The organism is Magnetococcales bacterium, assembly GCA_015228935.1.
Lineage (GTDB): Bacteria > Pseudomonadota > Magnetococcia > Magnetococcales > DC0425bin3 > HA3dbin3.
In genome coordinates, this window is sequence record JADGCO010000013.1 from 1 (window position 1) to 57,671 (window position 57,671).

Annotated in this window: 48 protein-coding genes (1 of these 48 running past the window's edge); 14 read left to right on the top strand and 34 right to left on the bottom strand. The window is 55.6% G+C overall.

Translation table 11 applies throughout. The features are described from left to right. Positions 1 to 110: 110 nt before the first annotated feature. Positions 111 to 770 (bottom strand): carbonic anhydrase, encoded by a 660-nt coding sequence (locus HQL65_05375; GenBank protein ID MBF0135651.1) that lies wholly within the window; start codon positions 768 to 770, stop codon positions 111 to 113. Positions 771 to 972: 202 nt separating this feature from the next. After that, a complete protein-coding gene (locus HQL65_05380; protein MBF0135652.1) occupies positions 973 to 1,206 on the bottom strand; it encodes a DUF1640 domain-containing protein in 234 nt (77 codons plus the stop codon). Between the two features lie 192 nt (positions 1,207 to 1,398). Between HQL65_05380 and HQL65_05385 the strand changes: the two genes are divergently transcribed. After that, the gene (locus HQL65_05385; protein ID MBF0135653.1) at positions 1,399 to 2,229 is read left to right on the top strand and encodes a 3'(2'),5'-bisphosphate nucleotidase CysQ; all 831 of its coding nucleotides are present in this window, start codon (positions 1,399 to 1,401) and stop codon (positions 2,227 to 2,229) included. 260 nt (positions 2,230 to 2,489) lie between these two features. Here the strand turns inward: HQL65_05385 and HQL65_05390 are convergent, their stop codons facing one another. The 10 genes from HQL65_05390 to HQL65_05435 form a co-directional block, all read right to left on the bottom strand. Further along, a complete protein-coding gene (locus HQL65_05390; protein ID MBF0135654.1) occupies positions 2,490 to 2,879 on the bottom strand; it encodes a hypothetical protein in 390 nt (129 codons plus the stop codon). Continuing rightward, entirely contained in the window at positions 2,866 to 3,498 is a 633-nt protein-coding gene (locus tag HQL65_05395; protein ID MBF0135655.1) for a hypothetical protein, read from the bottom strand. Before HQL65_05395 ends, HQL65_05390 begins: the two co-directional genes overlap by 14 nt. After that, positions 3,488 to 4,291 (bottom strand): cytochrome c3 family protein, encoded by an 804-nt coding sequence (locus HQL65_05400; GenBank protein MBF0135656.1) that lies wholly within the window; start codon positions 4,289 to 4,291, stop codon positions 3,488 to 3,490. Before HQL65_05400 ends, HQL65_05395 begins: the two co-directional genes overlap by 11 nt. Continuing rightward, complete coding sequence (locus HQL65_05405; GenBank protein MBF0135657.1) at positions 4,278 to 4,856, bottom strand: hypothetical protein; 579 nt, start codon at positions 4,854 to 4,856, stop codon at positions 4,278 to 4,280. Before HQL65_05405 ends, HQL65_05400 begins: the two co-directional genes overlap by 14 nt. A 331-nt stretch (positions 4,857 to 5,187) precedes the next feature. Next, positions 5,188 to 5,559, bottom strand: coding sequence for a HEPN domain-containing protein (locus HQL65_05410; protein ID MBF0135658.1), 372 nt, complete (start codon positions 5,557 to 5,559; stop codon positions 5,188 to 5,190). Positions 5,560 to 5,569: 10 nt separating this feature from the next. After that, positions 5,570 to 5,905, bottom strand: a complete 336-nt coding sequence (locus HQL65_05415) for a nucleotidyltransferase domain-containing protein (GenBank protein ID MBF0135659.1) — start codon at positions 5,903 to 5,905, stop codon at positions 5,570 to 5,572. A 159-nt stretch (positions 5,906 to 6,064) separates the two neighbouring features. Next, entirely contained in the window at positions 6,065 to 6,901 is an 837-nt protein-coding gene (gene rsmA, locus HQL65_05420; protein MBF0135660.1) for a ribosomal RNA small subunit methyltransferase A, read from the bottom strand. Beyond that, positions 6,898 to 7,935: a 4-hydroxythreonine-4-phosphate dehydrogenase PdxA gene (pdxA, locus tag HQL65_05425; GenBank protein ID MBF0135661.1), complete on the bottom strand. Its 1,038-nt coding sequence runs from the start codon at positions 7,933 to 7,935 to the stop codon at positions 6,898 to 6,900. Before pdxA ends, rsmA begins: the two co-directional genes overlap by 4 nt. A gap of 2 nt (positions 7,936 to 7,937) precedes the next feature. Next, a complete protein-coding gene (locus HQL65_05430; GenBank protein ID MBF0135662.1) occupies positions 7,938 to 8,882 on the bottom strand; it encodes a peptidylprolyl isomerase in 945 nt (314 codons plus the stop codon). Positions 8,883 to 9,005: 123 nt separating this feature from the next. Further along, on the bottom strand, positions 9,006 to 11,276 hold the full coding sequence (locus tag HQL65_05435) for an LPS-assembly protein LptD (GenBank protein ID MBF0135663.1): 2,271 nt from the start codon (positions 11,274 to 11,276) through the stop codon (positions 9,006 to 9,008). Between the two features lie 142 nt (positions 11,277 to 11,418). Here HQL65_05435 and recQ point away from each other — a divergent pair, with 142 nt between their 5' ends. The 4 genes from recQ (at position 11,419) to HQL65_05455 (ending at position 17,094) form a co-directional block, all read left to right on the top strand. Continuing rightward, positions 11,419 to 13,257: a DNA helicase RecQ gene (recQ, locus tag HQL65_05440; GenBank protein MBF0135664.1), complete on the top strand. Its 1,839-nt coding sequence runs from the start codon at positions 11,419 to 11,421 to the stop codon at positions 13,255 to 13,257. Positions 13,258 to 13,357: 100 nt separating this feature from the next. After that, complete coding sequence (locus HQL65_05445) at positions 13,358 to 14,437, top strand: ABC transporter ATP-binding protein (GenBank protein ID MBF0135665.1); 1,080 nt, start codon at positions 13,358 to 13,360, stop codon at positions 14,435 to 14,437. Positions 14,438 to 14,461: 24 nt separating this feature from the next. Next, the gene (locus HQL65_05450) at positions 14,462 to 15,466 is read left to right on the top strand and encodes an extracellular solute-binding protein (GenBank protein ID MBF0135666.1); all 1,005 of its coding nucleotides are present in this window, start codon (positions 14,462 to 14,464) and stop codon (positions 15,464 to 15,466) included. Positions 15,467 to 15,480: 14 nt separating this feature from the next. Continuing rightward, positions 15,481 to 17,094, top strand: coding sequence for an iron ABC transporter permease (locus HQL65_05455; GenBank protein MBF0135667.1), 1,614 nt, complete (start codon positions 15,481 to 15,483; stop codon positions 17,092 to 17,094). A gap of 25 nt (positions 17,095 to 17,119) precedes the next feature. Here HQL65_05455 and HQL65_05460 read toward each other — a convergent pair whose 3' ends face one another. Continuing rightward, the gene (locus HQL65_05460; protein MBF0135668.1) at positions 17,120 to 18,316 is read right to left on the bottom strand and encodes a response regulator; all 1,197 of its coding nucleotides are present in this window, start codon (positions 18,314 to 18,316) and stop codon (positions 17,120 to 17,122) included. Positions 18,317 to 18,404: 88 nt separating this feature from the next. On the opposite strand from HQL65_05460, the gene HQL65_05465 reads away from it, so the two are divergent. Then, positions 18,405 to 20,138 carry an AAA family ATPase gene (locus HQL65_05465; protein MBF0135669.1) on the top strand — a complete coding sequence of 578 codons (1,734 nt, stop codon included), beginning with the start codon at positions 18,405 to 18,407 and terminating at the stop codon, positions 20,136 to 20,138. A 63-nt stretch (positions 20,139 to 20,201) separates the two neighbouring features. On the opposite strand, the gene HQL65_05470 is transcribed toward HQL65_05465, so the two are convergent. Next, positions 20,202 to 21,812 carry a 4Fe-4S dicluster domain-containing protein gene (locus HQL65_05470; protein ID MBF0135670.1) on the bottom strand — a complete coding sequence of 537 codons (1,611 nt, stop codon included), beginning with the start codon at positions 21,810 to 21,812 and terminating at the stop codon, positions 20,202 to 20,204. Between the two features lie 47 nt (positions 21,813 to 21,859). Further along, positions 21,860 to 22,510: a TIGR04211 family SH3 domain-containing protein gene (locus HQL65_05475; protein ID MBF0135671.1), complete on the bottom strand. Its 651-nt coding sequence runs from the start codon at positions 22,508 to 22,510 to the stop codon at positions 21,860 to 21,862. Positions 22,511 to 22,703: 193 nt separating this feature from the next. Between HQL65_05475 and argB the strand changes: the two genes are divergently transcribed. From argB to HQL65_05495, 4 genes are all read left to right on the top strand, one after another. Further along, the gene (argB, locus tag HQL65_05480) at positions 22,704 to 23,588 is read left to right on the top strand and encodes an acetylglutamate kinase (protein MBF0135672.1); all 885 of its coding nucleotides are present in this window, start codon (positions 22,704 to 22,706) and stop codon (positions 23,586 to 23,588) included. 13 nt (positions 23,589 to 23,601) lie between these two features. After that, positions 23,602 to 24,549, top strand: coding sequence for an SPFH/Band 7/PHB domain protein (locus HQL65_05485; protein MBF0135673.1), 948 nt, complete (start codon positions 23,602 to 23,604; stop codon positions 24,547 to 24,549). 59 nt (positions 24,550 to 24,608) lie between these two features. Next, positions 24,609 to 25,124, top strand: a complete 516-nt coding sequence (locus HQL65_05490) for an NfeD family protein (GenBank protein ID MBF0135674.1) — start codon at positions 24,609 to 24,611, stop codon at positions 25,122 to 25,124. A gap of 86 nt (positions 25,125 to 25,210) precedes the next feature. Further along, positions 25,211 to 26,611 (top strand): glutamate--cysteine ligase, encoded by a 1,401-nt coding sequence (locus HQL65_05495; protein ID MBF0135675.1) that lies wholly within the window; start codon positions 25,211 to 25,213, stop codon positions 26,609 to 26,611. Here the strand turns inward: HQL65_05495 and HQL65_05500 are convergent. From HQL65_05500 to HQL65_05545, 10 genes are all read right to left on the bottom strand, one after another. Continuing rightward, positions 26,550 to 28,253 (bottom strand): hypothetical protein, encoded by a 1,704-nt coding sequence (locus tag HQL65_05500; GenBank protein ID MBF0135676.1) that lies wholly within the window; start codon positions 28,251 to 28,253, stop codon positions 26,550 to 26,552. The two genes, HQL65_05495 and HQL65_05500, sit on opposite strands and share 62 nt — an antisense overlap. An 18-nt stretch (positions 28,254 to 28,271) precedes the next feature. Beyond that, positions 28,272 to 28,565 carry a DUF2934 domain-containing protein gene (locus HQL65_05505; GenBank protein MBF0135677.1) on the bottom strand — a complete coding sequence of 98 codons (294 nt, stop codon included), beginning with the start codon at positions 28,563 to 28,565 and terminating at the stop codon, positions 28,272 to 28,274. Positions 28,566 to 28,833: 268 nt separating this feature from the next. Continuing rightward, complete coding sequence (glgX, locus tag HQL65_05510; protein MBF0135678.1) at positions 28,834 to 33,246, bottom strand: glycogen debranching protein GlgX; 4,413 nt, start codon at positions 33,244 to 33,246, stop codon at positions 28,834 to 28,836. Between the two features lie 67 nt (positions 33,247 to 33,313). Next, positions 33,314 to 35,515 (bottom strand): 1,4-alpha-glucan branching protein GlgB, encoded by a 2,202-nt coding sequence (gene glgB, locus HQL65_05515; protein ID MBF0135679.1) that lies wholly within the window; start codon positions 35,513 to 35,515, stop codon positions 33,314 to 33,316. A 272-nt stretch (positions 35,516 to 35,787) separates the two neighbouring features. Further along, positions 35,788 to 37,530: a DUF2326 domain-containing protein gene (locus HQL65_05520; GenBank protein MBF0135680.1), complete on the bottom strand. Its 1,743-nt coding sequence runs from the start codon at positions 37,528 to 37,530 to the stop codon at positions 35,788 to 35,790. Then, entirely contained in the window at positions 37,527 to 37,754 is a 228-nt protein-coding gene (locus HQL65_05525; protein ID MBF0135681.1) for a hypothetical protein, read from the bottom strand. The genes HQL65_05520 and HQL65_05525 overlap by 4 nt, the downstream gene beginning before the upstream one ends. Beyond that, positions 37,751 to 38,512, bottom strand: a complete 762-nt coding sequence (locus HQL65_05530; protein MBF0135682.1) for an HNH endonuclease — start codon at positions 38,510 to 38,512, stop codon at positions 37,751 to 37,753. The genes HQL65_05525 and HQL65_05530 overlap by 4 nt, the downstream gene beginning before the upstream one ends. Then, positions 38,509 to 38,889, bottom strand: coding sequence for a nucleotidyltransferase domain-containing protein (locus HQL65_05535; GenBank protein MBF0135683.1), 381 nt, complete (start codon positions 38,887 to 38,889; stop codon positions 38,509 to 38,511). Before HQL65_05535 ends, HQL65_05530 begins: the two co-directional genes overlap by 4 nt. Continuing rightward, positions 38,880 to 39,302: a nucleotidyltransferase substrate binding protein gene (locus HQL65_05540; protein ID MBF0135684.1), complete on the bottom strand. Its 423-nt coding sequence runs from the start codon at positions 39,300 to 39,302 to the stop codon at positions 38,880 to 38,882. The genes HQL65_05535 and HQL65_05540 overlap by 10 nt, the downstream gene beginning before the upstream one ends. Before the next feature lie 3 nt (positions 39,303 to 39,305). After that, positions 39,306 to 39,680 (bottom strand): hypothetical protein, encoded by a 375-nt coding sequence (locus HQL65_05545; GenBank protein MBF0135685.1) that lies wholly within the window; start codon positions 39,678 to 39,680, stop codon positions 39,306 to 39,308. A 396-nt stretch (positions 39,681 to 40,076) separates the two neighbouring features. Between HQL65_05545 and glgC the strand changes: the two genes are divergently transcribed. After that, positions 40,077 to 41,390 carry a glucose-1-phosphate adenylyltransferase gene (gene glgC, locus HQL65_05550; GenBank protein ID MBF0135686.1) on the top strand — a complete coding sequence of 438 codons (1,314 nt, stop codon included), beginning with the start codon at positions 40,077 to 40,079 and terminating at the stop codon, positions 41,388 to 41,390. Positions 41,391 to 41,503: 113 nt separating this feature from the next. On the opposite strand, the gene HQL65_05555 is transcribed toward glgC, so the two are convergent. From HQL65_05555 to HQL65_05585, 7 genes are all read right to left on the bottom strand, one after another. Beyond that, a complete protein-coding gene (locus HQL65_05555; GenBank protein ID MBF0135687.1) occupies positions 41,504 to 41,905 on the bottom strand; it encodes a NusG domain II-containing protein in 402 nt (133 codons plus the stop codon). 9 nt (positions 41,906 to 41,914) lie between these two features. After that, the gene (gene asnB / locus HQL65_05560; protein ID MBF0135688.1) at positions 41,915 to 43,789 is read right to left on the bottom strand and encodes an asparagine synthase (glutamine-hydrolyzing); all 1,875 of its coding nucleotides are present in this window, start codon (positions 43,787 to 43,789) and stop codon (positions 41,915 to 41,917) included. 254 nt (positions 43,790 to 44,043) lie between these two features. Beyond that, positions 44,044 to 45,660, bottom strand: coding sequence for a fumarate hydratase (locus HQL65_05565; GenBank protein MBF0135689.1), 1,617 nt, complete (start codon positions 45,658 to 45,660; stop codon positions 44,044 to 44,046). 172 nt (positions 45,661 to 45,832) lie between these two features. After that, a complete protein-coding gene (locus tag HQL65_05570; protein ID MBF0135690.1) occupies positions 45,833 to 46,813 on the bottom strand; it encodes an HAD-IIA family hydrolase in 981 nt (326 codons plus the stop codon). A 149-nt stretch (positions 46,814 to 46,962) separates the two neighbouring features. After that, on the bottom strand, positions 46,963 to 48,957 hold the full coding sequence (locus tag HQL65_05575) for a cache domain-containing protein (protein MBF0135691.1): 1,995 nt from the start codon (positions 48,955 to 48,957) through the stop codon (positions 46,963 to 46,965). Positions 48,958 to 49,165: 208 nt separating this feature from the next. Next, the gene (locus HQL65_05580) at positions 49,166 to 49,549 is read right to left on the bottom strand and encodes a response regulator (GenBank protein ID MBF0135692.1); all 384 of its coding nucleotides are present in this window, start codon (positions 49,547 to 49,549) and stop codon (positions 49,166 to 49,168) included. A 20-nt stretch (positions 49,550 to 49,569) separates the two neighbouring features. After that, on the bottom strand, positions 49,570 to 51,576 hold the full coding sequence (locus HQL65_05585) for a response regulator (protein ID MBF0135693.1): 2,007 nt from the start codon (positions 51,574 to 51,576) through the stop codon (positions 49,570 to 49,572). Positions 51,577 to 51,643: 67 nt separating this feature from the next. Here HQL65_05585 and HQL65_05590 point away from each other — a divergent pair, with 67 nt between their 5' ends. Continuing rightward, positions 51,644 to 51,892 carry a hypothetical protein gene (locus HQL65_05590; GenBank protein MBF0135694.1) on the top strand — a complete coding sequence of 83 codons (249 nt, stop codon included), beginning with the start codon at positions 51,644 to 51,646 and terminating at the stop codon, positions 51,890 to 51,892. Between the two features lie 354 nt (positions 51,893 to 52,246). On the opposite strand, the gene HQL65_05595 is transcribed toward HQL65_05590, so the two are convergent. After that, on the bottom strand, positions 52,247 to 54,322 hold the full coding sequence (locus tag HQL65_05595; protein MBF0135695.1) for a PAS domain S-box protein: 2,076 nt from the start codon (positions 54,320 to 54,322) through the stop codon (positions 52,247 to 52,249). A gap of 172 nt (positions 54,323 to 54,494) precedes the next feature. Then, on the bottom strand, positions 54,495 to 56,786 hold the full coding sequence (locus HQL65_05600) for a PAS domain S-box protein (GenBank protein MBF0135696.1): 2,292 nt from the start codon (positions 56,784 to 56,786) through the stop codon (positions 54,495 to 54,497). Positions 56,787 to 57,408: 622 nt separating this feature from the next. Between HQL65_05600 and HQL65_05605 the strand changes: the two genes are divergently transcribed. Both HQL65_05605 and HQL65_05610 read left to right on the top strand, forming a co-directional pair. Further along, positions 57,409 to 57,645, top strand: coding sequence for a hypothetical protein (locus HQL65_05605; protein MBF0135697.1), 237 nt, complete (start codon positions 57,409 to 57,411; stop codon positions 57,643 to 57,645). Continuing rightward, positions 57,636 to 57,671 carry the beginning of a type II toxin-antitoxin system VapC family toxin gene (locus HQL65_05610; GenBank protein MBF0135698.1) on the top strand. 342 nt of this gene lie beyond the right edge of the window, so the window shows 36 of its 378 coding nt (coding positions 1–36); the start codon lies at positions 57,636 to 57,638; its stop codon lies beyond the right edge, outside the window. Before HQL65_05605 ends, HQL65_05610 begins: the two co-directional genes overlap by 10 nt.

The following is a 57,671-nucleotide window of genomic DNA, read 5'->3' on the forward strand; positions in this document are numbered from 1 at the left end:
CCTGGCCTGTCATGCCTCAGCCGTGCTGGTGACCCGTTTTGGTGCCCGTCTGGAACCTGCCCAGGCCCGGGAAATTTTGCGGGACTTTCGAGCCTGACCAGTCAAGAACGTTACAGCCATTCGACCTCGCCAGTCTCCAGATTGTAGACACCGCCCACGGCGGCCATTTTGCCCTGATGGGCCAAATGGGTGAGTTCTTCGCTGCCATTGAAAATATCGGTGATGGCTTGGCGGACATTTTCCTTGATGGCATCGAGGATCAAGGCATCGGTGCCGCCGCGCAGATTTTTGGCGCGGGAGCGTTCGACGGCGGGAACGATGTTGTCTACGAGTTGGGGAATTTTGCCGCCGACATGATCTTTTTTGACCACGGCGGTCACGGCACCGCATTTGGTGTGCCCCAGGACGACGATCAACGGGGTACCGAGATGGCCGACGCCATATTCGCAGGTGGCGATTTCATCCGTATCGGCCACGTTGCCGGCGATCCGAATCACAAAGAGATCCCCGATACCCCGATCAAAGATCAATTCGACCGGCACTCGCGAATCGGAGCAGGAGATGATGGTGGCAAAGGGGTGCTGGCCATCGATGAACACATCCGATTGGCGGGCAAGGGTCTGGTTGGGGCGGTCCATGGTCCGTTTGGCAAACCGTCGGTTTCCCTCGCGCAAATAGCGCATGGCCTGATCGAGCGTTGTTTTGTTGGGATTGTCACTCAAGGCCTGGGAGCGGCGCGGCAGCATGGCCGACACCGAGAGCGCGGCCATGCCCGTCAACATCTTCCGTCGTGTGATCAAACAGTTGCACATGTCTTTCATTTCTCCGGAAAATGTTGGATCCCTGACAGGGGATGCGGATACCCACGGAATCACAAAACAAATCCACCGCGCCGCACACCAGTATAGATAATTGAGTCCAGATTCCGCAATGGTCGGATCAAGCGCAGGTTCCAGGCTGGAACGCCCACATTCAATGACCCGGCATCAGCTTGACAGCAGCAATGACAATCCCGGATACGGCAATCAACCATTTGATGATTTCCAGTTTCGCAGCAGCCAAATCCCGTTTGGTGACCAACTCGTCCAAGCGCGACACCTGTACTGTCTTGACCGCATCGGACATGGCTTCGGCCTGCATATCCGTGAAACCTGCTTCCTTGAGTCGTTTGACGAAAGCATGTGTATCAAAGGTCACAGTTGCCACGTTGAACCTCCATGCCAGGATTGGATCCCATCACCCGCTTTTGCCACGTGTTCTATTCCATGAAATGTTTCAGTGTAATGCGCAGATGTGCAAAAGGAAAACGGTGTCGCCAAAAAAATGCTCAAGACGCATGCTCCGGCTGTCCATGGTCAACCGATGACAAAGTCCTCTTGGGCAGATAGAATGACTTGCATGGAACCCATATCTGTCACAGATGCTGAATTGTCCTGCATGGTTGAGGCGGCCCGCCAGGCTGGGCAGGCGGCCATGCGCTATTTTCGTCTGGGCCAGACGGTGTCCAAGGCCGCCGATGTCCGGGAAAAGAGCCATGACAACCCGTTGACCAAGGCCGATCTGGAAGCCAACCGTATTTTATATGACCTGTTGCTGGCGGGACGATCCGATTGGGGATGGCTCTCCGAGGAGACCGTGGATGATGCCAACCGCCTGCAACGGGAACGGGTCTGGGTGGTGGATCCCATCGATGGCACCAAGGAGTTCATCGCCGGCCTGCCCCAGTTTGCCGTATCGATTGGCTTGGTCATCGCGGGCCAACCGGCGGCGGCCTGTGTCTACAATCCGGCTGCCGATGAACTCTACACGGCACGTCGCGGCACCGGAACGCGCCTGAATGGCAAGATCGTACAGACCAGCCGCCGTGATCAACTGTCGGGTGCCTCTTGTCTGGCCAGTCGTTCCGAAACCCAGCGGGGCGAGTGGGCACCTTTTGAGACCGAATTTCGTTTGACCACCATGGGTTCCATTGCCTACAAACTGGCCCTGGTGGCTGCTGGTCGATATGACATCACCTTTACGCTGACTCCCAAGAACGAGTGGGATTATTGCGCCGGACTCCTGCTGGTCGAAGAGGCCGGAGGCAAGGTCACCAGCCTGCAAGGAGAGCCTTGCCGTTTCAATCAGGTCAACACCCGTACCCCATCCCTGCTGGCCAGCAATGGCCCCTTGCAGATACCCCTGCTGGAGCGTCTGCGCGGAATTTCCCTTGGGCCGGATCGACACTGATCCCGGCCTGACCGTTCCCTGACCGCTTTTTATACCAAGTCATCTGTTGCAAGCTGATCCCGGCCTGCTCATTTTTTATGTAAAACCATATATTTCAATGGTTTGGCATGCATGCGCCGCAGGGTTCGGGTTCTCGGATCGACACCGATCCCGGTATTTTCCAGGGCAACCACGCTCCGCCCCAAACCCCGCCAAGAGGAAGGGCACAGCCCTTCCTCCTGGACCTCCATCCCAGTTTTTCATTTGTTTTTTTTACCGGTTCAATTACTTTTTGGCTGTTCCATTTTGCCTTTGTCCTGATTCTTTTTCTTTCTTGGCTTTCTTTCAGGATCGCACTTTAAAAATTCTGTATTATTGTTGGCCGCTTTGTAACAGGAGATTTTCTTTTCCATGGCCAGCAAACGTCTTTCTTTCTTGGCCTGGAACTGTTCAGGTGTCAAAGGTCTTTTTCTGGTTTGTCCTGCCTGGCTGTCCATTTTTTCTTCGGCATCAGCGGAACCGGCCAACAACAGTGCAGCGGTGACAGCCAGACAAATTTGAAATTTTCTCATACTCCGTCTCCTGCTTGGATGGGTTATCGATCCGATTTTATGACGATACTGAAATGATTGCGAAAAAATGGTGGATCCATGATCGTCAACCGGGATCAAGATCCTTGACACGACCGACAAAACGCCGGCTGTAGGGTGGAAGTATATGCCGCAATTGACGAACCTGTTCCTGGATACCGGCCAGGACACGCGGATCGGAAAAATCGGCATTTGGATCCAGTTTTTGAATTTCTTCACGAATTTTGACAAGTCTCTGACGCTCCTGCTGCCGCCAGGCGAGCATCAGATCCAGGAGTTCGTGCTGGGAAGATGGGGGATCGGCATCAGGATGAAAATCGAGATCGGATACGTGCAGCGCCATATTGGTAAAAGCCTGGAGGATTCTGGCGACATACTTTGACCAGATCCGGTCGGCAACAAACAGGGCCACCAGATTCAAAAGAATCATGCCTCCTGCCACCTTGATGATTTCGTTGACCATGACCGAAGACAAATCCAGCGGCAATTGGTGGATTCGATAGATATTTTCTTCGAGAATGGTCGAAAAACGCTCGTAAAGGTAATAGACGGCTCCACCGACCAGGATGATTTCCATGCCGACCAGGGCGATGAGCATGCGCATCTGGATGGCAAAATCCAGATATCGGGTATCGCGCTGCCGGAGGGGACCGGAACCTGGTGCCAGTCTGCCTTCTTGTTGGTGGGATTCAAAGGTCATGGCAGGTCAGACACAGATTGGATCCTTCATTGGACATGACCAGGACACCATGCTTTTCCGCATAGGACTTGTGGCAGGAGACACAGGAGATTTTTCCATCCGGCAGGGCGATTTCCGGGGGCAGCATATGGACGTTACGGTACCCACTGTTGCGGGTCTTGCTGACCTTTTCATAGACTGTGCCGATGGGGTGGTTGGTGGAACTGCCAAAATGACGCATGATGCCTCCCCCCATTCCGGACATTTCCAGGCCGACCTTGTTGGTGTCACCCAACTCTTCATGGCAGGAGAGGCACTCCAGGGTCACGGCATCCAATACCGAGGTACGATTGGTTTGTGTGGGATTGAGATGTCCCGAACGAACCAGAGAGGCACCCCGGTCCGGCATGCGGTCGAAAAATTTTGCCTCATGGCAGCTCTGGCAAAATTTCATGCCTCGTTGCGAGGAGCGCATCAGACCGGGTTCCCGGCCATGGGGAGTGTGGCAAGAGGAACAGGTCATCTCCCCTTTCCAATCCAGGGGAAAATCAGCCGGAATGATGCTTTTGGGAAAGATTCCTGAAGGATGGCTGGTTTGCAAGGCCTTGGGATGACAATCCAGGCACAGCTTTTCCTGTCTGGCCACAAGCATTTTGGCATTTTCGGGCGTCACCTGTTGCGCCAAATGACACTCGGAACACGACTTGTCCAGGAGGTGTCCTTGGGGTGGCAATGCCGCCTTGGCCAGAATCCCGAATGCCAACGGAGACACCAGGAAGACCAGCAGCAGAAAGAGAATTCTAAAATTTGGCAAGGCTTTCCAGTTCCTTGAGTTGCTGGATGGTTTTCGTCAAACCATGGCCGAGATTCGGTTCAGGTATTTCGACCTGGACCCGGGCCAGATCGACGAGTTCGCTCATCATGTCATAATGATATTGCAGACGTTTGGCTGCCGCTGAAAAGTGATAATGTTCTTCCTGGAGCCAATCTTCCGCACGCATTTTGCTGATGGGCTGGGGGCCATTCCGAATCAGCTCCCTGAGACCTGTCGCAAAATGATGGACGGGACCAGCAACCCGGAACGTACTGTACAGGGCGACGACCCAGGTGACAATTCCCGCCCAGGCGGCAAGGATCATTCCGGCAAACAGGAGAGCCGGGGCCAATTGTTGACGGCTTTGAAAATTGGCAAAAAATATGTCCTGATAGGTTTTTCCGTCGCGGGCCATCATGAAAAAGGCAACCACAAAAAAACAGGCCGCCGCTGCCAGACCAACAAAAAGGGCGATCCGCGCCACCAGCTTCAGATGAGGCGTGATCAGCGGAACCGGAGCCTTGGCGGATGTCGGGTCCAGGGTGGATGTTTGCCTGTTTGCCATACTCTCTCCGAATGGATGGTCCTTGCTCCGGGTCGATGGCTCTTGAACGATGTCAAGGTTGCCACATGGAAAAACGGGACAGGACTCTGTCACGCATCGTCCATACTGTCAGGCTGGCAAAACGGAAGGAAGTTGTCCACTTCTTTTTTTTCACCAGACCGGAGAAATGAGCAGGATAGAGCCATTCTTTGCATATTTTGAATTGGGGGAGAAGGACTTTTCCATCTTTTTCGAGCAATCTGCTTCCCGGAGGAAACGATGAAAACAGGACACAGAAGCCCGGAAAAACATGAAACTTTCCAGGCTTCTGCTGGATTGGAAAATCCCGATTTCATGGTGGTCGAAGACCATCCATCGCCCCTACCCGTTCCACCAATCTTCGCACTTTCTCCAGAATTTCCTGATGGTTGAAGTCTACACCCATATCATCGAAAAATTCATATCGGAATTGGACAGCGAAAGGCGACAGTTCGGCAAAATCCCACAGAGAATCCACATCAATACCGCTTTGTTCCAACATCACAATCAAGGAACGTAAACTGTGCGTTTTTGGGGGATCCCGACCCAGAATTGCCAGCCATGCCTTGAAAGCCTTTTCCGTTGCCTGCTGGGCGTGAAACCCGAATGCCTCCTCCGGGGCATGATCCACGGACAATAAGATTTCGAGTACCCGGATATCCTTATTCGCCATGGTCAATAACATACGGGCAGTTTCAAGGTCGCGCATACAATATTCGACCTTCTTGCAGAGCCTTGTAAACCAGATGATGGGCCGCATGACGCAACCGGCCGATTTCCTCTCGACTGTAGACCAGGATGTCTGTTGGAATGGGAAACCGTCCCATGGCCCGCTCAAGCCGTGCCATTTCCCGGAATCGACTACGCTCTGGTCCAAAAGGTGCGGACTCCACCACCAACAGGTCCAGATCGGAATCAGCACGACTATCCCCTCGGGCATGGGAGCCAAAAAGAATCACTTGCTCGGGATCTGCCACATCAACGATGATCCGTGTCGCCTCCGCCAACAATTCCTGTGTCATTCCAGCCATGATCCCCTCATCCGATCCCGTTCCTTTGTCTGACGCCATCCGCATCCTCTCCACAATTATGCACAATCATCGCCTGATGTACATATGACCTTCTGCTTACCCTCTTGCCCAACCCTGATGCAAAAATCCATTTATCCAGAATGGCAAAGAAGAGAAGGATCAATCTCCTGTGGCAACCAGGCGGGCAAACTCGTCCAGGGTCAAAGTTTCCCCCCGACGCTGGCCATCGATATTGGCGCGTAAAAGCCAGGCAGGGACATCGGTGGACAACCCTTTCAGGGCATTGGTCAGGGTTTTGCGGCGTTGGCCAAAAGCGGCCCGGACCACCCGTGTCAAAGCTGCCGGATCGGACACCAAAACGGTGGGCTGCTCCTGCAAGGTCATATGGACAACGGCTGAATTGACCTTGGGAACCGGATGAAACGCGGTCGGCGGGACTTCCAGGACCACTTCCACCCGGGACCATAATTGGCAATATACGGACAGGGTTCCATACTCCTTGTTGCCTGGAGAGGCGGCCAGACGGTGTGCGACCTCCTTTTGAAACATCAGGGTCAAGGTCTGGAAAGCCCGCCGTTGCTCCAAAAAATGCAGCAACAGGGGCGAACTGATTTGATAAGGGAGGTTGGCCACCACCCGGAGTGGCCCCCCCAGACGATCCGCCAAGGCCTGGTAATCCTGATGCAGGGCATCGCCGGTGATGATGTGCAGCTCTCCCAAACCCTCGGCGGTCTGTCGCAGCAACGGCACCAGGCGGGAGTCGCGTTCAACGCACCAGAGACGACCGGTTTTTTCGAGCAGGGGACGGGTCAGACTGCCCAAGCCAGGCCCGATCTCCACCACGCGATCCGAGGGACCGATTCCGGACAGGGTCACGATGTGCCGGGCCAGATCGAGATCCACCAAAAAATTCTGTCCCTGGCTATGAACAGGGCTCAGGCCATGAGATCGCAACAGTTTCTGAATGCGGATCGCTTCAAAGTGACAAAAATTCATGAACAATTCATCTGAAGATATTGGCGACGTTTGCACACAATCCGGGCCGCCATTGTCAGGGCCGCCTCCAACGAACCGGGATGGGCAACTCCCTGCCCGGCGATGTCGAATGCCGTGCCATGATCCACGCTGGTCCGGACAATGGGCAAGCCCAGGGTGATGTTGACGGCCTGGCCGAATGCCAGCATTTTCAAAGGAATCAGGGCCTGATCGTGATACATGCACACCACGGCATCGTAGGTGCGACGTGCCTGCGGATGAAACAGGGTATCGGCGGGCAGGGGACCACGTATGGTTCCGACGGGATAATGCCTGGCCAGGGCGGCGCAAACCGGGGTGATGACCGTCTGCTCCTCCGTACCAAATGCCCCATTTTCCCCTGCATGGGGATTCAGGCCGGTCACCACCAGGCGCGGCCTGGAAATGCCAAAATCCTGCTGCAAGGCCAACAGGGTGGTTTCGATGATCCGGGTCAAATTCGGCATGGAGAGCGCGGCAGATACCGACAGCAGGGATTGGTGAATGGTCGCCAGGACCACGCGCAAACCCCGACCGACCAGCATCATGACGGCCCGTTCCGCGCCGGTACAACGGGCAAACAGTTCCGTATGACCCGGAATGGCATAGCCTGCCGCATGCAAAACCCCCTTGTGGATGGGAGGGGTCACCACCCCGTTGACCCGACCCGCCAGAGCCAGACGACAGGCCGTTTCGATACTGCTCACCACGGCTGCCGCATGGCGCGGATTCGGAATCCCAAACTGCAACTCCGCAAGGCTGACAGCAACGCCCGTACTGAGCAAACCGGGGAGATAAACGGGAAGGTTTTCGGTCTCTTCAGGTGAGGCAACCGGTTGCCCCGGGCAGGGGAGTTCCAAACGACGTGCTGTCCAGATCAGCACCTCAGGGTCTCCCACAAACAGCCAACGGGGTCCACGTTGCTGCAATTTGACCCGGGCGGCAAAGGCCTTGAGCAGAATTTCCGGTCCAATTCCCGCCGGATCGCCCATGGTGATGGCCAGCAGATCAGGCATGGTCAGCGGATTTCAACAAAGGCACGCAGGCGCAAATCCCGTTGCCATTGCCGGTAGAGGTCCTGGATTTTGGTCTCTCGCAACCGGTTTTCCAACTCGGCCCGATTGGCATCGGAGCCCATGGCATCTCCGGGGGCACTTTTGCGTTCAATCACCTGGAAAACGTGCAAACCTTGCGCTGTCTGCAAGGGACCGGCCACAGCTCCGGGTGCCAGTGAAAACACCGCTTTTTCCAGCTCCGGAACCATTTCACCCCGTTTGAACCACCCCATATCCCCCCCTTTCAGGCCGGTCGGATCATCGGAATATTGACCAGCCAGGGTGGAGAGAGACTCGCCGGCCCGCAGCCTCCGGACAATATCCTCCCCCTGCTTATGGAGTTTATCGATTTGTTCTGAGGTCATTTTTTCATGGGTGGCCAGAAGAATATGACCGAGATGAATTTGTTCCGGCCCATCCGCAGCACGCAAGGTCCGGTGCAAATCCTTGATTTCATCCTCTGTGACCGCAACCAGAGGCCGGATGACCTGTGCGATCAGGCGGGATTGCAGCAATTCCTGTTGAATGCTGTCCCGGAAAGAAGCGAGTTCAATGCCCTGGTCACGCAAAGACTTCAGGAAGCGATCCAAAGGAAGTTTATTGTTTTTCGCCACTTGCGCCATGCCCTGCTCGATATCCTTGTCGGTGATTTCAATATTGAGGGCATGTGCCTTGCGTTCGCGCAGCTTGCGGAGAATCAGTTCTTCCACCACCCGCCGGCGCACCTGGGATTCATCCCGCAGTTCCCCGTTGCGGGAAAGGCGTCGGATGACCGGATCGGCTACCGCATTGACTTCGCTCATGGTGATGATGTCCCCTTCCACCACGGCAACGATGCGGTCCAGTTGCGCGGCCATCACCCATGGTGAAATCCCTGCCATAACAAGCAGAGTCAGGATAAATAACATCTTCCTCGTCACGGATTGTTGTGCCACCACGCTCTCCATATTTTCTGTTCACGACAACCACACCGGAACTTTGGAATCCTCGCCCCACCGGCACGGCTGGAATCCTCTGCGTCACAACCGGTTTCAATTGACGCCATAACCACCAAGCCCTTTGAAGTTGATCAGGAAACCAGCAAACCCACCCCCATGATCGACCGTGCTTGACGACAGCCTGCGCCCGGCGATCAGCTCCAGGGACCAGCAATCATGTTCGTAAGTCAGGCCGGATCGCCAGTTTTTGACATCGCGTTGCTCCAGGGAATAATTGACCTTTTGCGACCACCGCCATCCGTCGGTCAATCCGATACGCGCTCCCAGGGTGGCATCCTTGATTGTTTCGCTGGTCTCCTGACGGTTCAGGTTGAATCCGACATCATACTTGTCCTTGTGCGGCGTGGTATAGGAAACGGCAGCATCCGTGGCCATGAAGGTTGCTGCATAGGGATCGAAGCGCGTGGCAGTCGTCACGGACCATTGATCCGATAGAAACACGTTGAGTGAGGAGACAACATCGGAAAAAGAGTGCCCTTTCTGGTAATCCCGCTCTCCGGCAGGGGCATAGCGTTGACCGACCGTCAGATTGGCCACCTCACGCACCTGGGCTTTTTCCGTCTGCCGACCCAGAAAACGATTGGTCACGCCATAGGTCAACCAGTGACCACTGCTGATCCGGTCAATTCCCGGATAGAGATTGGTGGCAAAGAGGTTGGACGTGGAAAATTCCCGCAAGACCGGATCGTTATTTGAAATACTGGCGCGGGAATCATAATTCGGGACGTCGCTCTGCCCCTGGACAGCATTGACGGTATATTGCACGCTCGGTTCGACAGTGTGCTTCAAGGTGGCCAGGAGGAGTGTCGGCCACTCTTGCCGGGAGTAGGTGCGTTGCAGATGGCTGTTCAGACGCACATTGACCAGGGAGGCTTCCCGATGTGCGGAACCGTCGGCCCGCCCTCCCGCCTGAATGGGATTGTCACTGACCTGATAGAGAGTTTCCCGCACGCCCAGCCGGGTATGCAACTGTCCAATCGACAGGGATCGGACATGATTCAGGGTGGGTGCCAGATCCACGCGATTGGTCAAATCGCCGGTCAATTGATAAAAATTATCAAACCGGACCACACTTCCCATCCGCCATCCCGACCCCCATTGCGGCAAGGGACGCTCATCCACCAGGCGGGCATAAGGCAACTGTTGCACGGTTTGGCGGTCATTGGGTGCCTGCAAGTCCTGAAACCAGCGTACCCCGGTCTCCACGCCGGTAAAGGCCCGCTCACGGGACCAAAGCCGGTCGAGTTGCACATTGGAGTCCAGATGGCGGTTGGTATTTTCCACCAGTTTTTGCTCAAAATCGTTGATGAAATCACGGGATTGGGTCTGTTCCAGACGTGCCTTGAAACGCCAGTCGTCCCATTGATGAAAATGGTCGAAAACCGTCAGGCCACGAAACTCTTCCCGCTTGGTGTCATAGATGTCATGGGTTTCAATCTCGCCGTGATAGCCGACGCCCATGTACCGATATTGCACCTTGCCCAGCACACCCCGGTTGCTCGTCGGATGCAGGGTCAGGGTGGCATCCCGTTCGGGAGCCAGGTTCAAATAATAGGGAACATCCAGTTCCAGACCATTGGCAGAGCTGACCCGCAGGGAAGGAGTCAAAAAGCCGTTCTGGCGAATATTCTGTACCGGCTGACTCCACCAGGGCGTATAGGCCACGGGCAGATCGTGCAAAAAGAGCGTCACGTTGCGTGCGGTGGCCTCGTTATCCGGGCGGTTGACCTCGATCTGATCGGATTTCAGGTACCAGGGCGGTTTGTCGCAGTCGCAGTTGGTGTAACTGGCATCGTACAGGATCAGATTGTCCTTGTCATGCAAGACCACTTTTTCAGCCGTGGCATGTCCACCGGGTCCTTTCATATCGATCACTGCTTTTTCCAGCAGACCACGGGCCGTATTCTGTTCGAATTGCAAATGTGATCCGAAAAATTGATCCCCACTGCGTTGCAGATGCACCTGACCATCGGCACGCATTTTTCGGGTTTGCGGATTGTAGGAAAGTTGATTCGCTTCCAGTAAAAATTTATCTGTCTGTTTGAGTCGGACATGCCCCGTGGCCAGCACCCGACTGCTGGCCTGATCCTGTTCCAACTGATCGGCCTCGACCTCCAGGGGCGGGGACTCCTCTCCCCATCCAGGACGCGCCACGGGCCATGCGGCCAGTAGAAGACTCAACCACAAGATTCCAAGCCATTGTTTTTTCGGGCTACAGCGCTTCAGACCTGTACGATACAGGCATCGCAAGGCATGCATCAAGGTGTCATCCCATCTTGAGATCATGGTGTCACGAGTCGCCACGTTCCCGACTCCAACGGATCATGATAACAGGGAAACACCTCTTTCCACCAGTCGCTTGCAACGCCCGCAATCTCGTTCATAATGAACCAGGTGATCTGGACCTTCAGAAGGATGCTGCATGCCGTTATCGTTGTCACCCCCCATGTCCTCCGCACCCGACCCGGCCCTGGCCGTGTTGCAGCACTATTTTGGCTATGAACATTTTCGGGGCTTTCAACGCGAGGTCATTGCCCATGTCACGGCAGGGGGCGACGCCGTGGTCCTCATGCCCACGGGCGGAGGCAAGTCGCTTTGCTTTCAGATTCCCTCCTTGCTGCGACCTGGTGTCGGGGTGGTGATTTCGCCCCTCATTGCCCTGATGCAGGATCAGGTGGGTGCGTTACGGCAGAATGGTATCCGGGCGGCCTTCATCAACTCCTCTTTGAGCAGTCAGGAGGTTTGGCAGGTGGTCAATCGGGCCAGGTCCCGGGAACTCGACCTGCTCTACATGGCCCCGGAGCGTTTGTTGCTTGATTCCACGCTGGATCTGCTCGCCAGCCTGCCCATCGCCCTGTTTGCCATCGATGAAGCCCATTGCGTCTCCCAGTGGGGGCATGATTTTCGTCCCAACTATCTGGGTTTGACCGTATTGGCCGAACGTTTTCCCGGCATACCCCGCCTGGCCCTGACCGCCACGGCGGATGCCCCGACCCGGGCTGAAATCATCCAACGTTTGCGTCTGGAAGGGGCGCGGCAGTTTATCGCCGGATTCGACCGTCCCAACATTCGCTATCAGATTCAGCCCAAAAACAATCCCCGTCAACAGTTGCAGCATTTTCTCGCCAGTGAACACCCTCGTGATGCAGGCATCGTCTACTGTCTGTCACGCGCCAAGGTCGAGGATACGGCCGACTGGTTGGCCGACAAGGGTTGGAAGGCCTTGCCCTACCATGCCGGCCTGGAGACCGGGATTCGACGCCGTCATCAGGAGCGGTTTTTGTTCGAAGATGGCATCATCATCGTGGCCACCATTGCCTTTGGCATGGGAATTGACAAACCCGATGTCCGTTTTGTCGCGCACCTCGACCTCCCCAAAAGCCTGGAAGCCTATTATCAGGAAACAGGTCGGGCCGGTCGGGATGGATTGCCCGCCAATGCCTTTCTCACCTATGGTCTGGAAGATGTGGCGATGCTGCGGCAATTTATCGACAACTCCCAGGCCGAGGAACACATCAAACGCCTCGAAATGCGCAAGCTGGATTCCCTGCTTGGCTTTTGTGAGACCACGCTGTGTCGGCGTCGGGTCCTGCTCAGCTATTTTGGCGACAATCCCCCGCCCACCTGTGGCAATTGTGATACCTGTCTGCATCCGGTTGCCACCTGGGATGGCTTGGTGGCGGCCCAAAAAGCCCTCTCCTGCATCTATCGCACCGGCCAAAAATTTGGTGCCGTCCACCTGATCGATGTCCTGACCGGCAAGCTGACCGACCGGGTGGAAAAATTTGCGCATCAAAAAATCAGCACCTTCGGTATTGGCAAGGAACTGACCCCTGAGCAGTGGCGGTCGGTATTCCGGCAGCTTGTGGCCGGAGGCTATGTGGCAGTGGATGTGGTGGGACATGGCGGTTTGCGTCTCTGCGAATCCAGCCGTCCCCTGTTGCGGGGCGAGCAACCCATTCTTTTCCGAAAAGATACCGTTCTATGCAAACCGCCGCGCCAGGAGCGCAAAAAAAAGGTTCCTCCGGATCGCAAGAATTCACCCGCGCCAATCCCTCCCGACACATCTTCGGAACTGTGGGAGGCTTTGCGAGCCATGCGCCTGCAACTGGCCAAGGAACAAGGGGTTCCCCCCTTTACCATTTTTCATGACAGCACATTGCGCGCAATTGCCGCCGTCAGACCAGCATCCCTGGATGAACTCTCCGAAATCCATGGTATCGGTTCCAGAAAGCTCAAAAATTATGGCGAGCAGGTGTTGCGGGTGCTGGCTGCATATTCTTGAAAGGGACAGCGGTTCGAAAGTCACTTGCGAATCGTAATGAGAATGTGTATCATTTTCTTTGTTACAAACACGACTGCCGGACAAGGAATGATGAACACTCATGGCTGCTGAACCTGGCAAACCCCTGTTGCAACTGGAAAATATTGTTTGTGGTTACCGGGGCCACCCGGTGGTTCGTTCCCTCTCCCTGACCGTCGCCAGGGGTGAACTGGTCAGCCTGCTGGGCTCAAGCGGCTGCGGAAAAACGACCGTGCTGCGTGCCATTGCCGGATTCACCTCCCTGGATGGCGGGAAAATCATTCTGGATGGCAAGGTCATGGCGCATCCAGGCCTGACCACGCCCCCGGAAAAGCGGGGGGTGGGCATGGTGTTTCAGGATTATGCCCTGTTTCCGCACCTGACGGTCGAGGAGAACATTGCCTACGGTCTGCGAGGCCGTTCCAAGGCAGACCGACAGGCAAAAATCATGGAAATGCTGGAGCTGGTGGGATTGGCCAACCTGAAAAAACGCTATCCCCATGAACTCTCCGGCGGGCAACAACAACGCACAGCACTGGCACGCGCCCTGGCACCCCATCCAGACCTGATTTTGCTGGATGAACCCTTTTCCAACCTGGACGTGGACCTGCGGGAACGACTCAGTCTGGAGGTGCGCCAGATTCTGGAAAGCCAGGGCATGACCGGCATTCTCGTGACCCACGACCAGAACGAGGCTTTTGCCTGGGGAGAGAAGATCGGCGTTCTGCACGAGGGACATTTGCGCCAATGGGGAACGCCCTATGAACTTTATCACACCCCTGCCGACCGCTTCGTGGCAGGATTCATCGGTCAGGGTACCTTCATTACCGGTGTCTACAGCGCCCCGAATGCCGTGATGACCTCCGCTGGAACCGTCTTGCACGGACAAGGAAAACTGGTCGGGAAAGCAGGCGACCCGCTGGAAGTGTTGATTCGCCCGGATGATGTCGTCCCCGATGCCACATCCCCCGTGACGGCCCGGGTGATTCGTCGTGCTTTCAAAGGGGCGGAAATCCTTTACACCATGCAGTTGGACTCCGGCTGTCAACTGCAAGCCCTGTTTCCCTCGCATCACAACCATGCCGAAGGCGAACAGGTGCAGATACGTGTGGCCACGGACCATCTAGTGGCTTTTCCCCTCCCGCGTCAGGAGGGGATCTGAAAATGGACAAAGGAGCGTAACAACATGAAAAATAACGTTATAACAGGTATGCTGTTGGCAGGTGCCCTGCTGCTGGGTACGGCAGCGGCTCAGGCCGAAGAGATTGTGATCTATTCGGCCCGCAAGGAACACCTCCTGAAACCCCTTCTGGATGCCTACCAAAAAAAAACCGGCGTCAGTGCCCGCTACCTGACCGATGCCGAAGGACCCCTGTTGGCCCGTCTGCAAGCCGAAGGCCAGGCCACTCCGGCTGACATGCTGGTCACCGTGGATGCCGGCAATCTCTGGAATGCCGGACAAAAAGAGGTGTTGGCTGCCGTTGATTCCGCCATGCTCAAGGAAAACATACCGGCACATCTGCGGGATCCGGAAAATCGCTGGTTTGGTCTGTCGATCCGGGCGCGCACGCTGGTCTACAGCACGGAGCGGGTAAAACCAACGGATCTTTCCACCTATGAGGCCCTCGCCGAACCCCAGTGGCAAAAAAAACTCTGCCTGCGCAGTTCCGAAAAAGTCTATAACCAATCCCTGGTGGCCATGATGATTGCCCGGCTCGGAGAACCCGCCACGGAAAAAATTGTGCGCGGTTGGGTCGCCAATCTGGCTGTGCCGGTTTTTTCCAACGATACCAAGCTCATGGAAGCCATTACCGCCGGGCAGTGTGATGTTGGTATCGTCAATACCTATTACTTTGGCGAGCTGCTCAAGAAAAATCCCAAAATTCCCCTGGCCCTCTATTGGCCAAATCAGCAAACCAGCGGCGTCCACATCAACATATCCGGAGCCGGCATCACCCGTCATGCCAAACATGCCGCCGCCGCCATCAAGCTCCTGGAGTGGCTGACCACCCCCGAGGCCCAACAAATTTTCGCCGGTCTGAACATGGAATACCCGGTCAATCCCAAAGTCGCACCTCACGCCACCGTGGCAGCCTGGGGTGAATTCAAAAGCGACAATCTCCCGGTCGCCCTGGCCGGAAAACACCAGGCCGATGCCGTCCGACTCATGGATCGGGCCGGGTATAAGTGATATCCGTGCGTAAGATGAAATTTTTGGGTGGTAAATGGGGTTATTCTGCATGGGGCGTGGCCCTGGTGGTCATTTGTCCCCTGGGTGTCATCCTGACTGCCTGGATCACACCGGAATGGGCCGTATGGCGTCATCTGGTCGATACGATCCTGGGAGAGCTGTTGCTCAATACCGTCCTGCTCATGGTCGGCGTGGCGGTGGGCGTCCTGGTCCTGGGGGTCACTCTGGCCTGGCTCACCGCCATGTGTACCTTTCCAGGACGCGGTTTTTTCGACTGGGCCTTGATTCTCCCCCTGGCCATCCCCGCCTATGTCCTTGCCTTTGCCGCCCTGGGATTCCTCGATTACAGCGGTCCCCTTCAATCCTGGTTGACGGCCCGTTTTGGTCCGCGTGGCTATTGGTTTCCGGAAATGCGTTCCCCGGGCATGACGATTGCGGTCCTGACTTTGACGCTTTATCCCTACGTCTACATGCTGGCCCGGGCCGCTTTTTTGAATCAGGGGCGGCGCATGTTGGAAGCCTCCCGCATTTTGGGTCGCACCCCGTGGGGAGCCTTTCTGCACGCGGCCCTGCCCATGGCCAGACCCGCCATCGCGGCGGGTTGTGCCCTGGCCGTCATGGAAGCCCTGGCGGATTTTGGGGCCGTCTCCACCCTCAACTACAACACCTTCACCACCGCCATCTACAAGGCCTGGTTCGGCCTGTTCAACATCGAAGCTGCCGCCCAACTGGCTTCTCTTCTGTTATTGTTCGTCGGCATGGCCCTGGTGCTTGAACAACACATGCGGGGACGGGCACGTTATTTCAGCAACGATGGCACCCACACCGGCACCCGGGTTCCCTTGCGTACCCTGCCGGCTTTTTTTGCCACCACGTTTGCCGGCATCGTTCTGACCCTTGCTTTCATCCTGCCCCTGGGTCAACTGCTCGTCTGGGTTTGGCAGACAAAGCTGCTCGACCTGAATACCCGGTATTGGGAACTGGTGTCCCATACCCTGATCCTGGGTGGTGGAGCGGCCCTGCTGACCACAACCGGAGCCTTGTTTCTGGGAATTGCCCACAAACAACGGCCTGGCATCTCCCTGCAAACGGCTGTGCGTCTGGCCACGTTGGGGTATGCCATGCCGGGTTCGGTCCTGGCGGTTGGGGTGATGTTGACCGTGGTCTGGTTCGACAAGGGAGTGACCGTCCTTTTCCAGGGTTGGTTCGGCACAACCTCCGGAAACTGGGTCAGTGGCACGCTCCTGGCTCTTTTGTTTGCCTATCTGGTCCGATTTTTGGCCGTGGCCTTCGGGCCGGTCAACAGTGGTCTGGAACGCATCCGGCCTTCCATCCCGGAGGCCGCCCAGTCGCTTGGTTCCAGCAACAGGGAGATCGTGCGCCGCATTTATCTCCCCATCCTGCGTCCCTCTCTGCTGACGGCACTCCTTCTGGTCCTGGTGGAAGTCATGAAAGAGATGCCCGCAACCCTGCTCCTGCGTCCTTTTGGTTGGGACACTTTGGCCACCCGGATTTATGAAATGACCTCCGAAGGAGAGTGGCAACGGGCTGCCCTGCCCGCCGTGACCCTGGTCCTGGCCGGTATGGTGCCGGTAATTCTGCTCGTTCGCAAAACCATGCGGCATTGAATTTTGAAACGACAAGTCGGGTGGATCATTCAACGGCTTGCAATGGCATGCTCAGGGCAATTTCCGTTCCTGATTCATCGGTTCGGACCACATCAAGGACGCCAGACATCAAATCCGCCAGTTTTTTACAGATGGCCAAGCCCAGACCGAACCCTCCCTCCTTGCGTGTCATGGGTGATTCCGCCTGGGTGAAGGCATGAAATATCACCTCACGCTTGTTGGGTGGAATCCCGCTGCCGGTATCCTTGATGGAAAAACGGAATCGGTCTACCGCCAAGCCGGTTGATTGCTCCCGCGTCAGTTGGAGAGTGACCCCGCCCCGTTGGGTAAACTTGATCCCATTTGTCAGGAGATGACGGAGTACCTGGGTCAGGCGGCGGGGATCGCCGAGAACAAAATCAGGTATGTCAGGCCCTTTCCGGAACTCAAGTGCCAGCCCTTTGCGTCCGGCCTCCTTTTCCAGAGCCGACATCATTGCAGCAATCTGGTCAACAAGGGGAAACCGGGTGTGGGTCAGGGAAAAGTGGCGCGGATCCATCTGGACAAAGTCAATAATGTCGTTGATATTATCCAGTAGAGACTGCCCGGAGTCCCGGATAAGATGCAACAGTTCTCCCTCGCAGGGACTTTCTGGATCCGCTTCCAGCAAAAAATCGGAAAAACCGATGATGCTGTTCAAGGGAGTCCGCATTTCATGGCTGATCACGGCCAGAAAATCCGCCTTCGCCTGATTGGCAAATTCCAGGTCCTTTCGCGTAATCTCAAGCTCTCGCGTTCGTTCCTGGACAAGGGATTCCAGATGAAAGCGGTGCCGGCGCAGTTCAAGTTGGTTACGCACCCGGGATAATAACAAACCAGGGTGAAGGGGCTTGGCGATGTAATCCACGGCTCCCAGTTCCAGTCCCTGCGCCTCATCATCAGGCTGATCCCGGGATGTCAGAAAAATGACCGGAATGTCGCGTGTTTGAGAGTCGGCCTTCAATCGCCGACAGGTTTCGTAACCACTCATGCCAGGCATCATGACGTCCAACAGGACAAGATCGATTCCCCCCTGTCGGGCAATTTTCAGGGCGGTCTCGCCGTTGGTGGCAATACGAAGAGCAAACCGGTTGGCCAATGCCCCTTTGGTGGCATCGATTTGCTCTGGTTGGTCGTCTACCAACAAAATGATTCCTGAGGTAACCTCGCCACCCACTTGGCTGACTGTAACTGGATCCTGCATAAGTTGTCCCTGTATGGATGATTCGTCTCGAAAAATAAATTGCCTGCCGTTAAAATGCCAAAAAAACCCCGAGAGGAGACCATACACCATGACTTGGATTACACGTTTGACCCTGCGTCATTTTAAATATTTTTTTGAGCAATCGTTTGATTTTACTAATTTTGACCTTCTGGCAGGACGCAACAACAGTGGCAAGAGCAGTGTCTTACAGGCCCTGGCCGTCTGGCAATTTTGCGTTGACGAATTACAGCGTGCAAAACGACGAACACGAGCGCGGGGCATACAGGTTGTGCTGCCTGATTTTACTGTGTTGCCCATTGCAAAATTTATCCTGCTGTGGAAGGACCAGAACTGCAAACTCAAAAAAAACATCCCAATTCCGATTGAAATCATCGTCGAATGGCGCGATGCACAAGGCGGTTTCCATTCCTTTGGTGTGTCGTTGAGCTACCTCTCTCCACAATCTGTTTATATCATCCCGGTGGGTGGCTGGGAACGGTTCAATCCATTCAATCAGACAGATGATTGGCCACGCCTGGCCTACGTGCCCCCTTTTTCCGGTCTGGAACCCACCGAAGAGTGGCGTGATGACGGTCCCATACGCCGGCAAGTGGGCAAGGCCCAACCGGGTAGCGTTTTGCGTAACCTGTTGCTCCGGGTATTTCCACAGCAATCTGCTGAAAATCCCGGCCAGGATCCTTCGGAGGGTCAACATGCACCGGCTTGGCAAGAGCTGACCGAACGGATTGAACAGTGGTTTGCCGTGAAACTGCAACGGCCCCAATACCGAAAAGGGGTGGACACCCGGATCACGATCGAATACCGCCAAGGTACCAGGAATTATGACATCGTTGCCGGCGGCAGCGGTTTCCAGCAAATCCTGCTGCTGCTGGCTTTTTTCCATGGCTATAAACCCACCACAATCCTGATCGATGAGCCGGATGCCCATTTGCACACCAACCTGCAGCGGGAAATTCTCGATTATTTCAAGCACAAGGCAGAATCAACCGGAACACAGTTTTTGGTTGCCACACATGCCGAGGAACTGGCACGTGGCGTGGATGCCAGCCAGATTATTTCTTTTCTGAGTCCAACTCCAAAACGCATCACATCCACGCCGGAAATCCTGCGCGCCATGGCTGACATCTCGAATGTGGAAATCACCCAACTGTCGAGTCATCCCCGCATACTCTATGTGGAAGGCGAGAGCGACGAACGTCTGCTGCGGGCATGGGCTGTTGCCTGTGGTACCCAGGGTGTCATGGACAGGATTTGTTTCAAATCCATGGGCGGTGGCAGCAAAAAAGAGATGAAAAACCGAGCAGAAGCACATTTTTCTGCCCTGCAACAGATCGTGCCAGGAATCGTCCGATTGATGCTTTTCGACTATGACAGCGATACCGCAGCCTTTCATCCTGAGCCAGACAACCCCATCCTGACAGAGTGGCGACGCAAGAATATTGAAAATTACCTTCTGGTGCCGGATGCCTGGAAAAGAGCCGTCCTGCAACGCCTGCAATGCACTCCGGAAGATCCCTCCGTGCAAGATGTTCTTCATTTGGTTGACGAATTTTTTGCCGAACAAAACCTGACCCTCCCTCCTCGTAAATCCTGGCGGGAAGTGACTGCCAATATATTCAGTGTCGTCGATGGCAAACAGATCCTGTTTGAAAACGACCATTCACTGTTCCATCGTTTGCGACAAACACCCCCATGCGTGATTCTGCCCCGTGAATATGTCGCATTGCACATGCTTGTCCCTGAAATCCACGCCGATGTGCATCAATTCATAGATAAAATGATTGATTTTACAAGAAAATAAACGATCACGATCCGGACAGGATCATCCACTCCACACACATCAGGTGAAAACCGGAAGCAGAAACTACAAATCCCGATAATCCGGCCCGCTGCCTCCTTCGGGAGGTGTCCAGCGAAGGGTGTCGCCTGGATCCTTGATGTCACAACACTTGCAATGGAGACAATCCGCTGCCTGGATGGGCACCGGCATGCCGGGGCGTGCGGGCAGACGATAGACACCGGCGGGACAAAAACGGGTTTCCGGATGGACAAAAGGATTGGCAATCACTGCTGGATTTTCACCCGGAACCTGTCGTCGCAGCAGGTGCAGTGGCTGATCCGGGTCATGGCGGATGCCACTGCCGGCCAGGGCGGCAGGACGGTCCAGGACAAAATCCCCGTCTGGTGGTGACCAAGCAAAAACCGGACAGGTTTTGGCGGGACGAAATTGTTCCCGGTCGTGGCGCTGCCAGCGCCAGGTCCAGGGTGACCTGCCCTGGGTCCACGCTTCCCAGGCCGCTCCGAGCCAACCAGCACTTTGCCCGGCGCGAAAACCGGGCGGAACATTACGCACCAGGCGCAGACGGGTCATCAGCGGCGACCGATGCAGGGCATGCGGCCAGGCGGCCAGACCCTGACGGGAAAAATCCCCCCGGGCAAAAAGATCGCGCACGACCTCCGCCGCCAACAGGCCCGACTCGATGGCGTGGCCAATACCCTGCAACCGGGCGGCATCGAACAGACCCAGTGCATCCCCCACGAACAAGCCCCCATCGCACACCGGTTCCGGCAGACTCTGCCACCCCCCCAGACTGATGGTGCGGGCACCGAAGGCCAAAAATCGCCCGGCAGCGAGAATGGCACGCGGCACAGGGTGTCGCTTCCAGTTCTGGAACGCCCGGAAAGGGTCAAACCAGGGATTGTGGTAGGCCAAAGTCGTGGCAAACCCCACTGCAACCCGTCCTTCCCCGGCGGGATAGATGAATCCCCCTCCGGCAATATCGCCGGGCAGGGGCCAGCCCAACGTATGCAGGAATGGCCCGGACCAGGCCCGGGGCACCTCCCATAACTCCTTGAAACCCAAGGCATAGGTCGGAGGGGAACAAGTGCGCCGCAACTGGAAATGATCGATCAGAATTTCACTCAACGATCCGCGACACCCTTCGGCCAGGATGGTGAGGGGTGCCCGGATGGCCACACCCGGCTGAAAACCCGCCTTGGGCTGCTGCCGGCGATTGCGTCCCAGGTCACCGGTGATCACGCCGGCCAGCCGTTCACCCTCCCAAAGGGGGGCCACCGCCGGAAAACCGGGAAAAAGATCCACGCCCACCGCCGCAGCCCGTTCCGCCAACCAGCGGACCAGACGCCCCAGGGAGAGATACCTCTCCCCCAGATGACTCCAGGCGGATGGCAAAAACAATGGCCAGGATTGTTTTGCGGTCAGGTAAAGCAGGGATTCGGCCTGCACCAGGTCTCCCAGGGGCGGAGGTGGAACGACTCCCGCCGCCGCAACCGAAAAAGGGGCCAGAACCCCGGGATCCACCAAGGCACCCGCCAGCGCATGGCCGCCCATGCGAGCCGCTTTTTCCAGGAGACAGACCCGCAGATGCGCATGCTGCGCCAGGGACCAGGCCGCTGCCAGACCCGCCGGCCCACCTCCCACCACCACCACGTCGTAGTCCAGGGTCTCACGCATGAGCGCGGGCCTGATCATCGTCCCAACAAAACCGCATCACCACCGGATCAGTAGAGGTTACCGATGGAGCTGCGCCGCCGCCGATTGGCCAGAATCCCCCCACTGATGAACCCAAAGGCCAGGACACCAGCCCCCGCCAGAAAAAACTGGGTCAGCGACTGCCTCTCCAGGGCATTTTTTTCTTCGGCCAGTTCCTTGGATTGTGCTTCCAGGACCTGGACCCGTTCGGTAAGATGCTTGTTGGACTCTTCGAGATTCAGGGCGTTTTCGGAAACCTTTTTGACCCGTTCCAACTCGGCCTCCAGCTTTTCCTGGGAGCGCAGGCGACCTTTGACCTGGCCCAGTTCGAGGCGCAGGGCATCGCGTTCCCGTTCGGCTTTGGCCCGGGACTCTTCGGCCTCGGCGACCCGCATTTTTGCCGGAGGTTGACGGGAAATGGTATTGGTCAGCATCCACCCCTCCTGACCGGATTCGGTCCGTACCCGGCTCCACCCTGTTTCACCCTCCTGGAGATACTCCAGGCGGGTACCGGTACTCAGGGACTTGATCACCTTGTATGTGATATCCTCGCCACGGCGCAGGGTGCTGAGACACTCATCGGCGACATACCAGGTTTCGGCCTGGGCAGGCAGTACCGCACCCCAGATGACAATCACCAGCCACGGGACAACCACTGGAGACAATTTGGTCACTTTCATGGAACCTCGACCTGGTCGGAAAAAACTGGACGAAACAGGATAAAATTCGGCAAACCGGGGTGCCCCCGGAGGATGACCAAGACACAAGACCAGGCAGAATGATGAACCCCGATCTATTTGCAGTCTACGGGAAACCCACACCGGCCGGCAAGGAACCCGGCCCTTCGCCTACCAGAAAGCGGGAGAGATTTTCATGTCCTTGAATGAACAAGTGGGAAAGGCACGTGTCCTGATCGAAGCCCTTCCCTACATGCGGCGCTTTGAAAAACGCACCTTCGTCATCAAATATGGCGGTCACGCCATGGTGGACGAAAGTTTGAAACGCACCTTTGCCCAGGATGTCATACTGTTGCGGCAGGTGGGGATTCATCCCATCGTGGTGCATGGTGGTGGCCCGCAAATTGGCCGGACCATGGACCAGATGGGCCTGAAATCCCACTTTGTGGATGGTTTGCGGGTCACCGACGAAGCCACCGTCAATGTCGTGGAGATGGTGCTGGCCGGCAAGATCAACAAGGACATCGTCAACCTGATCAATCAGAACGGTGGCCGAGCCGTGGGCATTTCCGGCAAAGATGCCCGCACGATCCAGGCCCGCAAACTGTCGCATGTCCGGCGGGGCGAGGCCATGGCCGTTCCGGAAATCATCGATCTCGGCTGGGTGGGCGAAGTGGAACACATCGATACCCAGCTTCTGACCCTGTTGAAGGAATCGGACCTGATTCCGGTGGTGGCCCCGGTCGGGGTGGGGATCAACGGTGAAACCTACAACATCAATGCCGACCATGTTGCCGGCCATCTGGCAGCCGCCCTCCAGGCCGAAAAATTGATCCTCCTGACCGATGTCGCCGGCGTCCTGGATGCCGAACGCAACCTGATCGAACAACTGAGCGCCACGGAAGGACTCTCCCTGATCGACAAAAAAGTGATCCAGGGGGGCATGATCCCCAAAGTGGAAACCTGCCTGCGCGCCTGCCGGGAGGGGGTCTCCGCCGCCCACATCATCGATGGCCGGGTTGAACATGCGTTGTTGCTGGAAATTTTCACCGACAAGGGCATCGGAACCCTGGTACGGTAAAAGGAGATGATCCATGGAAGCTGTTTCGACTCTGGTGTTGTTCATCGTGGTCCTGGTTCTCATCCTGGCACCGCTGAGCGTCCGGATTGTCCCCCAGGGTATGGAATACACCCTGGAACGCTGGGGACGTTATTCCCGGACCCTGGTGCCGGGCTTCAACGTCATCATTCCCATCTTCGACCGCATCGGTGCCCGCCTGGATATGCGGGAACAGGTCCTCGATGTCCCTTCCCAGGAAGTGATCACCAAGGACAACGCCATGATCCGGGTCGATGGGGTGCTGTTTTTCCAGATTCTGGAAGCCGCCAAGGCCGCCTATGAAATATCCAACCTGCAAAACGCCATTCTCAACCTGACCACCACCAACATTCGCACGGTGATGGGCTCCATGGACATGGATGAACTGCTCTCGCGCCGGGATGAAATCAACTCCCGCCTGTTGGGGGTGGTGGATGAAGCCACCTCCCCCTGGGGCATCAAGGTGACCCGCATCGACATCAAGGACATCACCCCGCCCAAGGATCTGGTCGAGGCCATGGCCCGACAGATGAAAGCCGAACGGGAAAAACGGGCCGCCATTCTGGAAGCCGAGGGCATTCGGCAGGCCCATATCTTGCAAGCCGAGGGAGAGAAGCAGGCCGCCATCCTGAAAGCGGAAGGCGAAAAAGAGTCCGCCTTCCGGCAGGCCGAGGCCCGGGAGCGTCAGGCCGAGGCCGAGGCCCGCGCCACCCAGCTCGTCTCGGAGGCCATTGCCAAAGGGGATGTCCAGGCTGTCAACTATTTTGTGGCTCAAAAATATGTGGATGCGCTTGGCAAGATTGGCACCGCCAACAACCAGAAGGTTCTCTTCCTGCCCCTGGATGCTTCCGGTATCCTCGGTGCCCTGGGAGGCATTGCCGAGCTGACCCGGCACTCCCTGGTCAACCCGGCCCACCAGAAAATGTCCGGACCTGACACCTGATGGATCCTGTACAACACCCTGCGCCCGTTTGCCCCGATATTTCCGTTTCCGGCACCTGAATGGATCGATCCCTGCAACTTGAAACCCTTTTGACCCACCTGCAACACTGGCACTGGTGGATTGCCGCCGTGATCCTCGTGATCATGGAGGTGACCCTGCCGGCCTTTTTCTTTTTATGGCTGGGGGTGGCGGCAGCGGTGACCGGACTTTTGGCCTTGTTGTTTCCCGAACTGGGCTGGAAAGGCGAAATGCTCTGCTTTTCCGGTCTCTCTCTGGTCAGCATTGCCCTCTGGCATGGCGTGATCCGGCGTTGCCCCACCCCGACGGATCTGCCCAACCTGAACCGGCGGGCCGCCCAGTATGTCGGACGGGTGCTGACCCTGGATACCCCCATTGTCCATGGCTCAGGTCGTGTCAAGGTGGATGATTCATTGTGGAAAATTTCCGGTCCGGACACTCCCGCGCACGTCCAGGTCAAGGTCACATCCCTGGTCGGCACCACCTTGACCGTTCAGCCCCTGACTGCGGCGCTCAGCCAACCTGGCCCGCTTGAGGAACAATCCGGCCCGGATTAGACGGGCATTTTTCCGGATCTGTCCCTTCTGGACCATGCCTGTTTATCGATTCTCAACCCTCTGCTTTTGGAAATGGACGTGTTTTGATGTCCACCATCGTCTCCACAGACCAGCAACCCGTCACCAGTGTGCAAGATTTGATCGCCTATATGGAAGCCGGCTGCAAACCCCGCTCCCAATGGCGCATCGGCACGGAACATGAAAAATTCGGTTTCCAACGCAAGGATATGGTCCCCATTCCCTATGAAGGCCCCAGAGGTATCCGGACCATCCTGGAGAAAATGGCCGCACGGTTTGGCTGGCACCCGGTGCATGAAAACGGCAATCCCATTGCCCTGCTCCAGGGGCAGGCCTCCATCACCCTGGAACCGGGCGGCCAACTCGAACTCTCCGGTGCCCCCCAGGAAAACATTCACCAGACCCAGGCCGAGATCAACACCCATCTGGACCAGTTGGGCGAGGTGTGCCAGGACCTGGAGGTCGCTTTTGTCGGTGTGGGTGCGCAACCCAGGTGTCGGCGCGATGACATTCCCTGGATGCCCAAAGAACGCTATCGCTTCATGCGCGCCTACCTCCCCACCCGGGGAAACCTGGGTCTCGACATGATGACCCGTACCGCCACCGTCCAGGCCAATCTGGATTTTGGCAGCGAGGCGGACATGGTGGGCAAGTTTCGTCTGGCCCTGGCCCTGCAACCGCTGGTCACGGCTCTGTTTGCCAACTCTCCCTTTACCGATGGGCGTCCCAACGGCTTCCTCTCCTACCGGTCGGAAATCTGGCGCCATACCGATCCCGACCGGTGTGGATTTCTGCCCTGGGTGTTCGCCAACGGATTCGGTTTCCAGAAGTATGTTGACTATGCCCTCGATGTTCCCATGTTTTTTTATTACCGGGACGGGCACTATCAGGATGCCGGCGCGGCACCCTTTCGGGAGTTTCTGGCCGGTCGTCTGCCCACCCTGCCGGGCCAGTATCCCACAGTCGCCGATTGGAACCTCCATCTGACCACGCTCTTTCCGGATGTCCGCCTCAAACATTTTCTGGAAACCCGGGGGGCGGACGCCGGCAACTCCGCCAATCTCTCTGCCCTCCCCGCCTTCTGGAAAGGGGTTCTCTACGATGACCAGGCCATGGCCGAAGCCTGGGAACGGGTTGCAGACTGGACCCTTGAAGAACGGGCCGCCATTCATGCCCAAACCCCACGTCTCGGTCTGCGCACGCCCATTCCCGGTCACCGTACCCTGAAGGATCTGGCCATGGCCATCCTGGAGACTGTCCGGGCCAGCCTGAACCGGCAGGCCGTCAAAAATGCCGACGGCTGCGACGAATCCATCTACCTGCAACCCCTGTTTCGCGTCGCGGAAAGCGGCATCACCCCGGCGGAAAAACTCCTGAAAGCCTACCGCACCCGTTGGGGACAATCACTCAATCCGCTGTTTCGGGAAGAGGAGTTTGAATCCTTCTATGCCCGGTGCCGGAAGCAGTAGAATCTCCCAACTTTCCCGCCACCTGATGTGCCACCAGGTCCAGCACCCGTTGCACGGATTCGGCACCAAGCACCTCGTAATAGGGACCTCTATCGATACGATAATCGTCCTGGCCACTCTGGATGGCACGCATTTTTTCAACGAGATCCGATGTGGCATGAAAGCGATTTTTTTCCGGAAGATCCAGATGATTGCCAATAATACTTGATGTGGAATAGAGAATCTGACGGCCAAAAGTTGCTGCTTCGAGAATTGTTGTTGAAAAATCGTGGATGCAGATTCCGGTCTGGATGATCACGTCATTCAATGCATATTCGGATGCCGGCAGGACATTTGCGGCCAGAAAGCCGTGTTCCACCCATATGGCGATACTCTCCTGCAAATCCTGCGACGGATGGGGGCGATAGTAAAAATCCCCCCGGTCGATCTTCAACAACCCGGCGGCTTCCTGCATCTGACGAACAATCTGTTTCTTCATGAAGGAATCAAAATAGGTGATCGGATAGCGCAAGGCTGGGGCATGACCGGTCTCTGCCGAGGGGAGGAACACTTTCCAATTGCCCACAATCCGGAGATGTTCAGCCTGGTAACCGCTGTCTTCGAGGAATGCTGCCATCTGCTGACGTCCATACACGCCGGTCAACAAAGGGGTCGTGAATCCAAGCGTGGAATAGGGATTTTGCCCATACACCGCATACTCATAGTTAGGCTTGAACAGGGCAAAGCCATGGATCAATCCCAGAGTGGGTATGGAGCGGGCCAAGGCAGCAAGAATGACTGCCCGGGCAAAAGGCCCTGTTTCATAGGTCAGGATGATATGCCGAAGTTGGTGTTGTTTCAGAAAATGATGGGCAATATCGAGAAAAAAACGGGCACCGTAAGGCAACAGGGACCTTTCGGCATAAGCAATCAACAGATTCAGGGATTCCTGGAGAAACGGAGAGAGACCCGCCAGCGTGACAGGTCGCGGAGAAGGTGTTTGCAGCCGACGCCATAGACCCTTGACCACATGGGCCAGGGTGGCATAATCCTCAAAAAATACGCCATGTTGGCTACGACCTTGTCTGTGGCGCAGGACATCGAAAAATCCAAAACGTTTTTTCAGGGAACCGTAATAGGGCGTTTCCAGATAAAATGGCGTCCAACCTTGCCTGCGCAGACCCTGTTCCAGGGGACCCAGTTCAATATCCTGACCACGACGAAAATGGCGAGGAATGGTCACCAGACAAACATCCCCCCGGGAACCGGATTTTCTTGTCAGCCATTTCGTGATTTTAAAGTAAAAAAACTTCAGAATGAATTTGACATCATCACGCCACGGCGACGTCATGGCACACGGAAAGGCACCGACCCGCACGGCCTCGGCAATAAACTCGCGGACCGGGATGGTCAACCCTTCCCGACGGGCAATATGATCGACGCGCAGAGACAAATAATAGAGAGGAAACAGATAAGACGGCATGAATTGCCAAAAATTGACTCCATCAAAGGTAAATTTCTGGCAAACCTCCCTGGTACCACTCAGAAGGACGGTGATATCCCTTCCCCAGGCAAGATAGGGTTCCGGGGACTCTTCATACCGTTGGCCATCGACTTCAATGGCAATGGAATCCAGTTGGTCATGCCAGATCAATCGCAACATGCCACCATCAAATCCGTGCTACGCATCCTTTTTTTTGGTAACCCGTTTGCATTTCTTGGGTTTCGTCTCGACCTCAGCACCAGACGCCGTTTCGGTGTCAGCGGCTTTTTTGCGGGTTCGTGTTGCTTTCTTTTTGGTTCCACTCTCCGGGATGGGATCGGGAGCTGCGGATTGTTCGGCTTTCATCTCCTGATCGACCATTTGGGTGGCCTGAAACCAATGTTTCTCACCCTGGCCATCGGGACGACCCGACTGTTCCCACAGATCATGCGCCTTTTGACGAATCCGCTCTTCACGACTGAGTTTGTTCATCGGCAACCCCCCTGTACAATGGATCGAAACCGTCTCGATATTTGAGTCTGCCTCCTGTTTAAGCAAATTCCTTGCCAATAGCCCTTTGAAAAAAAGATGTAACTATTCAGCTTCCCCAAAAAAAACGTTTGAAAAACTGGGATGGAGGTCCAGGAGGAAGGGCTGTGCCCTTCCTCCTGGCGGGGTTTGGGGCGGAGCCCCAACAAAGTCTTTCTTATCAGACCCTTTTTTTGCAATGGTTCTGAATAGATACAAAAAGATTTTCTTTTCAGACCGGTCTCTCTTTGGCCAGCATGGTGACCATGGCCAGGAAGCGTGGATCATCGAACAATTGTTCCAGATCCACGGAAATTTTGCGTTGCCAATTGGGATGTTCATTGACCGTGCCGGGCATATTGACCTGGTGGCGCTGGCCGACGAGATCCTCCAACTGGACCATGAGGAGCTTGCCTGGGGTTTGGGCCATGAATTTATAGACCGCCCGGGCCAGTTCCGGCGACCAGGGGGGCAGGCCACCTTCGGCAGGGGACGGAGGTGTTTCCAGTTTGCGTTTGGCCAGGGATTGGAGCAGACGCTGGCGATCCAGGGTCCGTTCGGCACGCACCCGGTCGGCCAGGGCCTGGGTGGGATAAATGTCGAGGCGCTGTTTTTCTTCCAGATCAACCCCCTCCCAGAAACCGGCGAAAGTGGGCAGGTCATGGGTGGTGACAGCCACCAGGGAGAGGTCATTGTAAGCCGCTGGATCCAGAAAGTTGCCCTGACCATCCCGTTCAAAATAGAAGAGCCGATAGGAGAGAATACCGGCCTCACCGAGACGTTCCCGAAAACCATCCGGGACGGTTCCCAGGGCTTCGCCGATGACCAGGCACTGATTGCGTTGGCTTTCCAGGTTGACGATACCCAGAAGATCCTCGAAAGGATAGCGCACATACCCCCCGTCGGCGGCGGTGCCGCCTTCCGGGACCCAGAAGAGGCGCGTCAGACTCATGACATGGTCCAACCGCACGGCCCCGGCCCTCTGCATGGTGGCCCGCAGGGTCTTGGCAAACGTCTGGTATCCTTCGATACGGGCCATGCGGGGGTTGTAGGGGGGCAGACCCCAATCCTGGCCCTTGGGATTGAATTCATCGGGTGGGGCACCGATGCGGGCCGAGCCGAGATATTTGTCCTGGTTGGCCCAGAAATCGGCACCATTGACCTCCACGCCCAGGGCAATGTCGGCATAGAGTCCCACGGCCATGCCTCGTTCTTTGGCCTGCTGATTCACGGTCCCCAATTGTTCATCGGCGATCCAGTACAGATATTGGTAATACTCGACCGCTTCGACATTGTCGGCGGCAAACCGGATCACCTCCGGTGAATCGGGACGTCGATAGGGAATGGGCCACTGATTCCAGGAGTGGACACCCTTCTCTCCCTTCGAAAAATGGTCATCCAGGACATTGAACAGGGCCAGATGGCGCAAAGCATCGCCGCGATCTGCCTGGAAGGAGCGGAAGGCCTTGCCCCGTTCACTCGGGGAATTTTTGCCCTCCTTCAGGTGTTGTTTGCGGAAGGTGGCGTACAGTTCCCGGAGAACCTCTCCCTTGATCCTTGCCACACCTGGATAATCCACCATATCGGCTTTGCGCAGACGGGTGATTTCGGATTTGGTGGAGGCTTTGTCGAGTATTTTACGGGCGGCGGGGGATTGCTCCAACTCCGGTATGGCTTCCGGATCGATGTAGATGGGATTCAGGAAGGCGCGGCTGTTGGGTGAATAGGGGCTGTAGCGATCTGGATGGTTGGGGAAAAGGGCATGGAGGGGGTTGAGGCCGATGATGCCTCCCCCCTGGCGGGCCGTGGCCTCGACCAGATTGCGCAGGTCCGTAAAATCGCCGATCCCCCAGTTGCGTTGTGAGCGCAAGGCAAACAGTTGCGGACTGAAGCCCCAGGTGCGCCGGTCTTTGCCCTGCAAGGTTTTCGGCAGGTAACACTTTTGCGGAACGATGATGACGGCCATTTTGGCCAGACCGTTCACGAGACCACCGCCCTGCATTTCCAGCCGGTGATACCCCAAAGGCAGATTGAGCTGGGGCGGCAGCGTCAAATGCCGTTGCTGCAAACCATGACCTTCCAGCGTGCGTTCCGCCACCAGGGGGAGGTTTTGCGGGAGACACTTTCCGGAATGGAGGGTTCCATTCTCTTCGACCAGGACCCATTCAATATTTTGTTCAATCTTGTCAGCCCGCACCACCAGGGCAACAATCACTGGTTTGCCGACGCCATGCACGACCACCACGGGTTCCAGGCCCCGTCGCCAGGGCTCTTCGGCCAGTTGGCGGCGACTGGCCACGATCTGTTCCCGGTTTTCAGCCGGCAGACCCATGGCCCGCAGAAAGGAGCGCATGGTCTGGAACGGAATGGCCCGCCAATCGCCATACAGCGTCCAGTAACCGGGTTCCAAACCCGCCTCTTCGGCCAGTTTGTTGAGTTGTTCCAGATCATCGGCGGCGTCGGCAAGCGGCACGATCCCGCCATGCACCGGGGCCATTTCCACGGACCGTTTGACCCGTTCCAGGACGGCCAGAGTGCGGGAGTTGAGGCGATAATCGCTTGCGGAGGTAAAACGTTGGCCGTGACTCAGACCATTGCCCTGACTGGTGTCGATCTGGACCTGCCACTCTTCGTCGATCTGGGTGGCGGGCAGGGTCCAGGTCACTTCGGCACCGTCGGCATTGCAGATGACCAGGTAGGAATCATCGCCCTGGACTTCGCCGCACGGGGAACGATCACAATCCCCGGCCACACCGCTGATCATCATTCCCAGGGCTTTGTTGGCATGATTTTCCCAATCCGCCTGAACCATTTCCCGGCCATCGGGACGCAACCAGACGATATCCCGGATGTTGGTACCAGGAATGTTGCCACCGGTCAGGTACCGGTTGCGCCGGAAGACCCGATGTTGCTTGCGCAGGGCTATGACCCGCTGCACGAAAGTTTGCAGCTCGCGGTCTTCCGGGGTGATGCCTTCCCAGTCGATCCAACTGATTTCGTTGTCCTGACAATAAGCATTATTGTTGCATTTCTGGGAGCGGCCAAACTCGTCACCCGCCACCATCATGGGGGTTCCCTGGGAGAGAAAGAGGGTGGCCAGGAAATTACGCATCTGGCGCAGGCGCAACTGGCGTATGGCCGGATCGTTGCTGGGTCCTTCCTCACCGTGATTCCAACTCAGATTATTATCGGTACCATCGCGATTTTCTTCGAGATTGTCCAGATTGTTCTTCTGGTTGCAGGAGACCAGATCCCGGAGGGTGAAACCGTCATGGGCGGTGATGAAATTGAGGCTGGCCCAGGGGCGGCGTCCGGCATGTTTGAAGGCATCGCTGGAGCCGGTCAGGCGGGAGGCCAGATTGCCGACCATGCCCCCATCCCCTTTCCAATAGCGGCGCACACCGTCCCGGAAGCGATCATTCCATTCGGACCATCCGGGTGGGAACCCGCCCACCTGATGTCCATCCTGGCCCAGATCCCAGGATTCGGCGATCAATTTGACCTTGGAGAGGACCGGATCCTGGAGCATGGCCTTGAAAAAGCCGGAGTCGGCATCGAAGCGGCCATCGCCCCGGCGGGCCAGGGTGGGTGCCAGATCGAACCGGAAACCATCGACCTGCATCTCTTCGACCCAGTAACGCAACGAGTCCATCACCAGTTGCAAGACACGCGGATGATGCAGATTCAGGGTATTGCCGCAGCCGGTGTAATTCTGGAAATAGCGTTTGCCGCCCGGTTCCAGGCGATAGTAGACGGCGTTGTCGATGCCCCGGAAACTGATGGTCGGCCCCATCTGGCTCCCTTCGGCGGTGTGGTTGTAGACCACATCCAGGATCACCTCGATCCCGGCATCGTGCAGGACCCGCACCATGGTTTTGAACTCTTCCACCTCCTGGCCGGGGGTGGCATAGCGGGGATGGGGGGCGAAATAGCCGATGGGACTGTAGCCCCAATAGTTGGTCAATTTTTTCTTGACCAGGTGCCATTCGTCGAAAAAGGCCTGGACGGGAAGGAGTTCGACGGCGGTGACACCCAGGTCCCGCAGATGGCGCACCACGGCGGGAACCGTCAGACCTGCGTAGGTTCCCCGCATCCGTTCAGGCACGTCCATATGGCGTTTGGTCATGCCCCGGACGTGCAGCTCGTAGATGATCGTGTCAAGCCAGTGGGCACGGGGGCGGCTGTTTTCTCCCCAGGAGAAGGCCGGATCGATGACCCGACACTTGGGAACAAAGGGGGCGCTGTCCCGGTCATCGAAGGAGAGATCCTCTTCCGGGTCACCATGGCGGAACCCGAACAGGGCTTCATTCCAGCGGGTCGTGCCCTGCATGGACCGGGCATAGGGATCCAGAAGCAGCTTGTGATGATTGAAGCGATGGCCGGTTTCCGGGGTATAGGGACCGTACACCCGATAACCATACAGTTGGCCAGGGCGTACATCCGGCAGGTAGCAGTGCCACGCCTGATCGCTGTATTCGGTCAGAAGTATTCGCTCTGTTTCCCGCATGCCGCTGGAATCGAACAGGCAGAGTTCCACTTTTTCGGCATTGATGGAAAACAGGGAAAAATTGACTCCCTTGCCATCCCAGGTCGCTCCCAACGGGTATGGCTGACCTGGCCAGACACGCAACTTCCATTGGCTCACGTTTTTCTCTCCCCCCCACGGGACCGGTCAGAAACCACTCCCCGGAAGTTCATGGTCAAAATCAGTTTCATGTTTTTGCTTCAACACGGATATCCGGTCGCAGGATCAGGGCACCCAGAGGCGGCAACCGCAGTGCCACGGACCAGGCCCGACCATGCCAGGGATCAGGCGTGGCCTGAACCCAACCATCGTTGCCAACGCCGCTGCCACCATAATCGATGGCGTCGGTGTTGACCAGTTCACGATACCACCCTTCGACGGGAACCCCAATCCGGTAACGGTCCCGTACCACAGGCGTAAAGTTGCAGACTGTTATGGTGACATCCCGGGGTTTTTCTCCCCGGCGCAAGAAGGAAATGATGCTCTGTTCGATATCATGGCAGTCGATCCACTCGAAGCCGCCCGGTTCACCGTCACGGAGGTACATGGGCTGGCTTGATTTGTAAAGGATATTCAGGTCGCGTATCAGGTTTTGCACCCCGGTATGGAACGGATCGGACAACAGGTGCCAATCCAGGCTGACATCGTGGTTCCATTCGCGATCCTGGGCAAACTCGCCGCCCATGAACAGGTGTTTCTTGCCCGGATAGGTCCACATGAAGGCATAGTAGGCCCGCAGATTGGCAAACTTTTGCCAGCGATCTCCGGACATTTTACCGAGCAGCGACCCTTTGCCGTGGACCACTTCATCGTGGGACAGGGAGAGGATGAAATTTTCGCTGAAAGCGTAAAGCAGGCCGAAGGTCAAGCGTTCATGGTGGTAACGGCGATAGACCGGATCCTTGGACATGTACAACAGGGTATCATGCATCCACCCCATGTTCCATTTATACCCGAAGCCCAGCCCGCCCTGATAGACCGGATGGGACACCATGGGGTAGGCGGTGGACTCTTCGGCGATGGTGATGGCCCCGTTGCCTTTTTCGTAGACCAGAATGTTGAGTCGGCGGAGAAAATCGATGGCTTCCAGATTTTCATTGCCGCCGTATTTGTTGGGGATCCACTCCCCTGGCCGCCGGCTGTAATCCAGATAGAGCATGGAGGCCACGGCATCCACGCGCAGACCATCGATATGGAAGCGGTTGACCCAATAGAGGGCATTGGCGATCAGATAATTGGGGACTTCCCGGCGTCCGTAGTTGTAGATCAGGGTATTCCAGTCCTGATGTTTGCCCTGGCGTGGATCCATGTGTTCGTAGAGACAGGTGCCATCAAAGTTGCCCAGTCCGTTGGGATCGGTGGGAAAATGGCCCGGGACCCAATCCATCAGGACGCCGATGCCGGCCTGATGGCAGCGATCCACCAGATGGCGGTAATCATCCGGGGTTCCAAAGCGGCTCGTGGGTGCATACATGCCAATCGGTTGATATCCCCAGGAACCATCAAACGGATATTCGCTGATGGGCAGCAATTCAATGTGCGTAAAGCCCATTTTTTTGACATAGGGGATCAGATCGTCGGCCAGTTCCCGATAGGTCAGATAACGGAACCCCTCTTCGGGTTTGCGTTTCCAGGACCCCAGATGGACTTCATAGATGGACATCGGGGCATTGCGGGTGGCACGATTGGCCATCCATGCGCTGTCATGCCATTCATAACGATCCTCGGGACACACGATGGAGGCCGTACCTGGCAACTGTTCCATGGCGAAGGCCAGGGGATCGGTTTTCAGGGGCAGGAGGGTGCCATTGCCGCCGATGATTTCGTATTTGTAGAGTTCTCCGGCGACCAGACCGGGCACGAACAGTTCCCAGACACCACACTCTTTCCGGCGGCGCATGACATGGCGGCGACCATCCCACTGGTTGAAGGTCCCGACCACACTCACCCGTTGTGCCCCGGGTGCCCAGACGGCAAAGAGAACCCCGGCAACGCCTTCCATCTCGCGGGGATGCGCTCCCAGAACGTTGTACAGTTCCAGGTGTGACCCCTCGCTGATCAGGTGGATATCCAGATCGCCAAGGCAGGGTGGATACCGGTAGGGATCATCCAGATCGATGGTTTCGTGCGGAAACTGAATCCGCAGACGATAGGGAAACGGCGCGTCGGTATCCACCTGTCCGGAAAAAAAACCGGCCTCATGACGCTGGACCAGGGACCCACATACCTTGCGTGTCCGCCAGTCAAATACGGTTATGGTCAAGGCTCCCGGCTGAAAGGCGCTGACCCACCAGGTACCGTCGTGGACCCGATGCAGACCAAGAACACTGAACGGTTCACTGCATCGCCCCGTCACCACAGCTTCAATGTGGGCATCAATCTGGCTCATCGTCGGCTTTGCACCATCCTGATTGGAGAATCGAAAGCAGGCATCGTGAGGCAGTGTCTCCAACAAATCCCGTGGATTCGGCGTCCCGGCTCCCTGCAACGCACTGGTTCCGTGTCCTGATTCTTTAGGATTCCCGAATTATTGCCCGGATTCAAGGCTTCTTGTGCATCCGCTCCGTTCCCGGGTCACAATATGTCAAAAAGGTTCAAAGTGCAGGGATGCAAGGCTGTCGAGCAGGATCGCCTCGACCTGGGATTCGGACAGGAATGACATCAGAACCGTACTCCCAGCAAGGAGCCTTTCACATCTTCATCCGTCAGACGCAGCCGGATGAAATTCGACAAACTGAATCCTGGCGATAACTCCTTCTCTGGGGTCATGTCGCTATTGAGGGTACAGATGTATTGAAAACCATGCGCTTCCGATTCTTGAGCTGCCAATTCAAGAGCGCGGGCGCGTTGACGTTCATCAACGCCATCAAAAATCATGCTGTCATGGATCAGAACCCGAGGAGAAACTGATTGTTCCGCCCACAGACGGGCAAGCATCAGGTCGTAGCAGAAGATCTTCATATTATCGACGCCGCCGCTTCCCGAACGTTCAATCTCAACATCAAACCTGAACCCATTGGATCCAACGTCAACGACCAGATTTCCGGGAGCCGAGTACAAATGCTGCGAATATTCGTTGAACAGACTGATGGCCCTTTCCCGGATGGCTCTTCGCTCATCAAGATCCCGTCTGGCTTTCTGATGCAAACGTTCTTGGGCAATCTTGGCCTCGCTCATCCCCGATTCAAAAGCCCGGTGATTTTCGATCATCGAGGTGACCGCGTTCAACTCGTTCACCATATCCAGATGGCGTCGTTGCAGCTGCGTATATGCCTCCAATGCGCCATGGGTTTTCAAGATCGCCATGAATGCGGCGTTTTCCTCGGTTTTTTTCCGAATCAGGGTTTCTCGATTTGATATGGCGCTTTTGATGCGTTCCACCTCTTCAGCCAGGAAGGCGTGCCGATTGGAAATGATCGTTGCGTGGAAGTGGCGGACATCCTCGATTCTGCGCAGCGCTGTCGTCGGCAGGGATATGCCCGCATCCTGATAGATCCGATCCAGAGAATCTGTTGGTGGTGGTTGCTCCTCGGACAAATTCTGCTTGTACAGTTCGAGCATTTTTCGATCAACGATGTTGGCATTCACCAGTGAATGAATTTCTCCGGTCAATCTGTTGGCGTCGGTCTGGATCTGCTCATATTGAGGATGAACTTTGAACGACTCCAGATCCGCTTGTTCTTTTGTGACCAGATCCTTCAATCGGACTTGACGAGTTTCCAAATCACCGAGCTTTCCAGCGAAGCCATCCAATACTCCTGCCTTGATGGCGGTTCTGATGGATTCCAGATCCCTGCTTCGTTCCTTGATTTTCAGAAATTCCGAGGCGTCTTCCCAAGCCAGTCCAAGGAGAAAGGCATTATTGATTTGGGCATTCAACGCTGTTTGTTTTCGGAATGATTCAAATGGGGTGGAATAGGCATCTTTGCGACGACGAATGAAATAGGAAATCAGGCTGCGAAAGGATGGACCACGCAGAGAATCACCATCAGTGTCACAAGGCAATCCGAACAGAAAATGCCCGAGCAGCAGAGTCCATTCCCTGGCGATAAAGGCTTCGACGCCTTTCCGAACCGTCGGTTGGATCGGCCAGTTGGATGGAACATCGGCAACCAGGAAATTGGTCGGGTTCTCCACTCCCCTGGTCACGATCATCTGTTGTGAGCCAATGGCCAATTCCAGGGAGAATTCCCAATCGGGCAAATGTTCTCTGGGCAGAACTTCCTTGTCCGCATTGGCTCCAAGGCAGAAGTGAATGATCTCGATCAGAGTTGATTTGCCAAGGCCGTTCCGGGAGTTCTTCCTGGTTTCTTCTTTTGTCCTATCGGCCAACACCACGTTGAACCCTTTGGTAAACTCAACGCTTCGAAACGAGGAGTGATTGGATGTGACTCTCTTGATCATGGCTTCCTCCGCACCAGCAGACCGTCCACCCAGTCAATCGCCTGAATGGCAAAGAGAAAGTCCAGTGCCAGGACAAAACGCCAATAAACACTTACCTCCGGATTGCCGCGCACCCGTTCCCACAGTGCCGTGACCGTTTGCGGAGACTGCATGTGCCGCAGCAGGGTGGCCCCGGCTCCCAGAAGAGAGTGTCGCAGGTCAACATGCTTGGTGGGGAGAATCATTTCTCGAACACCTCGCAGCTTTCAAACAAATACACAAGAACAGCCAGTCCTGCCGCCCGTCGTTTAAAAGCCATGTCGCCGCCACTGGCAAACTCCAGCAAGGCTTCAAACAGGGCGTCATCGTCCAGGTTCTGCGCCTGGAAGCCTTGATAGGCCGTCAGGAATCCAGACTTGAGACGTTCGGGAAAATCCGGGTCGAAGGTGGACATGTTCTGTAAATAACCAGACACCTCCTGACTCCGGACCATACCCATGGTGATCAACTGTCCGACATTGCTGGTCAGCCGATTCTTGGCCATCTTCTCCCGAGGAGCGGTGATCGTGAAATCGTCCGTTGGGGTGCTGGGTGGAGAGGCAATAGCTTTGGCAACAACCTCCAGTTCCGGGAATCCGACGCTGGGCATGGCCGCCGCCAATGACTTTTTGACCCACCGTTCATGATCCGCCTTGATGGTTCTGAGCCTGTCTACGGTATAAGTGTTGAACTGTGCATCCACTTGGGCGTGGCAAGCCGGGCATAACAGGATCGAATTTTCGTAGGTATCCAACTGGTCTCGAGGAAAGCCGGGATCTCCCCGGGGACCGTCATCACTGTGGCCGACGATATGGGATCTTTCACCGATCTGCTTGGTGGGATCCGCATCTGTCGCCTCCAACACCAATTCCCGCCGACAGTCAGCAAACGCGCACCGGTTGCCGGAACGACCATAGAGCTTTTTGATTTCTGCCGGTGGTAGTTCTTTCCTTTGCCTATTCATCGTGCCGACTCCACCGCTTTTTCGGCGTCGCGAACCCGGATAAGGATATGCTGATCCGAGGCCTTTCCGTTTCCCTCCTGCACCACCATATACTTTTCTTCAATATTGCGATGGAAACTTGCGGGCAGGTCATCCCAGACCAACACATCCGCCGGGAATGGAAGGTTGCTTTCGTCCAGGGCTTCCTTGAGTTCCAAGACCAGGGAACGTTGGTCAGGCGAGGTGAAGACCACCAGATCCAGATCGGAGTAGGTCCGAGCAGTTCCCTTCACACGGGAACCATAGACCCATAGCGTCACGCCGGGCAGAAAACGGCGTAACAGCGACTGTAACGTCGTCATTTGCTCTGGCTTGATGTCCAGGCCGGTCATTCCCATGGAGTTCCCGTCATTGTCCGATAAAGACCGATGGCATCGGCGATGAACGTCTCCATGACCGCCAGCGCTTGGACAGCCTTGTCGCCGCTGTAGTCGTGGCTGGTGCCGATGCGGGCGTCGGCGTACTGCAGCCACTGCTCCACCGGGGAAGGCAGCAGATCGTTCTGCCCCGCCAGCCGGAGGGTGGGTTTCGGGCTGTTGGGAACCTCCGGCAGTCCCAGAACTTCCACCATGTGACGCTTGAGATCCTTCCACAGGGTATCGTAACAGGTCTCGAACCGCTGGATCACCGACTCCGCAATGCCCTCGCGGTCAATCTCCGTGAGTTCAGGCCGATGTGGCACCCGTTGATGGTTGGCGTATTGCAGTTCCAGGTGTTGGAGTGCCTTCTTGAGCTTGTCGTAGTCGATCATGGATCAATCGTTCTTCGCCAGAGGATTATTTCCGCTAAACTTGTCCGGTTGCAAATGCGCCCATGCTTCTTCCTCCTCTGGCCGTTCCCAGTCCCGAAACAGAGAACTCTCAGCAAAATGCAACAGTGCCCGATCCGTTCCCTCATCCGGCACCGATGCCATCACCGTCACCACGGCGCGGCAAGGGCCATGCAACTGGACCGGTTCCAACAACCGAATCCGGCCCTTTACGTCGATTTCCGCTTCGTAGGAGTGCATCATGGTCTTCTCTTCCGTTGTCATGGGGGGAATCACCAACCGTCCCAACCCTTCCCGAATCCGTTTCTCCAACTCGGCTCCTTCGGCGAAGTGTTTTTCCAGGCTCTTTTGCAATTGCACAAACCGCTCCACAAGTTGCGAGCCATGATTGCCCTCCTGATCCCGATGATTGTCTGGAGATTCTTCATGTTACCATAAAAACCAAAGGAAGTAATTTATACTGTGACGCCAGAATGCGCACCAGAGCCTCTGTCCATCAGGCGGCAAATGCCGGACCAGGGGACCACAAACCGTGCATGTATGCCAGGCAAACACGGTCATGGGCAAGGCTCATGGCTGCAAGGCAACCAGAAAATCCTCCATGGTGCCCCCCGGTAAAAAAATGCACACAACGGTCTTACCGACTGCGCAATCTTGTGTTACCATACGGACGCATGGAAATTTCCGCTGCCTGTGGACAGCCTGACGGCCCTTCGCAACGCTCTGCTCACACTTTAACGATACATGAGGATTTCAATGGGAAAGCGCAAGGAAATCGAAACGGCCCTGCCCCCGGCCCTGCGAAAAACCCTGGCCTTGGTTCTGGCCGGTGGTCGCGGGACCCGCCTCAAGGACCTGACCAATGCCGAGGCCAAACCCGCCGTGCCTTTTGCCGGCAAGTTTCGTCTGATCGATTTTCCCCTTTCCAATTGCGTCAACTCCGGCTTGCGCCGGATCGGCGTGATGACCCAGTACCGGTCACACACCCTGATCCAGCATGTCCAGATGGGTTGGGGATTCCTGCGGGCCGAATTCAATGAATTCATCCAGGTCTGGCCCGCCCAACAGCAGGCGGAAAGCGAATCGTGGTACATGGGAACCGCCGATGCCGTCTACCAGAACCTGGACCTGATCGAATCCAACGAACCGGATTATGTCCTGATCCTGGGCGGTGACCATATCTACAAGCAGGACTACAGCAAAATGCTCCAGGATCACCTCGAAAAAGGGGCCGATGTCTCCGTCGCCTGTGTGGAGGTCCCTCTGGACCAGGCAACGGCATTCGGGGTCGTCGGTGTGGATTCCGAAGATATCATGGTCACCTTCATCGAAAAACCCGCCAATCCCGCTCCCATCCCCGACATGCCCGGGTTTGCTTTCGCCAGCATGGGGATCTACATTTTTTCTGCCCCTGCCCTGATCGAGGAACTCCGCCTGGATGCGACCAAGCCCGACTCTTTCCACGATTTCGGCAAGGACATCATTCCCAGCATGGTCAGCAAGGGGCGCAAGGTTCTCGCCCATCGCTTCAGCCGCAGTTGTGTCCGGGAGTCGGACAAGATGGAACCCTATTGGCGGGATGTCGGTACCCTGGAATCCTACTGGGAAGCCAATATGGACCTCACCTCGGTCACCCCGGATCTCAACCTCTACGACTCCAACTGGCCCATCTGGACCTATCAGGTGCAGCGTCCCGCCGCCAAGTTTGTCTTCGACAATGAGGAACGGCGTGGTCAGGCCCTCGACAGTCTGGTCTCCGCCGGTTGTATCATTTCCGGATCCACGGTGCGCCGTTCCCTGCTGTTCAGCAACGTCCGGGTCAACTCCTACGGCATCGTCGAAGATTCCATCATCCTGCCCGGTACCGATATCGGACGCTATTGCCGCCTCAAAAAAGTGATCGTTGCGCAAGGGTGTCGGGTTCCGGATGGCCTTGTGGTTGGTGAAGATCCCGAACAGGATACCCGCCGCTTCTTCCGCACAGACCGCGGCATCACCCTCATCACCCAGGATGCCATCAACAGATTGAAACCCATCGCTGTCCCGCCTCCCCCACCTGCGGAGTCATGACAATCCCGGACGGACTGCATCCAAACCCTGCGCCGTAACAGTTCGGAATAAAGGGAGGAAGGGCACCGCCCTTCCTCCCGGACCTCTTGTCCCAGTCTTGCATTTATTATTTATTATTCGGCAATGGCATCAAACCGGGATGACGCATCGGCTTCTCCGGTCACCTTGATCAACACCCCGCAGGGAAGACAGGCGGCGACCTGTCCAGAGTTGCGAATCCACCCGGTACGGGTTCCAATCATGCGTGGACTTTGATACTCCCGAAGGCGCGCCTGACCCTGCACAATCTCAACCGTGACCGGTCCCAGGCGTCCCGCAATCCGCACGGTTCGGTGTTCATCCAGGGGCAGTGTCATTTCAAGGCGGTTGTCCCGGAACAGTTCGAGACGGCTCCCCGGATGACCATACAGGATCACGCCCAACCCCAGGATCATGCATGCCGTGCCGGCCATGACCCAACGATCCCCCGGTGTGGTGACCCGCCCAAGCAACCCTGGAAAACGATCCCAACGCATACTGGCAACTCAACTGGAGCCGGGATTGCCTACCACATTCCCTTCCAGGATACCAATTCCCATGGAGCGCCCCACCCGGACAGCCCAGCGTCGCGACCAATGCCCCCCCCGGAACAACCGTTTTTTGTGCCGCAGCCGGCGATACTCGGGGAGCATTTCCTGCATCCAGGCGGCAAAGGGAACCATGAATCCGGTTTTGGATTTATTGACGATGGCATCCGGCAAAGGGGGATGGGGCGCGGTGGCCAGGAGACGTTTGCCGGAAGAACCCAACCCTTTGAGCAACAGGGGAGCCAGGCGACGGATCAACTCGACATCGACCAGCGGCACCCGTACTTCCAGGGAGTGGGCCATGCTGGCCCAATCCGTATCCCGCAACAATTGGTTGCGCATGTACAGGGATCCTTCCAGGACCGCCACCCTGGCATAGGGAGAGTGGGGTTCCGGAACCAGGGCAGCACCGATGGTTTCCAGGGGACGCAGGCGTTCCAACCCTTCCCGGGCCAGATCGACCCCCAAAAGCCCGGTCAATTCCCAGGGCATGAACAGACCCCGGCGCAACAGATAGGCCCCTGGCCAGGAGCCGCCATGCAACACCAGACCGGCAATTTTGGGACTGAAACCAGCCGGCAGCATGGGCGTCAACACATGCTGGACAATGGATCCAAAGCCGGGAATGCGCGCCAGGGGAGAAAAAGAGCGCACCCAATTGGGCAGATCACGAAACGACGAATATCCCCCAAACAGTTCATCACCACCAAGACCGGAAATGGCCACCTTGAGACCCAGTTCCCGGGCTGCCTTGCTGACAAACCAGGTGTTGATCCCATCGATGCTGGGTTGATCCATGGCGGACAGAATTTTGGGCACATCGGCCAGAAACTCCTCGCGATGGATCGTCCGCACCCAGTGCGGGGAGTTGTAACAGCGAGCGGTTGCCGCCGCCAAAATTGATTCATCTTCCGGGAGGTTCTGGAATTCTTCAAATTTCAAGGTGACGGACTGGAGTTTCAGGCCAAACCCCTGGGCCACACCCAAAAGTGCCCCGGAATCCACACCTGCCGACAGAAAACACCCCACCGGCACATCGGCTACCAGATGGTGCTGGATGGAATCCCGCACCGCATCAGCAACCAGGGCACCAACATCACCCTTGGTAGGGGTATCACTGGCTTCCACGGCAGCACACCAGAGTGAGGCCAGGGAAAAATAGGAATGAGGTGCATCGACCTTGCCTGGACGTATCAACAACCAATGCCCGGCTGGCAGCGCCTGGACATGACGATACAGGGTGAAAGGCTCCGGCACCGAACCAAACAGCAGATACCCCACGGCACCAGCCGGATCCTGGCTTGTGGGCACCCCACCACCCGCCAGCAGGGCTTTGACCTGTGATGCGACACGGATCATCTTGCCATTATCGGCATAATAGAGCGGTTTGATCCCCAGGGGATCCCGAACCAGAAACAGGGTCTGTGCGACAGCATCCCACAAGGCCAGGGCAAACATGCCCCGCAAAGCCTCAACCATGGCCGGGCCACGCTGCGCGTAAAGGTGGAGCAACACTTCAGTATCGGAAGTGGTTTTGAACACGCAGCCGCTCAGCTCCAATTCCTGGCGCAGGGCACGATAATTATATATTTCACCGTTAAATACAACAACATAACGTCCATCTGCGGAGTGCATGGGCTGATTTGCGCGAACATCCAGATCAATGATGGAGAGTCGCCGATGCCCCAGCAACAGGCGACCCCGTGGCTCTGACCACTCTCCTGCTGCATCCGGGCCACGTACTGCCATATGATCCCGAATGCCTCGCAACTCCTGGATGGACGGAGAAAGTGCATCCACAGCGTAAGAATAGAGTGCGACAATTCCACACATGCACGTTGCTTTAATTCCAAAAAAAAACTGCAAATCCCCGCGTACCTGGCCCGGGGGGCACTTTCACCCCCCGGGTCACCCATGTCTGCGACTGTTCCAAATTTCCCCCGGCAGTACCAAGCCCGCAGCCAACCTTGAACCTTCCAGTCTCCTGCCTTTACATGCCGGATTCAGCCCTCTGTTGCATGATCCGACCCTTACCCGCCGGATTCAGCCCACTGTCGCACGATCCGACCTGGCTGACTTGAAGCAAATCAAAGACCAAGTTCGGCAAAGAAGTTGTTGCCTTTGTCGTCAACGATGATAAACGCCGGGAAATCCTTGACTTCGATGCGGTAGACCGCTTCCATGCCCAGTTCCGGATAATCGATGACCTCGACTTTTTTGATGGACTCCTGGGCCAGTTGTGCGGCGGCACCGCCAATGGATCCCAGATAAAATCCACCATGTTTCTTGCAGGCTTCCGTGACTTGCAGGCTGCGATTTCCCTTGGCCAGCATGACAAAGGAGCCTCCTGCCGCCTGGAAACGATCCACATAACTGTCCATGCGTCCGGCGGTCGTGGGACCGAAGGAACCCGAGGCATACCCCTGGGGAGTCTTGGCCGGCCCGGCATAGTAGACGATGTGATTGCGGAAATAGTCCGGCATCCCTTCACCCCGATCCAGACGTTCCTGGATTTTGGCATGGGCAATATCCCGGGCCACCACGATGGGACCGGTCAACATCACCCGGGTGCGAATCGGGTAACGGGAAAGGGTCTGGCGAATCTCCGCCATGGGACGGTTCAAGTCCAGTTGCACCACATCACCCGCCAAGGCATCGGTCTTGATCTCGGGCAGAAAACGGGCCGGATCCCGTTCCAACTCTTCCAGCCAGATGCCTTCGCTGTTGATCTTGCCCAGCACATTGCGATCCGCCGAGCAGGAAACCCCGATGGCGACCGGGCAGGAAGCCCCGTGGCGCGGCAAACGGATCACGCGCACGTCGTGGGCAAAATATTTGCCGCCAAACTGCGCACCCAGGCCAATCTCCCGGGTAATCTCCAAGACCTCCGCCTCCAGTTGCAGATCCCGGAAGCCCCGTCCCAGAGCATTGCCGGTGGTCGGCAACCCGTCCAGATAGCGTGCCGAAGCAAGTTTGACGGTTTTCAAGGCCAGATCAGGTGACGTACCGCCGATCACAATCCCCAGGTGATAGGGAGGACAGGCCGAGGTTCCCAACCCAAGAATTTTTTCCCGTAAAAAGGCCTTGAGGGTCGCAGGATTCAGCAGGGCCTTGGTTTGCTGGAACAGGAATGTCTTGTTGGCTGAGCCACCCCCCTTGGCGATGAACAAAAATTTGTAGTAATCCCCCTCCACCGCTTCGATATCAATCTGGGCCGGCAGATTGGTCCCGGTATTTTTTTCTTCATAGACAGTCAGAGGGGCCACCTGGGAATAGCGCAGATTGGTTTCGGTATAGACCTTGAAGATTCCCCGGGAGATGGCTTTTTTGTCCCCTCCTCCGGTCCAGACCTGTTGCCCTTTTTTGGCCACCACGGTGGCTGTTCCCGTATCCTGACAACTGGGGAGGACCATGCCGGCGGCTATATTGGCATTTTTGAGCAATTCCATGGCTACATAGCGATCATTGGCCGAGGCATCCGGGTCATCGATGATGTTCCGCAATTGTTGCAGATGACCGGGACGCAACAGATGGGACACATCCCGCATGGCCTCGCTGGCCAACAGAGCCAAGCCCTGTAGATCGACCAGCAACATATCCTTGCCCTGAAATGAGGCCTTGCCGACATGCTCGCGAGTCAACAAACGGTACGGAGTGGTATCTGCGCCGATATCCAACAATTCTGTATAATCAAATTCCGGCATAATGGGTATCTCCTTCTCTGAAACGATGGGAAACCAGTCGCCGACAGAGTAACCGTCATGCCACGCCCGCGCCACCCTGAATCGCATGGTACCAAGGATTTACGGAAAGGATCATGTTAATATATTGTTAAGAATGCGCATACCGGCGCAACTTTACCAACCCCCGACCGTCTCACCGTGCGGCAATGGAATCGACAAGATAATCAGGTCGGATGCCGCGCTGGATACACAGATCTGTCAGAGACCCCCTGTATTCTGAAAGGACTCCCGACAGGGTCAGGCAGGTGGCAAACCCCATGGCGGTCCCCCCCAGGACATCCGTTTCCAGGGTATCCCCGACCATGAGAATCCGTTCACGCGGCACGTTGCCGACACGCTCCAGGGCCAGTTCGAACACCGGGGCAAAGGGTTTGCCCAAACCGATCCAGGGAAGACCGAAGCGCACCTCCAGAGAGAAAACCGTCAGACCGGAAACCCAAATGTTGGACCCCTGGGAATTGGGTGCCACCAGGTCCGGATTGGCCATCAGCAGGGGACGAACCCGTTCTGCCAGGAGGGTTTCAACCAGCCTTTGTTGGGGTCCGCCATAATATTCCACGTCGCTGCACAACACGATATAGGCTGCCTGTCGCCAATCCATATCGGACCTGGCTTCGCCTGACGGGGAAAAATTGACCATCAATCTTTCCGGCTGGGGGGCATAGGCCAGGGCACTGGCGTGGGTTCCCACGAGACAATACGGTTGACCCTGAAACCGGCTGTTGGCCACCGCCGATTTGATCACCATACCCGATGTGACAATTTCCTGTTCCTCAAGATCAAACCCCATGCCTCGCAGTTGTGTCAGCACCTGGGGCGGGGAAAGACAGGCATTGTTGGAGACCAGGAAAAACCGCTTCCCCATCTGCCGGAGCCGCGCCAGGGTTGCCACGGCCCCGGCAATGGCCACCGGTCCCCGGTTCAAGACGCCATACGCATCGAACAGGATGCAGTCAAATCCGGCGGCAATATCCAAAAAACAGGGTGCATGCACCATGTTTCCGGCCAGCAACCGTTGGTCCAATTCCGGACGTTCAGCCACCAACAGATGCCGATATCGGGCATACAACTCCCGCAATCGATCCATATCCGGCAAAACAGGTTTAATCGACATGAGTCTCCCTGCGTGACATGCCATGCATCCTGTGTATTTTCCAAACGAATTTCCAATACCTCGCAGGCATCAGCTTCAGTTTTGAAAGCCCGTGGATAGACGCATTCATGCTGAAGGCTTCGCCTCAATCGTTTGCAACAGAATTCACATCATCCGATTGTTGACAAGGAGAAAAAGAAACGACTTCCTCCACCTGGCACAGGTTCCATTCCAATCGTTCCACCATGCTGTTCGACAATCAATCGACTGATTGGCAATCCAAGACCAATGCCTGCCGGTTTTTCTGTCAGGACTTCGCCGCCTTGGTGAAACCTGTCAAAAATTTTGTCGCGCAGTTGTTCGGGCACGCCAATCCCGGTGTCACGGACGCTTATTTCAAGCGCCTGTTCACGCAAGGCTGCAGACACGGTGATTTGTCCCACTTGGGTAAACTTGATTGAATTATCCAGGAGATGATCGATCACCTGCATCAGGCGTGTGGCATCACCATTCACGAGGGGCAATTCACCGGGAACGACCAGATTCAGACCCAATCCGGCGTTATCGGCACGGGGGCGTACTTTTTCCGTCGCCAGCGCAAGCAGTTGGAGCATGTTGACAGGCTTGGCTGCCATGGTCACCCTGTGTGCCTCCAGGTTGGTCAGGTCCATGACCTGATCGACCAGTCTGGTCAATCTCGTTCCCTCTGTGATGAGGGTTGACACGTTTTCACTGGCCCGGCTCAATTCCCGTTTGACCCTGTCCTCCTTGACCAACCCGGCCATTTTATCCAAACGACTTTGCAACAGTTTGGAAAAACCAAAAATGGCCGTAAGAGGAGTCCGCAATTCATGGGAAACACAGGAAAGGAACTCGGATTTCAGATGATCGAGTTCTCTGAGATCGGCATTGGCCTTTTCCAATTCGGCAGTGCGGCTGCGAACCTTGTCATCAAGGCCTTGGATGTATTCCTGCAACGTGTTGACCATGGCGTTGAAAGCGTTGGCCACCTGACCGATTTCATCCTGTCGCATCACGGGACAACGGGCTGTCAGATCGCCCTGCCTCACCCTCTGTGCGGTCACTGATAAAACTTCAAGCGGGGATGTCAGGCGACGCATGAAGAGAAAGCCGAGGAGCATGGCCAAAATCAGTCCGCCCATAGCGATCCAAAACAACCGCTTTGACAATGTCTCCGACCCTTCATAAAGGTCATCGAGATAGACCGATGTAGCCAAATACCAGTCAAATCCCCCGAAATGGCGTACCCAGGCAAGTTTATCGTAGGTATAGTTGCCAGGATCACTGGGGCGATCCCAGCGATAGCGCAATCCCTGCGATTGATTGGCACTTTTTCTCAATCTATCGGCCAATATTTCGCCAGTCTTGGGATCGACCATGTTGGCCAGATTTTTTCCCTCCAGGTTGGAATTTGGATGAACGAGCATGTTTAAATCTTTATCAAAGATGAATATATAGCCCCCCTTGGCGAGATGGATGTTCCCCAGTTCCACCTTGAGATTGGCCATGATCTTCTGTCTTCTCAGTTCAACCGCCTGCTTGATGTCGTCTATGTAAAAACCTGTACACAGAAGATAACCAAGATCTGGCAGGTCCTTGCAATACGACAGTTTTTCAATGGGGGTTTCCTGTCCAAGCCGTCGCCACCAATAACGATGATACCCGTCGCCATTTTTGCGTGCGGATTCCAACAAGGGAACAAGAACCATGTTCCCTTTGACATCCATGAGGTCTCGTGCGTCGTGTTGATGCAGTCGGGAGTCAGGATGAGAAACCAATTTCATGTCGTAATCCATGACCCAGACATAATCGTGATCTCCGTATGAATAATGACGAATTTCCTCGAAAATTTCATGCAACGCACTTTCTTGTTTCTTGCCAGCGTGGAGACGAAGTTCAAGATTGGTGCGCATGCCGGATTCGATCAATTGAATCACGCTTTTCAATTCTTTCTTGCGGGACATGATCGTGGCATCATGGAAATTGTCAAGTTCGTTTTTGGTATTCGTGACAATCTGATAAACCGTGTCAAGAATGTTACGCCCCGCATTTTCCTCGGATCTTTGAACAAACTCGCGAACCAACGGTACGGACAAAACGTGGGCCGTCATGAAAAAAACGAGTACCACTGCGACCAGGGTCACGAAAAGCCTTCTGAAGAGGGAACTGAAAATATTTGAACCGGGGTGGAAAAAGGCAATCAACGGTTGCATCCTCTGATCTGGATTGGTTTGTTTGTTGTGATCCATTCCTGAAACGCCTTTTTCCTGAACTCACGTCTGCGGAAAGGAACGAGTCAATCGCCATGGGCATGTGGCAGATCGTTGCATCCAGTGCGCAAGTGGCGTGACATTATTGATCCTGTTCCAGGATATTCCTTGCCAGTTCAATGATATAGTCTGGATCGAACGGCTTCGTGGTAAAATGATTCGCACCGGCGTTCAAGCCTCTTTGTCGATCGGCTTCCTGGCCCTTGGCAGTCAGCATCACGACCTTGGTATTGGCCAACTCGGCATCCTGACGGATCGCTGCGCATACGTCATAACCATTCATTATCGGCATCATCACGTCGAGAAAAACCAGGAGAGGTTGCTCGCGTTTGATCAAAGCCAATCCCTCACCGCCGTTTTGGGCGGTCAAAATGTCAAGTTCAAAATCCTCCTCCAGCTCTTCCAGGGTTTGTTGCAACAGGCTGCGAATGTGGACCTCGTCATCGACGATCACGATCTTGGTCATTGTGACTCCTTGGTTCATTGTTATGGTCTGTTCTCGTGCGTGCTGACCCTGTTGGGGAAAATCAGGATCTGGAGTGCGGATATTTTTTTCAGGAATTCTTCATCCAACCGGCCGAACAACTCGGAAGGAATCACCACCAGACCTTGAAACCCACCCCGAACCAGGTTCAATAGTTCATCACCGTGACAAGGGATCATTTCCGTCATACCGTTGATTTCCGGTACGTTGATCACGGGCAGGTTGGGGTCGTTGAGAAGCAGGCAGGATGACACTCTTCCTTTTGCATTTGTTCCCAGGGCATGCCCTGAGATCAACATGCGTGCGCCATTCAGCAGAGCTTCCTCGTCCACAGGTTTATTGAAACTCAAATCGCTTCCCATGTCCACTTTGCCAGGCATCGCGGTCAGGGCGATGATTGGAATCTGGCACAGGCTGACGTCAGAGCGAAGATGCTGGATGGTGGAACGACCATCCAGCACGGGCATGACCATATCCATGGTGATCAGGTCGGGATGATGCTCCCTTGCCATTTCCAGGGCTTCCCGACCATTGGATGCAGATTTTGCGATAAAACCTTTTTCTTGAAAAAATTGGGTGAGATAGGACACGACTCCGGCGTCATCGTCAACCACCAGCACCAGAGGTTTTTCATCTGGTACACCCGTGGCAAGCCCGGCCTCACGCATGATCGGCTGTTCACCGACTCCAGGTTTCTGCTCGATGATCGTTCCCTGTGTAACCGGCAAGGTCAACGAAAAGCAACTCCCCACACCCAGCTCCGAAGTGGCCCATATTTTCCCCCCGTAGTGGACAATGATTTCCCGACAGATGGAAAGCCCAAGGCCGGTTCCTGTTGGTTTCTCCTTCAGGATATCGTTTTGGCGAGCCTGCTGGAACTTGTTGAAGATGATCTCTGCGTCCTCATTGGCAAATCCGCGACCGGTGTCGATCACGTCGATTTGCACCCAATCCTTTTTGTCCAGTACGCACGCAATCCGCACTTCGCCCTGATCGGTGAATTTGGCGGCATTGTTCAGCAGGTTGATCAATACCTGGATCAACCGGTCGCGATCAACGGTTACCGTCAGCTCAGGGGTGGGCAGAGAGACCTGCAACGTGACAGCCGGTTTGTTGGTGAACTGGCCGCGTGCTGCATTGACCGCCTGCTGAATGGCCTCATGCAAGGGAAAGCGGGTATCGTGCCACTGGTTGCGGCCTGATTCAATCTTGGCCAGATCCAAGACATCGTTGATCAAACGTGTCAGCCGCTCCGACTCGGAACGTATGATTTCGAGATTATCAAGGATTCGCTCTCCCTTGCGCTTGCGTTTGGGATCACTCTCTCCGGCAGCAAAGGTACGTTCGAACTCGCGCTGAATGAGTTGGGTAAATCCCCGTATCGAGGTCAATGGCGTGCGCAATTCGTGGGAAACCGAAGACAGAAGTTCCGATTTGAGTTGATCCAGTTTCTTGAGGTTGCGATTGGCAACTTCCAGATCGATATTGGCCTTTTCCGCAGCTTCCCGGGCTGCGATGAGTTCCACCTCCATCTTCATTCGATTCGTGATGTCGCGAACAAGAATCACCTTGCCCAGGCATTCGGATTGTTCGGTATTCTTGACAAGTGTTGCACCGGGGGGAAGGGGTTTGGTGATGGACGTTGCGACCGCCTTGCCAATGTGCCCATTTGCCAGATGTATTTCAGTGGAACTGAGGATATGGGAGCAGGACAGGCTCTCTTCCATGAATTCGACGAATACTTTTCCAAAAACATCCGTACAGGTGTGCCCATTCATGTCGGACGGCTGCAGGTTGAACATGGCAAGCAGGCGTGGATTATACAAATTGATGGTTCCATCCGGGCTGGTCACCAGCAATCCATCCGCCATACTGTCAATGATGGCCGTGAGGGAGCCTAACGTGTCTTCCAACTCGCTGGTGGCACCCTTGATTGAAAGATCAAATGACTCAAAATGTCCCGACATTCCATAGGCCAGACGATTCAGGGCAACCCCCACATTTATCAAGGAATCATTCGAGGTGAAATTCAGACGTCCAGAAAAATCATTGGTTGAAAGTCTATGAATATAATCAATGACATCCTTTTCATTTCCAGCAAACCGCCGCCTCTCCATCGCAGAGAAAATTCCAAAAGTGATCCAGAAAAATATCATGGTAAAGACAATACTGGATAGTGCAGATTGTGTTGCCGTCAAACCTGTCAGCCAGACGAAGAGAAATACGACCAGTGACAAGCCAATTGTCCACCAGACAGGAGGTAAAGACTGTAATCTTGACCGGTTGGATGGTACGACGTCGGGAAAAAATGCACCTGCCCGATGATATTTGAGAAAATGGAATCTGGCCGGATCTTCCTCATGCTTTACAAGGTAATAAAAATCACAGACCATGCAGGATGGTTGTTTCGAAGCGTGACTGCCCTGGACAACACCGCCGCACAAGGTACCGGAAACTGCCCAGCAGATACGTCCCCCGTGGACACCTGAATTCAGTCCGGAAGACGAAACATCCGTTGCGGCTGGACAGACGCCAAGCTCCTCTTGATTCCTTCCTCCAGGTTCTCTTCCACAGTTTTTATATTCCCAGCAGTTGACACGTCTCGGCATGTTTCCCTTCCTCCCACAAAAAAATTGATGCGTCCATAAAATACTCCCCGAAGTCGGCATCATTTTCAGGTCAAGCGAGAGTGGTCACACCATCCCATTCCTGCCCCGGGTCTTTTTCCATCCATCCCAGACAACGTTGCAGATAGATTACGGAAGGTTTGTCCGTGGACTTGATACGAATCACCTGTGCAAAGGCTTCACTGGCTTGCTGCCATTGACGTTGGTTGTAGGCAGCCATTCCGGAATTGAAATATTCCAGCGCCTTGTCAACAGCAGGGAACTCTTGTTCGGTGACGTAATCAAGGATTTCAAAGATGCGTACCGGACGATGTTTCCCCTTGACTCGTACCCGGTCGATCTCGCGACTTCTCAAGGGTTTTTTGATGCGTGTGAACGTATTTTCGCTCAACAAGATCGGAGTGCCGTAATATTTGGTGGCTGATTCGATCCGGGCCGTCAGATTGACCTCATCCCCAATGACGGTGTAATCCATCCGTTTGGGTGATCCGATATATCCGGAGACCACCAGACCGGTATTGATGCCGATTCCGATCCGCAGAGGCCTGTTGCCTTTCCTGGCACGTGATGCGTTGAATTCCCGTAGCCGGATCATCATGTCTTGCGATGCCAGAACAGCGTTTTCGGCGTCATTACCGGTTGGCAGTGGCGTTCCGAAAACCGCCATGATGGCATCACCAATAAATTTGTCCAATGTTCCATCATTGCTGAAAATGAGGTCAACCATTCTTCCCAAATAGTCATTCAGCATGGCAATGGTTTCAAGGGCCGAAAGATCTTCAGACAGGGAGGTAAAGCTGCGCAGATCCGAGAAAAGAATGGTAACCTCCTGCTCGATGCCACCTAAAACCGAAACATCGTTCGTACCCAGGAAGTCGTCGATCACCTGGCTGGGCATGTAGCGGGAGAGGGCATTCTTGACACGTTTTTCGCGAGAAATGTCGTCGAACACCAGCAGACCACCGATCAACCGGCCATCCAGTCCCAGCATGGGAACCGTTGACAGGTTGATGCTGATGATTTTTCCTGACTTTGTAATCAAATTTTTTTCCGTTACGTCTTCCACTTTCCCCATTTCCAGAAGACGGTCGATTCGATCTCCCACCCAGGCGTTGGTCTCTCTGAAGAGTATTTGAGCAGAGTGTCCCGGAAGCTGGTCTGCATCGATGCCGAGAATGCGGAGAGCAGCTTGGTTGACTTTGACGATGGTTCCTTCCAGGTCAAAGGTGATCACCCCATTGGAGAGACTTTTCAAGATGTTTTCGTTGTAATTCTTGATTGACAAGGTTTCTTCGAACAATATGGCGTTACGCAAGGCGGTGGCGGCCACGACCGACAAGGTTGATGCCCGATGCAGATCAACAGCGCGAAACTCCTGTTGCGAGGAGCTGATGCCCAGAACCAGCATTCCTGCAACCTTGCCGGGATTTTCCAGTGGAACCATGAGAAGGGCGCAATCCTCCGACTGTTTCACTTGCCAGCGGGGATCTGACGTCAGATGATTGATGATCTCTCCATGTGCATGGGCTGTGATGCTGTGGAACAGCTCCGATTCGACAACCTGTGAAAAAAAAAGGTCGTCGGGAGACCGGCCAGACACACCGACCAGCCTTTGGTGACCGGTTTTTTGATCCGGCCAGAACACCACGCCCCATTCGGCAATGGATTCATGACCACAGAACTCCGCCAGCAGCGATTCTCCGATCTCCTTGACCACCATGGAATGGTTCAGACCCAAAACAGCGCGGTTCAAATGGGCATGGGATCGATACATTTCCAAAGTTTCAGCGGTCACCGCACGGCGGGCCAACTCGGATTCAACAATGGCTTGCAGGCCCATGATGATGAACTCGGCCTTGCTGGCAACATTTTTTCGCAACGACTCCGTACACTCATTTGGAAGGCGGATCAACAAATGGCCGATGATCTGTTCCTCCAATGATATGGGGGATTTGATGATTTCCTGACTTTCGAGAAAATCCATGTTCTTTTCATCCCCGGCAGCGCACAGAATCTGTCCCTCCTGATCCACGACCGCCAGGGAAAGACCCTGACCGAAACAGGCTTGCGCCTTATGCAGATGGTCGAGCAGGAATTTCCTGCCAACCAACCTCTTGAGTTTCAACATGATATAAGATATCCCTCGATGATCAGATCACGATGATCAAGTCATTTTGTAAAACCAGGTTCTCTCTCTTGTCGTCCTCCAGATGTCGCCGACCCGGAACATCGCCCACAATGCCCGGAAGACGGTGTAGGGAAGGCACGGGCGCTGATGTGATCGGGCATGGCTCTTCGCATCAACTGATGATATGCCGAACACGCGGCAGAAAATCGTGGACGACGACCGGTTTGACGGCAAAATCCACGGCTCCGAGGCGGAAGGCACGATCCCTGGTTTCTGTCTTGTCGTCGCCGGTGATCAGGATGACCGGGATGGCTTCGGTTTCCGGTTTTTTCTTGAGTTCCTTGATCAACTGGAAACCATCCATTTCCGGCATGGCAATATCGGTAATGATCAGATGCGGGAGTTCCCGGGCGATCATGGCCAGGGCTTCCTGGCCGCTGCCGGCTTCATGAATCGAGACATCCAGGGCCTCCAGGAAGGCGCTGATCATGACCCGATCCATGGCACCATCGTCCACAACCAGCACCCGGGGGCGCAGAGGGGGGAGCCAGATGGTAAACGTCGTGCCGGCACCGAGTTCGGATTGGGCTTCCAGACGGCCACCATGGGCCTTCATGATGTCAAAGGAAAAGGGCAAACCAAAGCCGGTACCGGTTTCGCCCATGGTCCCCTGGGTGGAAACCTTCTCCTCGATCTGGAACAGCTTCGGCAATACTTCGGGTGGAATGCCCACCCCGTAATCCAGGACCGCAATGGCCGTGGCATCATCGGGAGGGGAGATCAACTGGATCCGTCCGTTGGGATGGCTGAACTTGACGGCATTGGAAAGCAGATTCTGCACCACCTCGCCCAGCAGGGCCGGGTCACCATAGAGACGGCTCTCTTCGGGAATCTGGTTGGTGATCTGCAAACCCTTCTTGCGGCTGATGTATTCAAGCTTCTGGATGGCATCTTCCACCAGAAAGTGGCCATCGAAAAACCGTTTTTCCAGACGAATCTTGCCGGATTTCAGGCGACCGATGTTGAGAATTTCCTCGATCATCATGGTCAGGTTGCGACCGCTCGACAGGACATCGCCGAGGAGTTCCTTCTGCTCTTCGGTCAGGGGATTTTCCCGATCCTCCTGGAGAAACTCCAGGAGACTCATGATGGAACTGAGGGGTGCCCGCAAATCATGGGCCACCAGGGAGACGAATTTGTCTTTGAGACGACTCGCCTCTTCGGCCTCTTCCTTGGTCTGGATCAGGGCCGCTTCGACTTTTTTACGTTCCGTGATGTCCCGTGCCGAGGCGAGGATGAGACTCCCCTCGCCGGCATCGACGATCCGGCTTTTGATTTCCACGGGAAAGGAGGAGCCATCCTTGCGGCGGTGTACCCCCTCCACTGAAAGCGTGCCGGAAGTGCGAAGATCACGCACGTGATCTTCCCAGGAAGTGATCTGGACGGTTTCGCCTTGCAGCTCAGTCACAGTCAATTGCAGGAGTTCGTCCCGGGTATAACCCAGGGTGGTCCAGGCCGTGCGGTTGGCATCCAGGATGTGTCCCTGGTGCGGGTCGATCACGAAAAAGGCATCTCCGGCATGATCGATCAGGTTGCGAAATTTTTTCAGTTCCGCTTCGCGCAGCAGACGCTTCTGGATATCGCGAAAGGCACCGATGAGTTTTTTTTCGCCCTGGGAGACAAAGGAACCGGTGCTGATTTCCACCGGAAACGTGGAACCATCCTTGCGGCGCAGATAGCACAGAGGAATGTGGCGACCATCTTCGGAAAGTCCCTTGTCGCAGGCTCCCTGGACCGAGGTCGTGTCCACCGGGGAGGCAGAAAAATCGGTCATTTTCAGGGAGAGCAGTTCCGCCCGGGAGTGTCCCAGCATTTTGGCCATGGCCGGGTTGCAATCCTCGATGCGCATGGTCGTGGCATCCATGACCACAATGCCGTCGGTTTCGCTTTCGAAGAGGATGCGATTGCGTTCCTCGGTTTCCCGCAGGGATTGTTCGGTATGGCGGTGCGCACGCAGATCGTGCCCGATACAGAGAATTTCCGCCGGTTCTCCCCGGCCATCCAGAAGCGTGCGCCGGGTCCACAACAAACGCAGACGTTCGCCGCTTTTGGTGCAATGTTCGCTTTCATGGAGAGAAAACGACTCGACAGAACGGTTGATGGTGGTCAGGCCGACCTGGCTGGGATCGCCAGCACCATCCCGTTCCGGAACGAGAGTTCCCACCAAAGGGCGACCCTGGATCTCAGACAGGGAATAGCCGAACAGACGTTGGGCAAAATCATTGAGATAGGTGACCCGCCCCTGGCCATCCAGGCACAAGATGACGCTGTTGGCCATCTGTACCCAGTTTTGAAACCGGTCGGCAGGAATTTTGGGTGACGTGGCAGGGAAAAGAGGCGTGGAGGCAGCATCCGGTTGCGAAGCAGGGAGTGGCTGGGTATGCGCCGGTGCTTTGTTTTCCATGGGTGTGCCCGTGGGTCAATGAATCGAACGATGTATGCCAACACCGGGACAGTTCGTCGCATCATGCGCAACGGCCCAAAGCGCAAGCCCGCGCTCTGTTGCTGTTCCCCCAATCTCCGAATATACCAGGATCTGTTCGCGTTCGGAAGCACGCATGGCAATTTTTCCTGAATGTGGGCTTGCCGTCAGATCGTGTCCAGGGCAGCATCGGGCAGATTTTGTTTGAATTCATGACTGTTTTTCAGTATAGTCCCAGTATGGAGTTCTTTGCAAAAATGTCGGAAAAGAGTCAAAATTTGTGATAATTGAGTATACAACAGGTTGATTTCAAACGGCTCGCATTGTGCGAAAGGGTTCGATTTGGATTTTTTGCAGGGGACACGGTATAGTGTGGCATGTGGTTTATCTGTACGGCAGATTTGTGGATGTTGGTGGAACGGATGCGTGGAGATGAACCGATATGTGCGTTGTCCGAATATTGCCTTTTGGAGCAATTGCTGTGGAAACAATGCGATGGGTAGGATTCCGCCAGGTATATGCCAGTGGTTCTGAAATATCCCAAGGATGTTCGTAGAACATTTCTTGTTTGGCAGCTCGACAAGGTTACGGACAGGGGTATGACATGCTGACAATCACTGTGCAATGTGAGGTTCCAGTAGAAAGAACAATCACCGTCAAATTGCCAGATCAGATTGAGCCGGGCATACACGATGTGGTTTTAGTGTTCGACCAAAGTGCGTCTCACCGAAAAATCCCTGACGATGCTCAAAATCTTATGAAACTGTCTGGCACTGTTCCTTCCTTCGCCAGGATCGATGGCGTTGCCTGGCAGCGATCCTTGCGGGAAGAATGGAAATGAGGTTTCTATTCGACACCAATGCCGCC

Coding starts and splice junctions, on each gene's coding strand:
- HQL65_05395 (MBF0135655.1), bottom strand. CDS start 3,498: ATGACCTTTGAATCCCACCAACAAGAAGGCAGACTGGCACCAGGTTCC.
- HQL65_05530 (MBF0135682.1), bottom strand. CDS start 38,512: ATGAATAGGCAAAGGAAAGAACTACCACCGGCAGAAATCAAAAAGCTC.
- HQL65_05485 (MBF0135673.1), top strand. CDS start 23,602: ATGGAAGCTGTTTCGACTCTGGTGTTGTTCATCGTGGTCCTGGTTCTC.
- HQL65_05535 (MBF0135683.1), bottom strand. CDS start 38,889: ATGGGAATGACCGGCCTGGACATCAAGCCAGAGCAAATGACGACGTTA.
- HQL65_05430 (MBF0135662.1), bottom strand. CDS start 8,882: ATGTTATTTATCCTGACTCTGCTTGTTATGGCAGGGATTTCACCATGG.
- HQL65_05520 (MBF0135680.1), bottom strand. CDS start 37,530: ATGATCAAGAGAGTCACATCCAATCACTCCTCGTTTCGAAGCGTTGAG.
- HQL65_05565 (MBF0135689.1), bottom strand. CDS start 45,660: ATGCCGGAATTTGATTATACAGAATTGTTGGATATCGGCGCAGATACC.
- glgB (MBF0135679.1), bottom strand. CDS start 35,515: ATGAGCCAGATTGATGCCCACATTGAAGCTGTGGTGACGGGGCGATGC.
- HQL65_05460 (MBF0135668.1), bottom strand. CDS start 18,316: ATGCAGGATCCAGTTACAGTCAGCCAAGTGGGTGGCGAGGTTACCTCA.
- HQL65_05445 (MBF0135665.1), top strand. CDS start 13,358: ATGGCTGCTGAACCTGGCAAACCCCTGTTGCAACTGGAAAATATTGTT.
- HQL65_05595 (MBF0135695.1), bottom strand. CDS start 54,322: ATGTTGAAACTCAAGAGGTTGGTTGGCAGGAAATTCCTGCTCGACCAT.
- HQL65_05375 (MBF0135651.1), bottom strand. CDS start 770: ATGGCCGCGCTCTCGGTGTCGGCCATGCTGCCGCGCCGCTCCCAGGCC.
- HQL65_05450 (MBF0135666.1), top strand. CDS start 14,462: ATGAAAAATAACGTTATAACAGGTATGCTGTTGGCAGGTGCCCTGCTG.
- rsmA (MBF0135660.1), bottom strand. CDS start 6,901: ATGAATTTTTGTCACTTTGAAGCGATCCGCATTCAGAAACTGTTGCGA.
- HQL65_05525 (MBF0135681.1), bottom strand. CDS start 37,754: ATGATTCTCCCCACCAAGCATGTTGACCTGCGACACTCTCTTCTGGGA.
- pdxA (MBF0135661.1), bottom strand. CDS start 7,935: ATGCCTGATCTGCTGGCCATCACCATGGGCGATCCGGCGGGAATTGGA.
- HQL65_05465 (MBF0135669.1), top strand. CDS start 18,405: ATGACTTGGATTACACGTTTGACCCTGCGTCATTTTAAATATTTTTTT.
- HQL65_05385 (MBF0135653.1), top strand. CDS start 1,399: ATGGAACCCATATCTGTCACAGATGCTGAATTGTCCTGCATGGTTGAG.
- glgC (MBF0135686.1), top strand. CDS start 40,077: ATGGGAAAGCGCAAGGAAATCGAAACGGCCCTGCCCCCGGCCCTGCGA.
- HQL65_05475 (MBF0135671.1), bottom strand. CDS start 22,510: ATGAAAGTGACCAAATTGTCTCCAGTGGTTGTCCCGTGGCTGGTGATT.
- HQL65_05410 (MBF0135658.1), bottom strand. CDS start 5,559: ATGTTATTGACCATGGCGAATAAGGATATCCGGGTACTCGAAATCTTA.
- HQL65_05490 (MBF0135674.1), top strand. CDS start 24,609: ATGGATCGATCCCTGCAACTTGAAACCCTTTTGACCCACCTGCAACAC.
- HQL65_05415 (MBF0135659.1), bottom strand. CDS start 5,905: ATGGCTGGAATGACACAGGAATTGTTGGCGGAGGCGACACGGATCATC.
- HQL65_05580 (MBF0135692.1), bottom strand. CDS start 49,549: ATGACCAAGATCGTGATCGTCGATGACGAGGTCCACATTCGCAGCCTG.
- HQL65_05600 (MBF0135696.1), bottom strand. CDS start 56,786: ATGGAAAACAAAGCACCGGCGCATACCCAGCCACTCCCTGCTTCGCAA.
- asnB (MBF0135688.1), bottom strand. CDS start 43,789: ATGTGTGGAATTGTCGCACTCTATTCTTACGCTGTGGATGCACTTTCT.
- HQL65_05470 (MBF0135670.1), bottom strand. CDS start 21,812: ATGCGTGAGACCCTGGACTACGACGTGGTGGTGGTGGGAGGTGGGCCG.
- HQL65_05455 (MBF0135667.1), top strand. CDS start 15,481: ATGAAATTTTTGGGTGGTAAATGGGGTTATTCTGCATGGGGCGTGGCC.
- HQL65_05605 (MBF0135697.1), top strand. CDS start 57,409: ATGCTGACAATCACTGTGCAATGTGAGGTTCCAGTAGAAAGAACAATC.
- recQ (MBF0135664.1), top strand. CDS start 11,419: ATGTCCTCCGCACCCGACCCGGCCCTGGCCGTGTTGCAGCACTATTTT.
- HQL65_05590 (MBF0135694.1), top strand. CDS start 51,644: ATGACATCCTTTTCATTTCCAGCAAACCGCCGCCTCTCCATCGCAGAG.
- HQL65_05500 (MBF0135676.1), bottom strand. CDS start 28,253: ATGTTGCGATTGATCTGGCATGACCAACTGGATTCCATTGCCATTGAA.
- HQL65_05495 (MBF0135675.1), top strand. CDS start 25,211: ATGTCCACCATCGTCTCCACAGACCAGCAACCCGTCACCAGTGTGCAA.
- HQL65_05405 (MBF0135657.1), bottom strand. CDS start 4,856: ATGGCAAACAGGCAAACATCCACCCTGGACCCGACATCCGCCAAGGCT.
- HQL65_05555 (MBF0135687.1), bottom strand. CDS start 41,905: ATGCGTTGGGATCGTTTTCCAGGGTTGCTTGGGCGGGTCACCACACCG.
- HQL65_05540 (MBF0135684.1), bottom strand. CDS start 39,302: ATGATCGACTACGACAAGCTCAAGAAGGCACTCCAACACCTGGAACTG.
- HQL65_05505 (MBF0135677.1), bottom strand. CDS start 28,565: ATGAACAAACTCAGTCGTGAAGAGCGGATTCGTCAAAAGGCGCATGAT.
- HQL65_05570 (MBF0135690.1), bottom strand. CDS start 46,813: ATGTCGATTAAACCTGTTTTGCCGGATATGGATCGATTGCGGGAGTTG.
- argB (MBF0135672.1), top strand. CDS start 22,704: ATGTCCTTGAATGAACAAGTGGGAAAGGCACGTGTCCTGATCGAAGCC.